Here is a 57671-nt window from a genome sequence, read left to right on the forward strand (position 1 = left end):
GGCGCCACAGCTACAACGGATACCACTCTCCAGTAGCAGCGGAAAAGATGGCGGCGTGAGAACCGAAAAGAATGTCCGAAATTACTGGACCAGTTCAGCCTGCTCGCGAAGGCTGTTCGCGAGCAGGCCCGCTCCCACAGTTGAAGTTTCCCCAGAGTCGGCGTCGACCTTACGGCTTGCGCTTGCGCGGGCCGGTGTTGAACACAGGTACTTTACGCACAGGCTTGACCGACGGTTCTGCCGGAGCCGCTTCGCCGCTATCCACCCACTTGCCCAGGTTGCGCTTGCCGCCACCGCCCGCCGCCTTCGGCTTTTTCGGTTTCTTCGGCTTTTTGATCACCTGACCCGAGGCATCTGTCTCGGGCACACGGTGCTCCGGCTCAAAGTCTTGCTCTTCGTGGCGCGGCAAGGTTTGACGGGTCAGCATCTCGATCGCCGACAACATGTTCACTTCGTCAGCACAGACAAACGAAATCGCTTCGCCCTTCTGCCCGGCACGGCCGGTACGACCAATGCGGTGAATGTAGTCTTCAGCCACGATCGGCATGTCGAAGTTGATCACCAGCGGCAGGTCTTCGATATCCAGACCACGGGCGGCAACATCGGTCGCCACCAGGATCTGTACTTCGCTGGCCTTGAAACGATCCAGAGCACGTTGACGCGTGGCCTGGGGCTTGTCGCCATGAATGCCGTCCGCGTTGATGCCCAGACCTTGCAGCTTGCCCACCAGCTCATCCACACCGTTGCGGGTCTTGGCGAATACCAGCACCTGTTTCCAGTGCTGGGTGCGCAGCAAGTGCAGGAACAGCTCCGGCTTGCGCTTTTTATCGACCGGGATGATCCATTGTTTGACGCTGCTGGCGGCCACGTTACGCGGGCTGACTTCGATGCTCAGCGGGTTGTCGAGCATCTGCTCGGCCAACAACCGAATCGCGTCAGAAAAGGTCGCCGAAAACAGCAGGGTTTGGCGTTTTTTCGGTAAGACTCGATAGATATCACGCAGCTCTTCGGTGAAGCCGAGGTCAAGCATGCGGTCGGCTTCGTCGAGAATCAGGGTTTGCAATTGTGTGAACTTGATCGCCTTCTGACGGTACAAATCGAGCAAACGACCCGGCGTGGCAACCAGGACATCAACGCCTTTGCGCATTTTCATCATTTGCGGGTTGATGCTGACCCCGCCGTACACCGCGTAGGTGCTCAACGGCAGGTGCTCGGCGTACTGGCGGATGCTCTCGTGAACCTGTTCGGCCAGTTCGCGGGTCGGCACCAGTACCAGTGCACGCACCATGTTGCTGGCGACTTTCGGGCCTTCCATGGTCAGCGATTGCAACAACGGCAGCGCGAAGCCGCCGGTTTTGCCGGTGCCGGTCTGGGCTGCTGCCATCAGGTCGCGGCCAGCCAGTACTGCGGGGATCGCTTGGGCCTGAACCGGGGTTGGGGTCTTGTAGCCGAGCGTCTCAAGGGCGCGCAGCAAGGGTTCGATCAGGCCAAGGGTGGCGAATGTCATGGGGATACCGTCGAAAAAGGTCTGCGCAAGGGTGCATAAGTTGCAATGGCGCGCAGTTTACCCTAATTCACACGGGTTTCTGCTTGCGCCACTGCGGCAAACCGATCAACACCACGGCGCTGATGATGACCGCCATCGCCAGGCACTCTTCAAAACCGATGCTCTCGCCTGCGAATGCAATGCCCAGCATCACCGCAACGGCGGGGTTGACGTAGGCGTAGCTGGTGGCTGCGGCAGGGCGCACGTTTTTCAGCAGATACATATAAGCGCTGAAGGCGATGATCGAGCCAAAGAACACCAGATAGACCAACGCGCCCCAGCCAGCGGCAGTCGGCATTTGAGTCATGCGTTCGCCACTGAGCAGGCTGCCCGCCAGCAGCATGGCACCGGCGGTGAGCATTTCGGCAGCACTGGCCATTGGCCCGGCCGGAAGCGGCAGGTGGCGGCTCCATACCGATCCAAACGCCCAGGCGGCGGCGGCAAAAATGACCATCGCGGCACCCACTGGGCTGGCTTGCAGGTTGGAGCCCAGGTTGAGCATGCCGATGCCCACCAGCCCCAGGGCGATGCCCGCCCATTCCAGGCGGGTGTTGCGTGCGCCCCAGAAGTAGCCGAACAGCAAGGTGAACAACGGCACGGTGGCCACCGCCAGCGCGGCGACACCGGAGGCCACACCCGAGTGCTCGGCCAGGGTCACGCCGCCATTGCCGCAGGCCAGCAACAGAAAACCGATCATGGCGGCCGAACGCCACTGCACGGCAGTGGGTGCAGGGGCACCCCGCCAGCGCATAAAGGCATACATCAAACTGCCCGCGATGAGAAACCGCACCCCGGCCATCATCAACGGCGGCCAGGACTCAATGCCAATGCGGATGGCCAGATAGGTCGAGCCCCAAATCACATACAAGGCAAAAAAAGCACCGATCAGTTGTAGCGGAAAACGACGTGCGGCAGGCATGAAGGCAGCTCAAGGGCAGAGGCAGGGGACTGGGGAGTTTAGACAAGGGGGGACGAAAAAATAAGTAACAGAACCCACCGAAAGTGGCCGTACACTTTTATGCCTGCCTGGCGGAGCAACACAAAACCCGTGGGAGCTGGCTTGCCTGCGATGCTGGCAACGCGGTCTGACTGACACCCCGTGGCGATGCCATCGCGAGCAAGCCAGCTCCCACCGTTTAAAACCCCCGATACCGCTTCAGGTGTTCGTTGACCTTCGCCGCCGGGATTTTTTGCAAACCACACAGCAGGTCGTGATTGAGCTCTTTCAATCCATGCTTTTGTCGCAGTTGCTCTGCCAGATACGCCGTCAGGTTGGCGGCCATTTCCGCATCGGCCATGGCTCGGTGAGCCTGGCCTGTGTGGGGCAAATCGGCAAAGGTCGTCAGGGTGCCCAACTTGTGGTTGGGCGCCGCCGGCATCAGGCGTCTCGCCAGCAGCAAGGAACAGGCGAAGTTCTGTAAACGGGTGCGCTTGATGCGGCCCATTTCGAAGTCCCAGAATTTTTGGTCGAAGGCCGCGTTGTGGGCCAGCAGCGGGGTGATGCCAACGAACTCGTTAACCTCGTTCATCACTTGCTCGGCCGAAGGCGCGGTGCGCAGCATGGCGTTGCTGATGCCGGTCAATTGCTCAATAAACCCCGGTACGCGAACGCCCGCGTTCATCAGGCTTTGGTAACGCTCGACAATATGCCCGCGTTCAAGAATCACCACTGCAATTTCGGTGGCCCGGCAACTGCTGCTCGGGGAGATACCGGTGGTTTCAAAGTCAATAACCGCAATGCGTTCCAAACCTGGTCAATCCTGTAAAAAGTGGGGGTTACTTGAGCAGCAAATTGCCTTCAATCGGCACGTAACGGCTGGCAGCGCGAATCAGTGAGTTGGCAGTCAGGCCGGGCACGCCATAGGCCACGGTTTCAACCCCGTGCTTGCTGGCAATGCGCTCGAGCAACAGGTCGAAATCGCCATCACCCGAAGCCAGCACCACTTCGTCTACATTGGCAGCAACGTCCATGATGTCGATGGTGATGCCCACGTCCCAGTCGCCCTTGGCCGAGCCATCGCTGCGCTGGATATAGGGTTTGAGTTTTACCGTGAAGCCGAGGTTGCGCAGGATCTGCTGAAACTGCTGCTGTTTGCTGTCGCCCCGGTCGATTGCATAGGCGTAGGCCTCGACGATTTCACCGCGCTTGGTGATATCAGCCCACAGGGCGGCGTAATTGAAATGGCAGCCATAGGCCTGGCGAACCGTGTAGTAGAGGTTCTGCACATCCGCGAAGACCGCAATTTTTTTCACCGGCAAACCTCATGATGCCCTGGCAAGCGGGCATGCGACTGAAAAACAAGGCCGCAGTATGCCAGCCTGTCGAGGGTTTGCGCGGATAAACCGCCCGGCGTGCAACAACCACTGCTCGACGGGGCGCCGGACGGCGCAGTACGACAAAGGGGGCCGTAACGAAAAGTCTGCTCGGGATGGATGTTTCGTTAACATTTGTTCATAAGCGTGCCCCATCGGTTAAAGTGGCGCATCGCTTTTAACGCCGACAACTGCCAATGAATCCGCTGACTGTTATTCGTGACTCCCTGTACTTCTTCCAGCGCAACCTGAGCCAGATCGTAATGCTGTGCTTGCCGCTGGTCATCCTTGAGGCGGTGTTGCAGCACATCGTTGATAACGCCGTGGGCCCCGATGCATCGCCAGGTTATGGCTTGATCGTCGGGTTGCTGCTGTACCCGGTGTACACCGCGGCCCTGATCCTGTTTCTCGATGCCCGCAGCCGGGGCGAAAGCCCGCGCAACCGCGATTTGCTGGCGACGGCCCTCAACCTGTGGCCCAGGTTTGCCCTGCTCTCGGCAATCAGTACATTGCTGATCGTGCTCGGGCTTTCGATGTTTTTTATCCCGGGTATTTTCCTGACCGTTGTACTGGCCTTTTCGGAGTACCGCTTGGTATTGCGCGGCGATGCTCCCCTGGCGGCCATGAAGTCGAGCTTCACCTTGAGCCGGGGTCATTTCTGGCGGATTTTCGTTTGCATACTGGCCGTATTGGGGCCGCTGATGCTGCTCAAGGAGTTCAGCTACTCTCTTTTCGTCAAAGAGGACAACATGCTGTTCTCACTGGTACTGGACAGTGCCAACAGCTTTTTGCAGTTGTTTGTCTCTGTAGTTCTTTTCCGTTTATTTATGTTGATTAGCGAAAAATCCGACAAGTAAAAACAACTAATCCTAAACGCAGAACCTTGGGGTACCGAGCTGCCGTCGAGTATGCTCGGTCACCCTTTGTAACGTCATAAGTCGAGCCCATGCCACGTTTCCTGCGCCGCACCGTCACAGGTTTGCTGTTGATTTCAGCGCTGCTGGCATGCCTGATCTACAGCGTTACGTGGCGCCCCAATGCCAAAGAAGTCCTGACACTCACCTGCCCGATCACGGCCCCCGTACTGGTACCCGGCCAGGCACTCAAGGTCATGACGTGGAACATTCAGTACCTGGCAGGCAAACGCTATGTGTTCTGGTACAACCTGGCTGACGGCAACGGCCCCGACACCCGCCCCACACGAGATGACATGGCCTTCAGCCTTGACGAAGTGTCGCGGGTCATTCGTGACGAGCGCCCTGACTTGGTGCTGTTGCAAGAGGTCGACAACAACGCCAAGGCCAGCGCCTACCAGGATCAGCTCAAGTTATTGCTGGAGCGCCTGATCGACCTTTACCCGTGCAATACACAAGCGTTTACCTGGAAGGCCGACTTTGTACCTGACTGGCATATTTTCGGCAGCGTCGGGCGCACGCTGGTCACCCTCAGCCGCTACCAGATCGAACACGCCGAGCGCCTGCAACTGCCCGTGGCCGAGGCCAACTTCATCAGCCGCCAGTTCCAGCCCAAGCCTGCGCTGCTGGTCAACTACCTGCCGCTCAACGACGGCGGGCAACTGGCCGCGATCAATACCCAACTCGACGCCCCCACGCTGAACAACAGCAACCTGCGCGAGCAAATGCAGGCCGTGGCGGCCCTGGCCGACAGGCTCGAAAGCCAGGGCACGCCGTGGTTGATCGGCGGTGATTTCAATTTACTGCCCATTGGCCAGTTCTTGCGCCTGCCCGCCCCCCTGCAACTGGGCTATTCACCGGACAGCGAGTTGCACCTGCTCTGGGAAAAGTACCCGATGATCCCCAGCAACCCGGAGGCCACCGGCATCGACCGCGAACTGTGGCTGACCCACTTCCCCAACGCCCCCGGCGCCGAAGAACCCGACCGCACCCTCGACTACCTCTTCTACAGCCCGAAACTGCAGCGCATTGAAGGTTATGTGCGCCAGGAAGACACCCTGACCATCTCGGATCACTTACCGGTGCTGGGGCGGTATTTGTTGCCCGCCGACTGAGTCCCCCGCAGTGACCTGACTGGCCCGACATTGCTACCACGCCCGCACATCTATAGGGCACGCGGGTACAAAACCGGGCACAAAGGTAACAAGTAACACCCTGCCAAGAGCTCCCCCTGCATCGCGCCAATGATCTGTACCCCTTGCCAATCAAGGCTCAGCGCTCGCTCGCCAGACAATGGCACAGGCTTTGCTTTAGCCTGAAAAGCATCTGATATATCAGACGCTTTTCAGGAGTGAGCATGTCCGAACCCATCGATTTCTCCAGCAGCCGCCAGCCCGCGACTGCCCCCAAAAGCGCAGCCCAGCTGCGCGAGCTGGCCTATGCGCAAATCAAGCAGCGCATCATCAGTTGTGAATACCGCCCCGGTGATGCGATCAACGAGGCGCAACTGACTGCAGCTCTGGGCATTGGCCGAACGCCGATCCATCAGGCGCTGCACCGCCTGGAAGTAGAAGGCATGGTCACGATCATGCCGCGCAAGGGCGTGATGGTGACGGCCCTGTCGCTCAACGATGTACTCGACATGATCGAAGTCCGCGTGAGCAACGAACAGCTCTGCGTGAAGCTTGCCGTCGAGCGGGCACATGACGCTGACATTCAGGCCATGCGCGACATTCTGGATCAGACCCCCGCCTTGCTGGCCAAGCGCGATGTGACTGGCTTGATGTCACTGGACCTGCAATTTCACATGTCGATTTCCGCCGCCGCACACAACCGCGTGCTGGCCGAGTTGCTGCGAAACCTTCACGAAAAACAGGCGCGTTTCTGGTACCTGACCCTGTCGGAAAACCACCACAGCGAACGCATCTATCACGAACACCTGCAAATCCTTGAGGCGCTGGAACAGCGTGATGGCGCCGCCGCCGTCGCGGCCATCCATCACCACATCGACGATTTCCGCCGCGCCATCATGCGCACGCTTTAATCACTCACCACGAGAGCTTCCCATGACTCAATTGACCTTCCACGTCGTCGGCCAGGGCGACCACCACGCCAGCATCAAGCACCTGATCATCGCAGGCTGGGCGGGGCGCAACAGCGAAGCAGTGGAGCACCATATTGCTGAGCTCGAAGCGCTGGGCGTTCGCCGCCCGACTCAGATCCCGTGCTTCTACCGGGTCTCGGCCAGCCTGTTGAACAACGCCGAAAGCATTCAGGTGCCGGGCAAGGATTCATCCGGCGAGACCGAGTTCGTGCTGATCCCCAGCGAAGAAGGTCTGCTGATCGGTCTGGGCTCGGATCACACCGACCGCAAGGTAGAAAGCTATGACGTCACCGTGTCCAAGCAAATGTGCGACAAGCCCATCGCCCAGCAGGTCTGGCGCTACACCGAGGTCCAGGCGCATTGGGATGAACTGGTGATGCGCACCTGGCGAGTGCGTGACGGCGTGCGTGCGCTGTACCAGCAGGGCCCGGTGACTAACCTGCTGGCGCCGGACACCCTGCTGGCAAAACTCAACAGCGACGGCTCGCTACCGGCGGACACTGCAATGTTCTGCGGCACGCAATCGGTGATCGGCGAGCTGGGTTATGGCGAAGCCTTTGAAATGGAGCTGTTCGACCCTGTCCTCAACCGCAGCCTGCGTCACCAGTACGGTGTCGAACCACTGCCTGTCGCCGAGTAAGCACACGATGAACACTATTGCCGAGTTCGCCCAGGCACTGGCTGAGGGCCGTACCACCAGTGAAGCGCTGGTCACCCAGGCGCTGAGCCGCATTGAAGCCCATCGCGCAGCGGGCGGGGTTGCCTATATCAGCGTTGATACCGACAGCGCCCGGCTAGCGGCGCGGGCCAGCGATCTGGCACGTGCCAGCGGTTATGTACCGTCGCCACTGGCCGGGCTGCCAGTGTCCATCAAGGATTTGTTCGACGTGAACGGCCAGGTGACGGCAGCAGGCTCGCAGTTACTGGCCGATGCACCGCCTGCCCGCCGCGATGCGCTGGTGGTGGAGCGCCTCAGGGCGGCCGGCGCGATCTTGCTGGGCCGAACCAACATGAGCGAGTTTGCCTTTTCCGGGCTGGGCCTGAACCCTCACTTCGGCACGCCTCTGACGCCCTGTGCACCTGACCGTATCGCGGGCGGCTCCAGTTCCGGCGCGGCCGTGAGCGTGGCCCTGGGCATGGCCGTTGCCGGGCTGGGTACCGACACCGGCGGCTCGATCCGCATCCCTGCCGCATTTTGCAACCTGACCGGTTTCAAGCCCAGCGCCAGCCGCGTCCCCATGGCTGGCTCCTTCCCGCTGGCCGCCAGCCTGGATTCGGTCGGCGCACTGACACGCAGCGTCGCCGACTGCATCCTGCTCGACCAGATACTCAGCGCCGAGTATCTCGACACCCGTGCGGCACCACTGGCCGGGCTGCGCCTGGCCGTCACCCGGGACCTGGTCCTCGAACAGCTCGATGCCGATGTGACAGCGGCCTTCGAACGCTCTCTGGACCTGCTCGCCAAGGCCGGTGCCTGCATACGCTGGTTCGATTTCCCGGAACTGCACGAGCTGTCGCGTATCAACGCGGCAGGCGGGCTGACGGCTGCAGAAGCCTGGCATGGCCATCGGCAGTGGCTTGAGGGGGATGACAGCCACCGCTATGACGTGCGCGTAGCCCAACGCATTCGGCGCGGCGCGGCCATCAGTGCAGCCGACTATCTGGACGTGAAATACGAACGCCAACGCCTGATCAGCGTGGCGCGTGAGCGTCTGGGTGACGCAGATGCCTGGCTGCTGCCCAGTGTTGCGGTGGTTGCGCCCAAGCTGGCAGACCTCGCGGAGGACGCGGCGTTCTTCGCCACCAATGGCCTGGTGTTGCGCAATACCAGCGTCATCAACTTTCTCGACGGCTGCGCCCTGAGCCTGCCTTGCCAGCGCGGCGACGAGTTGCCGGTCGGGCTGTCGATTGCAGGCCTGCATGGGCAGGACGCCCGCGTGCTGCAAGTGTCCCGGGCTATCGAGGCTCTGCTGCGAGAACACACGTGATGCTCTGCCGCTGACCTGAGGGCAGGTCTGACCTGCCCTGTTTGACCTGACTGAACCCGCAAAAAAATGACACGGCGGCCCATCGTGCGCCCCCACTCGCCTGCCAATCGGCTTGCGCGCCCTGTTGCGCAACGAATTGACGAGAAAACTTATGAACCCGAGTAACCCAAGTTCAACCATTGCGCTGGACCACGCACCGGCAGCAGACGAAGTAGCTATGGTCTATCGCAAGATCGCGTGGCGGCTGCTGCCGTTTCTGGTGTTTCTCTTCGTTCTGGCCTGGATCGACCGGGTCAACGTGGGCTTCGCCAAACTGTCGATGCTCCAGGACCTGGGCTTCAGCGAAGCCGTTTACGGTCTGGGGGCCGGCATATTCTTTATCGGTTACTTCTTCTTCGAAGTGCCCAGCAATTTGCTCCTGGAGAAAATCGGCGCCCGCCGCACCCTGGCGCGCATCACTATCATGTGGGGCCTGACGTCCATCGCCATGGCTTACGTCGAAAGCGCCTGGTCGTTCTACGTGCTGCGGTTTTTACTGGGGGCCTTTGAAGCAGGATTCTTCCCGGGCGTGGTGCTGTATCTCACCTATTGGTTCCCGGCAGCGCAGCGGGCAAAGATCAACGGCATGTTCATGACGTCCTTCGCCATTGCCGGCGTGGTCGGCGGCCCTCTGGCCGGGTTCATCATGAGCCGCATGGTGGGGGTCGGCAGCCTGGCCAACTGGCAATGGCTGTTTATCCTTGAAGGCATCCCCTCCGTGATCGCTGGCTTCCTGGTGTTGCGTTACCTCCCGGAAAAACCGGTCAATGCCAAGTGGCTGAGCCCCGAGCAGCGCAAGATGGTCAGCGACACGATTGCCCGCGAGGACAAGTTGCCGGGCAAACACAGCGACCTGCGCTCGCTGATTCGTTACCCCAAGCTGTGGCTATGCGCGCTGGTGTACTTTTGCCTGGTCAGTGGCAACGCGACCATTGCGTTCTGGACCCCGTCCGTCATCCAGTCGCTGGGCGTCACGGACACCATGAACATCGGCCTGCTCGCCTCAATCCCTTTCATCCTGGGCACTGCGGCCATGCTGTGGAACGGCTTTCATTCTGACAAGACGGCCGAGCGCCGACTTCACTGCGCGATGGCGGCCCTGATCGCCGGCCTGGGGCTGATCTGCACCGGTCTGTTCATCGGCAACGCCGTGATGGCACTGATCGCCCTGACGGTTGCGGCCATGGGCATCCTCGCCGCCTTCCCCGTGTTCTGGTCGATCCCCGGCGCATTTCTGGCGGGCACCGCCGCAGCGGGCGGTATTGCCCTGATCAACTGCATCGGCAACCTCGCCGGATTTGTGGCTCCGTACATGATCGGCTGGCTGAAAACCCTGACTGGCAGCCTGGCCGCAGGCCTGTATCTGGTCGCCGCCTTTGAATTGCTCGCAGGCCTGTTGCTGCTGTTGTGCTTCAAAGGGATCAAGGTCAGCAAGTAACGGCTATGAATGGACTGAATAAAGGCACTGCATTGCCAAACCCATCGCTGGTGCCACTGCATACGCTCTGGTTTTTTGAAGCCGTGGCTCGCCAAAAAAGCTTTACCAAGGCGAGCCACGTGCTGGCGGTCACGCAAAGTGCCGTCAGCAAACAAGTGCGCAACCTGGAGAACAGCCTGGGCCTTGAACTCTTTGAGCGACGCGGCACGCAAGTAACGCTCACTGAAGCCGGTACGGTGTTGCTGGCGTGTGTTCAACCGATGTTGATGTCCTTGAACCAGACCGTGCAGGCTCTTGCCCGGACCAGGACCACACCGAAAAACGCCCCTGAATAACCTCAATTGTGGGGGGCGGACCTGCTCGCGAAGATCGTTACCGACAGGGCGCGCTGACTGGAAAATCGCGTCGGTTTCGGCAGGTCCGCTCAATTGCACACGCTTTTTATTTAAGTCATACTACGTCGTACAACTACGATAAAACGCTTAGTGATTCTCTACGAACCTCCACAGAAGGCGGGTATTTCCATGGGTTTCGAAAGTCAACGCGTCAAACAGATCTCCTACTCCCCCAGCATGGCGATTTCCATGCGTGCCAAGGAACTCGACATTGTCGACACGAGCCTTGGCGAACCCGTATGTGGAGCACTCTCATGACTGATTCAAAGCGCTACAACAATTTCATTGGTGGCGAGTGGGTCGCAGCCACAGGTTACAGCGCCAACATCAACCCCTCTGACCTGTCCGATGTGATCGGTGAATATGCCCAGGCGGATGTCGCTCAGGTCCAGGCTGCGATTAATGCGGCCCGGGCAGCGTTCCCGGCCTGGTCGACTTCTGGCATTCAGGCCCGTTGCGACGCGCTGGACAAGGTCGGCAGCGAAATCCTCGCCCGCAAGGAAGAACTGGGCACCCTGCTGGCACGCGAAGAAGGCAAGACCCTGCCTGAAGCGATCGGTGAAGTGAGCCGTGCCGGTAATATCTTCAAGTTTTTCGCCGGTGAATGCCTGCGCCTGTCGGGTGATTACCTGCCCTCGGTGCGCCCGGGCGTACACGTAGAAGTCACCCGTGAAGCCCTGGGTGTGGTGGGCCTGATCACCCCCTGGAACTTCCCCATTGCCATCCCGGCCTGGAAGATTGCCCCGGCCCTGGCCTATGGCAACTGCGTGGTCTTCAAGCCTGCCGATCTGGTACCGGGCTGCGCCTGGGCTCTGGCCGAAATCATCTCCCGCGCCGGTTTCCCCGCGGGCGTGTTCAACCTGGTGATGGGCAGTGGCCGTGTGGTCGGTGAAGCCATCGTCAATAGCCCGAAAGTGGACGGGGTCAGCTTTACCGGTTCGGTAGGTGTTGGACGCCAGATCGCGATCAACTGCGTGTCACGCCAGGCCAAGGTCCAACTGGAAATGGGCGGCAAAAACCCGCAGGTGATTCTCGACGACGCCGACCTCAAGCAAGCGGTCGAGCTGGCAGTACAGAGCGCGTTCTACTCCACAGGCCAGCGTTGCACGGCTTCAAGCCGCCTGATTGTCACGGCGGGGATCCACGACAAGTTCGTCGAAGCCATGGCCGAGCGCATGCGTTCGATCAAGGTGGGCCATGCCTTGCAGGCGGGGATCGACATCGGCCCGGTCGTGTCCCGCGCGCAACTCGACCAGGACCTGGGCTACATCGACATTGCCCGCAACGAAGGCGCACGACTGGTAACCGGCGGCAACCTGGTGACGTGCGATACCGAGGGTTATTTCCTCGCCCCCGCACTGTTTGCCGACAGCACCGCCAACATGCGCATCAGCCGCGAAGAAGTCTTCGGCCCGGTGGCCAATATCATCAAGGTTGCAGACTACGAAGCGGCTCTGGCCATGGCCAATGACACCGAATTCGGGCTGTCGGCCGGTATCGCCACCACATCGCTCAAATACGCCAATCACTTCAAGCGCCACTCCCAGGCCGGGATGGTGATGGTCAACCTGCCTACCGCAGGCGTCGACTACCACGTGCCATTCGGCGGGCGTAAAGGCTCCTCCTATGGCTCCCGCGAGCAGGGCCGTTACGCGCAGGAGTTCTACACGGTGGTCAAAACCAGCTATATCGGTTCTTGATGCACGGACCTCTTAGCCGCTGGGGCTGCGGCCGATTGTGAAGCGATCGTAAACCTGAATGCGCGATGTCACTGAAACACTGCGCCGCCTGGTTTTACGACGGTTTCGCCGCCGGACGCAGCCCTCGTTCCTCGGCAGCTGCCAGGGGTATTTGTTACAGCGAGCCGGGAGTCGTTCAAATACGGCTACTGGAACTTTTAAACCGTAATTATTGAAAACTTTCGCACTGTGCAAGCTCAACTTACACAGTGCGAAAGGCACAGGCCTAGTTCACTTTTTGATCAATCCCTGCCTGCAGCTCCTGACTACTGCTGTGCCCGGACACCCGCAACGGCCCCAGGTTGATGGTTTTATCCTCACCGCTGGTTTCGTCCTTTTTCCTGGTCAGCGCATCCTTGGTGCCCAGAACCGTCTCAACCGGCGACGTCGTGAAGTTCAGCCCGACATTCGCACGGTAGTCGCTGCCCGCCAGGGTGGTAGCCGTAACGGTCGATCCGCCGAGCTCGACCTTGCCGTCGCTGGCGCTGATCCGCGCGCCGACCAGGCGAGTATCGCCACCTACCTGAAGATTGACGCCGCGGCTGCCACTGATGCCTGACACCTGGGTGGCGCTGTTCTTGACGGTATGGCTGAACTCCAGTTTCACGGTCGGGGTATAGGACGTTTTGCCGCTCTTGTCGCCGAACAACGCGTTTTCCGTGGAATTGGCCACAGATTTGCCGCTGATGTTTTTATCGCTGTCGCCAGTGCCGCCCTTGGATGAGGCCAGGGACCCGATGCCCTTATCGACCACCCGCTCCAGTTTTTCGCGGTGTTTGTCGAATGCGCCATGGGCCTTGTTTTGTGCATCGCCTTTGAGCGGGCCCGCAGCGGTGGCCAGTTTATCGACCACGCCGGGCTGGCGTTTTTCGACATCCAGCCTGGCATCGACGTTGACCTGGGTACTGTTTACCTGGTCATTGCGGCTCTCGACCACCAGGTCCCCGCCAACTTTGCCGCTCACCTGATCCGCTTCAATCCGGGCACCAGCCAGACGGGTACCGGCGGCACTATTGATGAGCAGATTGTCGGCCTTGATCAGGCTGTCGTGCTGGGTGGTGCCTTGTTGGTAATCGACGTCGACTTTCGCCCGCAAATTGATGCCGCGCTGGGTCTCGGGGGAGCCGGGTTCACCGCCGTTGGCCAGGGTAGTTTTGCCGCCGGTGCCGCCGGCGCCCAGGGTTACGCCCCAGCTGTCATGGGCCTTGGTCGATTGCGCGGACTCTTGCAGGATGCCGCCTTTGTGCGCATCGAGGCTGACACTGGCAGCCCTGAGCTGAGTACCTTGCAGGTGGATGGCATCGGCCGCTTTGGCGCCACTGGCGAGGGATACCTTGCCGTTGCTGTGCAATTGGCCAACGGTCACGCTCTGGTCCTTTTCAACAACCTTGCCGATGTTGAAGTTGGCACTCAGGCTGGCAGTACTGCCGCTGCTTTCAGCGGTGCTGGTCTTGGTGCCACCGAGGCTCAGGCCGCCGCCCAGGTTGCTGCCGTCGCTGGCGTGGGTGTTGGTCGCCGCTTGCAGGTCCAGCTTGCCGCCGGCGTTGAGGCTGATATCACCGGTTTGGGCGGTACTGCTGCCGATTTGGGTGCCTTGCAAGATCAGGTTGGCGCCGCTGGTGAGCTGGACCGGACCGTCACTCTCGATGCTCGCGACATGGGCCTGACTGTCCTGGGTGGCCAGGCGCTTGTGGTCCAGTTGCAGGCGGGTCGCGAGGTTGCCATTAGTGCCGCTAGCGCCCGGGAGGGTGCCAACGGTCAGCAAGCCGGTGCCGCGCAGGGTGTTGCTGGTTTGGCTCTTGGTGTCGTTGGCCTGGTTCAACGCCAGCTCGCCGCCAGCCTTGAGGTTGACCCCGGCCTCGGCGCCATTGAAGTGGCTGCCTTCATAGCGGGCATCGCCCTTGGCGTCGAGGCTGAGCCCCTGAGTCCCGGCGTAGCTGCCAACCACCGCCGTGCTGGAGGCTTCCTGCACATCGCGACTGCCGCCTGTGCCGCTGCCCCGCGCGTTCACGTCTGCGCCAGTGGTGGTGTAGACCCGCCCGCCCACCTTGGCGTCCAGACCTTGCTCGCTACTGCTGCGGGTATTGGCCGCCGCCGTGGCAACGTGACTGCCGGCGGTGATTTTCAGTGCGCCATCAGTGGCCTGGTATTGGCTGCCCTCATCCTTCAGATTACCGACCACATTGGCCTGCACCGAACCGCCACTGAACTGGCTGACCACCGCTGTGCTGTCCTGCTGTGTCCGGGTCATGTTGGTGTGACCCACTTCCACGTCGAGCCCGAGATTGGGCAGTTCCAACGCGTCCAGTACCCCAGGCTGATGAAACTTGGTCTGGGCCACCCCCTCGACGGCCTTTTCGGCTGGCCGGGTGATGCCTTTGTACTCGATATTGACCCCGGCGTTGGCGGTCCAGCCGTTCTCTTTGTGGGTACTGATGTCGCTGTTATGGGCCGCCTGGTTGTCGACCTGGGACGCGTTCACCTGGAGCACGGAACCGGCCGTGACCTGTGCGCCCTGGGTGGTCAGGGTGTTGCCGGCGTTGAGAGTCAGCTTGCCTGCCGCTGACACGTTGCTGGTTTTGGCAACGGTGTTGTTGCTGGTGTCCTGGCTGCTCTGGTAGCTGAATTCGGTGCCGCTGCCGGCATTATCCAAACCGCCGGTATAGAAGACGCCGATACCGCTGGCGGTCTTGTCGGTGGCCTTGAGGGTGCTGTCGTGGGCGGCCAACAGTTCAACGTTTTTACCGCTCAAGGTCGCATCGCCCCGGGTGGCCTTGATATCGGAACCCTTGACGCTCAAATCGCCGCCCGCCGTGACGGCCAGGGTGCCACCGCTGAGGCTGGAGGCCTGTTGACGGGTGGTATCGGTCTTGCTGGTTTGCTTCTGGTCTTCATAACGCACACCGGCACGGTACTGACGGCTGCCGGCGGCGGTTTCCTTGGTGTAGCCGTCAACACCACGGGTGTGGCTGAGCGTGGAGTCGTGGGCGGTGTTTTGTGCTGAAACGACCTTGATATCGCCCTTGGCGTCGACCTTGAGCTCACCTGCGCCAGACACGCGGGAGCCGCTGACGTTGATGTCCTTGGCGCTTTGCAGCTTGAGGTTGCTGTCCGAGCTCAGGTCGCTGGCAACGACGGTGCTGCCTTTGAGATTCTTGCGATTTTCATCCTTGGAGATGCCGAAGAACTTGCTGTTTTTGCTGTGGCTGTTGTCGCGTGTGAGATCACGCACGCCGTCGATCACCAGTGAGCCTTTGTCACTGACCACGCTGGCCTGCTTGCCGCCACGAACCTGGCTGCCACTGATGTGCACTTCGTCAGCCTTGACGATCAGGTTGCCGTCGGCGTTGACCTTGCTGGCGGTGTTCAAGGTCTTGCTCTTGTCGCCTTCGGCGCTCTTGCCGAAGAAGCTGCCACCTGTCAGGTCGCCGGAATAGGAGCCGCCGTTGTTGCTCTGGGTACGGCTGGCGCTGGTGATTTCCACTTCCCGGGCCGCCAGTAGCATGTCGCCCCGGGAGTGCAGCTCGGCGCCCTGCAGTACCAGCTTTTGTCCGCTGGTCAGCTCCATATTTTTGCCGGCCTTGAGGCTGCCAGGGATACTGCGTTGCTCAATGCTGGAGGTGTCCCAGTTGGCTTTCCACAGATGCTTGCGGTGGTTGCCCCGGTCGCGAGTTTCATCGACTTCAGTAGCCGCGCTCAGGTTCAGGTCGCCGCCGCTCTTGATACTCAGCGTGTCGCCGGCTGCGACGCTGCTGCCCGTGATTTGGGTCTTGGCACCGGAAGTCAGCGTGGCAGTGCGCTGGGCCTCGACCTTGGTGCCGTGCTGGCGGGTGTCATTGTCGGTGGTGGTGCGGTCATAGGTTTCATAGGTGAACAGAAAGTTTTTGTTCTTCCACTTTTCACGTTTTTCCTGGAGCTCGCGGCTTTGCAGGCTGCTCAAGGTCAGGCTGCGGCTGGCGTCGAGTTTGACGTTGCGCCCGTTGACGTCTGTGGCGGTCAGGGTCAGGTTTTGGCTGCTGCGCAGGTCGACATCGCCCTGCTTACTCGTCACCTGCGCACGAGTGGCTTCAAGGCTGTTGGCGTGCGCCTTGCCGCTGATTTCGAGGTCACCGGCGGAGCTGATTTTTACCCCGTCGCGGCCTGACACCTGCACCGCACCTACCCGCACACCGGCGCCTTCGGCGGTGCTGATGATGTTGATGCGACCGGCCTGCATCGCGCCGAACAGGTTGGCGTCGATTCTCTGGGTCTTGCTGGCGGAGTAGACCTTGCGCACTTTGCCACTGGCGAAGTCGACCTGATTGCGGCCGACGGTAAGGTTCAGTTGATCTCGGGCGTCGAGGCGGCCCTGGCTGTCGATGCGCGGGGCGATCAAGTTGATCGAGCCGCCGCTGTTTTTCAGGCCCGTGCCTTGTACCGTCAGTTGCCCCCGGGCATCGCGGGTGTTCAGGGCCTGCAGCTTGCCGTCACTGAGCTCGGGGCGGCCCACCACCAGGTTGGCGTTGGGGGTGTTGATAAAGCTGGCGCCGTTGACCGAAATCCCGTTCGGGTTGGCCAGCACGTAATCCGCCGCCCGGCCGAATATTTCCTGGGCGCCGTTGAGGGCCGAGGCGTTGCGGCTGATCACTTCGTTGAGGATCACGCTCGCCGCCTGGCCCTGAAACTGCGGGTTGGCCGCCAGATGCCCGGCGAGCTGGGATTGCCCGGCCTGCAAGCCGTTGTTCAGGACAACGCCCTGGCGGTCGACGTTGTAGTCGAGGAACTGGTTATGGGACAGGCCGCCGGCATTGGGCGCGACGATATTAACGATGGGCACGCCGCCCTGGTTCAGTAATTGCGGGGTACCGCCAGGCCCTTCGACGGCCGTCAAGCGGCCGGCCAATACCAGTTGAGGCACCAGAAGGAGGCTGGCGATGGTCCAGCGCAGCCTGCCGCGTGGGGAAAGGTGAAAATGGGACGTGTTGTAAGGCATAAAAACCTCTCTTTGTGTTGGCAGATCCGCGAAGTACATGGGGCGGTGCAACACGATGGTTGTGGTCAGGTACATCATTTATTTCAGGAAAGTCGGGACCGGTTCATATCTGCAAGTTCAGGCGCGTCAGCCAGACCACCGGCTCCTGACCAAACCCCTTGGGGGTGTTCAGGTTGTGTTGGTAATCGAAGTCCAGTTGCAGGTTCTGCCAGCTCAGGTTGAGCCCCGCGATGGCACTGCTCAGGCGTTGGCCCTGGGCGCCGTGTTCACGTTTGACCCAGCCGTTGTCCAGGCCCAGGCGCGGCGTGATCTTGACCGCCAGGTCGCTGTTGAGCGGCAAGCGCAGGGTGTTGCGCCAGATCGCGCCGATAGCACCGCTGGCGCTGTTTTCGCGATAGCCGCGCACCGCTGAATCGTCGGTGGCCAGCAGTTGTTCGAGGGCAGGCAATGAGTCGGGGCTGTACTGCGTCGACAGCTGGCTTTGCCACTGCCACGGCTGGCCGTTGAGCTGACCATTGCGCCATTGGGTGAGGTTGGCGCGGTACCTGCGGAACTGCGCCTGGGGCCGGTTTTTTTGCACTTGATCGGCGTCGCGATCGGCGCCGAACCAGGTCAGGCCCTGGGCGTAATTGACATCCAGGTTCCACACCGCGCTGTTGAGCCAAAACAGATTCAGGCCGGCTTCTGCCACGGTCAGGGTCGGGCTCTGGACGCCCAGGCGGGCCTTTTGCAGATAGCTGTCGACATCCTTGTAGGACAGTTGCAGGTTGGCGCTCAGTTGATGGCCCTGATTGCGCCACAACACGCGGTCGGTGCGCACGCTGACCTGATCGGTGCGGCCACTGTTATAGAGGGTGGTGTTGCGCAGCTTGAACGGCGAACGGTATTCGGTATGGCTGGCGAACAGGCTGTAAGTCCAGTAACCGTAGGGAATGGAATAAAACAGGCTATTGCTGCGACTGTAGCGCGGGCCGTGGTTGAGGGTGTCGCTCATGCTCAGGGTGAGCGAGTCGTTGAGCTGCAACGGGCTGTCCAGGCTCAGGCTGAAAAAGTTGCGCTCGCGTCCGGTGCCGGCGCTGCCCAGGTTATCCAGCCCCAGGCCAAGGCTCCAGGGCGAGGCGGTGCTGCGCGAGCGCAAGATGATCCGCGAGGCGCCGGGCTCGCTGCCAGGCTCGATGTCTGCGGTGAGGTCCAGGGAGCGCAAGCGATTGAGCTGGTCCAGGCCTTGTTCGAGGTCTCGCAGGGCCAGGGGTTCGCCGAGCATGCCGGGGAACGCCCCGCGCAATGATACCGGCAGGCTCTGGTCGGCCAGTTCGATGGCTTCGATGTAGCCTTCGTCGATGCCAATATCCAGAGGCTGCCCGGCGGCCGGGGCGCTGATCAGGTAGGGACGGCTGGCGATGTAGCCGGCTTCGACGTACACGCTCGTGATCTCGGCCAGCAGCCGGTTGATCTGGGTGGCGCCCATGCACGGCGCCACGTAGGGCTCGATTCGTTTATCGAGCTCGGTTTTGCTGAACAGCGTGACCCCGCCCACGCGGGTACCGCGCAGGGGCCAGCAATGCCCATCTTTCACGGTGTCGCCAGGCAGAACAGCCGCCGACGGCGGCGGGGTATCTGAGCTACCGCGCCGCAGCTGCCGCTGGCGCTGTTCCAATTGCAACTGTTGCAGATCGCGCTGCTGCTGTTGTTGCAAGTGCAAGGCTTGCTGGCCGGCCTGCAGCCCATCGTCAGCGACTGCCGGTAGCGAGCACAGGCCGAGTAAAAAGACGATTGAACTCTTGGCACAGCGGGGGCGATCGGCTGAAGACAGACTCTGCATACGACATCCTTTAACCAGAAATACAGTCGCGAGCGCAGGCCCGGCAAGGCTTCACCCTCGACACAGGTTCAACGCCCCCGGACGGCTCAGCTGCGCAAACATCTGCACACAACTGCGGCTCGTCAATACGTAGGAAAGGACCGATCATCAGCCGTTGAAAATTCAAAATTGGCTCTTCCCTCTAACAGTTGCTTGAGCGCTCATGGCGGGGCTCACATCTGATAGACGCGACGGTAGAGCATCGGCGGTTACTGCCCGGTTAACGCAGGCACAAGGGCGCCCCAAGACGCTTATGCTGGCATCGGAAACGCTTCGGACAGGTGATGAAAAACACATGCACATCAACGTATTGCTGGTTGAAGACAACCTTGAACTGGCGATTACACTTATCGAGTACTTGGGTGTCAGCGAGATCATCTGCGACCACGCCCGGGACGGGCACATGGGGCTGCAAATGGCGCGTGCCCAGCACTACGACGTCATCTTGCTGGATGTCATGATGCCCAGGCTCAATGGGCAAAAAGTCTGCCGCGCCCTGCGCGAAGACGGGATGCAAACCCCGATACTCATGCTGACCTCGCTGGATGCCTTGCAGGACAAACTCGACGGTTTCGCCGCGGGTACCGACGACTACTTGCTCAAAACCTGCGATATGCGAGAACTGGTGGCCCGAATTCGCGCCTTGAGCCATCGACGCAGCGGCCAGACCAGTGTTTTGCAGGTGGCCGACCTGTGCATGGACGTGGCAAGCCACGAGGTTTCACGCAACAACCAGGCACTGCATCTGTCACCGATCGGCTGGCAGTTGCTCGAATGCCTGATGCGCGCAAGCCCCAACCCTGTCAGCCGTGTACGCCTGGAGATGGCGATTTGGGGCGATCAGCCGCCCGACAGCAATAGCTTGAAGGTTCACATGTTTCGCCTGCGCCATAGTGTCGATAAAGGCTTCGAGCGCCCCCTGATCCATACCCTCGCTGGCGTGGGCTTCAAGTTGGCGGATCTATGCGACAAGGGCTGAGCCTGAAGTACGTGATCGGTGGCGGCGTCTCTCTTCTGATAGTGGCCGCGCTGATTGTTTACCTGAAGTTAGTGACGACATTCACGATGTACGGGCAGGACTACACCGACAGTTTCCTGTGGGAAGAAAAGGCATTGCAGTTTTCTGCGAATTACGCAAAAGACCCGCTGACGCCGCTACCCAAAGTAGATTTTTACACCAGCGTCCTCGACAAAAATGCGTTACCTGAAAGCATTCGTCTGCTACTGCAATCACCGCCCACTCGAAGCGTCGGCACGATACAGATCTTTGAGAACTCGGCCACATTGCCCCCCCCTCTTTATTTGCTAGTGCACCCTCTGGCTGACGGCAAAGCCCTGTACTTGTTTGAAACCCCAGGCAACGAGAACCAGGCCGAGCCTCTCATCCTGGCGGAAGAGTATTTGAAAGAAGAAAGGCTGATGCTGATCATCATCGGCCTTTCGATACCCCTCACCGGGTTGCTGATGGCCATTGTCATGGTGTGGCTTATCCTCAAACGGCTGCACCACCTGACGCGATGGTCTGCCACCCTCACTAACCCGCGCGTGAACGTCAGCGGACGCCCCGACTTCAGTTACAAAGAGTTCAACATCCTGGCCACTTCACTCGCACACTGTGTGCAGCGCGTCAAAGCCGCCAGCCTTCGGGAAGAACGCTTACTCAGGTATACCAGCCATGAACTGCGTACACCCTTGGCAATTGCCAAGGCGAACCTGCAATTATTGGCCCTTAGTGGAGAGCTATCACCGCCGTTGCAACGTATCCAGCGATCCGTACAAAACATGCAAAACATCACCGAGACCCTGCTGTGGATGAGCACCGAACACAGCTCTACCCCGGCTCGGGTAACCGTCGATATACGCCAGGCCCTGAATGATCTGGTTGAAGAGCATCGCTACCTCATCGACGCGCGTCACCGTACGTTGGTGGTTAACGTGCAGGACGGGACGTATTTCCTGCCGGCCCAAGCCTGCCGGATTATCTTCGGTAACCTGTTACGCAATGCACTGCAGTACGCCGATGAAGGCGATATCGAGATCACCTGCACCCCCCAACAACTGAGCATGATCAACCGCATCGGCAGTATTGAATCCAGGGCGGAATCGGCAGATTACGGCTATGGCCTGGGCCTGGAGCTGGTTCAACAATTATGTGAACGGCTCGGCTACCAACTGCACACCCGTATCGAGGCCCAGCACTTCTGCGCGGTGATCTTATTCACACCTGATTGACTTGAGTGCGCACACCGAGTGTTTGCGCTACACCTTGCGCGGTTTGATCCGGGCTGTTGCTTCGGCCACCAATGGGTCATCGGGCCAGTAATGCTTGGGGTAGCGCCCCTTGAGGTCTTTTTTCACTTCGGCATAGGTGCTGCGCCAGAAGTTGGCCAGGTCTTGTGTCACTTGCACCGGTCGCCTTGCTGGCGACAACAGGTGCAGCTTGACCACTTGCCGCCCGTCCGCGATGCGCGGGGTATCCGCCAGGCCAAACAGTTCTTGCAGGCGCACCGCCAGGATCGGCGGGTGCTCGCTGTAGTCCAGCCGTACCGAGGAACCCGACGGCACCTTGATGTGGTGCGGGGCAAGTTCGTCGAGGCGCTGGGGCAGCGGCCATTTCAACAAGTTATGCACAATGCTCGACAAGTCGAGGCTGGCAAAATGGCTCAGCCGCGAGACGCGCCCCAGGTACGGCGCCAGCCATTCCTCAAGCCCGGCCAGCAACGCAGCATCGCTGACGTCAGGCCATTCGCTCTGGCCCTGGGCCTGCAAATCAAGCTGACGCAACAACGCCACCCGCGCCTGCCATTGACGCAGTTCGGGTGTCCACGGCAGCAGCTCCAGCCCCTTGCGCCGCACCAGATTGATCAGCGCCTGCGTGCGCGCCGCTTCGTCCAGCCCGGTCAATGGCTCACGGCTGAGCACCAGTTCGCCCACCTTGCGCTGGCGCTCGGCACGCAATACGCCCTCGCGTTCATCCCAATCCAGTTGATCCACAACGCTGACCTGCTCACTCAACACACCGTCCAGCAACGCGGGATCGAATTCGGCAGCCAGGTAGATCCGCTCTTCACGCTGCCCCTGACGGCTGCCCAGGTCCGCAATGACCAGCCAGGGCTGTTTCATCAGGCCATCTACCTCGTTAAAGAGCGCGGCCCGGCCATTGGCCAGCCGATACTCCGCACCGCCGGGCTTGCGTTGCTGGGCGATGCGGTCGGGGTAGGCCAGGGCCAGCAAGGCGCCCAGCCAACGCGGGTGATCGGGGTCGGGGACCGGTTGCGTGGCCTTGCCGCGCAAGTAGCCCCGGTATTGCCGGGCCAGTTGTCTGGCACGCTGCACACCGCCCTGCCCGCCCCGGGCTGCGCGGCTTTCGCCCGAGAGCAGGGCCAAACGGCTGTGCACATCCGCCCCGGCGCCGCGCAGGATGTCACGTTCACCCAAGAGCGCCGCCACGTTGCAAGCCATGTCGGCCAGGCCCAGGTCGTGCCCGCGGATCAGCAGGTGGGCGATACGCGGATGCGCCGGCAATTCGGCCATGGCTTCACCGTGAGGGGTGAGTGTTTGCCCGCGCAAGGCACCCAGGCGCTCCAGCAATTGCCGGGCCTGTGCATAACTTGCGCTGGGCGGAGCATCGAGCCAGATCAGTTGCTCCGGCGTTACGCCCCAGCGGGCCAGTTGCAGCGCCACCCCGGCCAGATCGGCCTGGAGAATTTCCGCGCTGCCATAGGCGGCCAGTTGCGCGTGCTGGTCTTCGGACCACAACCGGTAACAGACTCCGGGCTCCAGCCGCCCGGCCCGACCGGCGCGCTGGGTGGCACTGGCACGGGAAATGCGCTGGGTATCGAGACGGGTCATGCCACTACCCGGGTCAAAACGCGGCACCCGCGCCAGCCCGGCGTCAATCACCACACGCACGCCGTCGATGGTCAGGCTGGTCTCGGCAATATTGGTCGCCAGCACCACTTTGCGCAGGCCGGCAGGCGCAGGCTCGATAGCCGCACGCTGGGCCGCCAGGTCCAGTTCACCATGCAACGGGCACAGCAAAATATCGCTGCGCGAGCCCAGGGCGTCAGCCAGTTGCTGATTGACCCGGCGAATCTCAGCCTGCCCGGGCAAGAACACCAGCAGGCTGCCACTTTCATCGCTGATGGCATCAAGGACGGTCTGCACGACCCGCGGTTCGATAAATTCACCGGGCACGAACGGCCGCCCCCAGCGCATGGCCACCGGGTACATGCGGCCTTCGCTGCGCAGGATCGGCGCATCATCGAGCACGCCGGACAGCCGCTCGCCTTCAAGGGTCGCGGACATCAGCAGGATTTTCAGCGGCTGCTCGTCACGAAACAGCTCGCGGCCATTGAGGCTCAAGGCCAACGCCAGATCGGCATCCAGACTACGCTCATGGAACTCGTCAAAAATCAGCAGGCCCACCCCTTCCAGCGCCGGGTCGTGCTGCAAGCGACGGGTAAGGATGCCTTCGGTCACCACTTCAATGCGGGTATCGGGGCCCACTTTGCTGTCCAGCCGAATCCGATAGCCTACGGTTTCGCCGACTTTTTCACCCAGTTCACTGGCCAAACGCTCTGCCGCCGCACGGGCAGCGAGGCGCCGGGGTTCGAGCATGAGGATCTTCTGACCGGCGAGCCACGGCTCATTGAGCAGGGCCAGCGGCACACGGGTGGTTTTACCGGCGCCGGGCGGTGCTTCCAGGACGGCTTCGTGGCGTTCGGCCAAAGCCAGACGCAGCGCAGGTAAAACTTCATCAATCGGCAAAGAAATCATGGTGGCTCCAGAACAGAGCGGCGAGTATAACGGCGAACACTTGGGCATTAAGCGCAGTCTTAATGTTTGAACCCGTCCTTTTAAGCGTCTTTGAGGTTTTTTGTATGCGTATGCCTACCCGCGTGATCGGTGGAGTCGTGGTTGCGGCCCTGCTCACCCAATTGACTGCCTGCGGCAGTATTTTCTTCCCTGACCGCCGTGGCCAGATCGACGGCAAGATCGACCCGATGATTGTCGTACTCGATGCCGTGGGCCTGCTGTTTTATGTGATCCCGGGCCTGATCGCATTCGGTGTCGACTTCGCCACCGGTGCTATTTACTTCCCGCCAGGCAAAACGGCACAAATCGCCCCGGAAAAACTGCGCGAAGCCATCGGTGCAGATGGCAAGGTCGATAACGCCAAGCTACAGGCCATTCTCGAAAGCGAGTTGGGCCGCAGCTTCCCGCTGAACGACCCGCGCCTGATCCAGCACAAGGGCAGCGCTCAGCAATTGGCCATGTACGGTTTGCAGCCAGCCGCTTGATAGCGGCGACCCCAGATAAGGACCGCTTATGACCTCCAGCCCGGAACACGCCCGCCTGTTGCGCCTTGCCACCCGCGCGTCGGTGGCGGTGGCGAGCCTGTTGATTGTGACCAAAGCCATCGCCTGGTGGCTCAGTGGCTCGATCAGCATGCTCGCCGGGCTGACCGATTCGCTGCTCGATGGCGTGACCTCGTTCCTCAACTTGCTGGCGGTGCATTACGCGCTGCGCCCGGCCGATGACGATCACCGTTACGGCCACGGCAAGGCCGAATCGCTGGCCGGCATGGCGCAAGCGCTGTTTATTGGTGTGAGCGCGGTGTTGATTGCCTTTCAGGCCTTCGAACGCCTGAAAAACCCCGAGCCGATGGGCGCACCGTGGATCGGGATTGGCGTGATCGTGTTTTCGCTGGTCATGACCGCCGCGCTGCTGGTGCTGCAACACCGGGTGGTCAAGGCCACGGGCTCCAACGCAGTGCGCGCGGACTCGCTGCATTACCGCTCGGACTTGATGCTCAATGGCAGCATTCTGGTTGCACTGGTGCTGGCCAGCGTGGGTTTCCCGCAGCTGGATGCATGGTTTGGTCTGGGGATTGCGGTGTATATCCTCTGGAGCGCCATCCAGATCGCCCGTGAGAGTTTTGCCGTGTTGATGGACCAGGAGTTACCGGGCGAAGTCAGCGAGAACATGCTGAAGCTGGCCTGCGGCGTACCCGGCGTACTGGGTGCTCACGACTTTCGCACACGCATCTCGGGCAATGTCTGGTTTGTGCAGTTCCACCTTGAGCTGCCGGGCGAGCTGACCCTGTCCGCTGCCCACGCCCTCTGCGACCAGGCCGCCGATGCGATTGAAAAGGTCTACCCCCGGGCCGAAGTGCTGGTACATGCCGACCCGAAGGAAGTGGTCAAACGCCTCAATACGTAACCTGATACCCGCGACTGCTCAGGCAACTGCCCTGGGCCTGCCGGTAGGCTTGCACCACAGCCGGAGACGGCGCATAGGTGGCTTTGGCCGGGTCAAAGCCACTTTGGCTGACTGCCCAGCGGTAGCACTCGTAGCCATCCTGATTGACTTGCGCAGGGCTCTGCCCGTTCACCGGGTAAGCCACAACGTCATAGCCATTGCTCACGGGCTGTGGCGCGGTTGGCGGGGGTTGCACCACGATGTAGTCCTGAGTCGCGGGCTGGTACTGGTAGTACGCACCCGCTGCCAGGAACAACAGCGTGCTGCCGATCCACAGTTCCTGCGCATAATCGGGCAAGTACCCTACGCGAATCCCATACGGAGGCCGAACCACGACGTAACGCGGTCCTTGCGGGCGATACCAGTAGCCGCCTGAAAAGAAGTAGCTCTGGCCACGATAAGGCACTTGCCAGTGCTTGTCGGGGAACCGGTCAACCATATACCCGGGGCGGTATTGCGGCCCTGAGCCCCAGCCATTGCCATGCCCGGATGGACGCCCGGCCCAGCGCTGGTCGTGGGGATGACTGCTAGTGGCAGTGGCTCCGGGGTAGTAACCGGGCCTCGGGTTTGAATCACCGGTGTGCCAACTTTGATTGCCACCCTGGTTTGACCCACCGGTATGCCAGTTCTGATTACCACCAGAGTTCTGACTATGGGTCTGTTGCACGGCATTGGGACGAGGCTGGATCGGCAGGTTACTGGCTGGCGGGGCGGAGTGCCCCTGGCCGTGAGCCTCCTGCTGTGGTCGGGCCTGCCACTGCCCGGCTTGCTGCTCGCCACGCCCCTGATTGGGTGAGTTGCGCTGTTCACGGGGCTGATTGCCCGGGTTGCCCTGCCCCCGGCCCTGCTCATGCTCGGGGCGCGCCTGGTTGTTGCCGCCTTGTTCCTGGTGGCCCCGTTGCTGCCCGTTATTACCGTGGGGGGGCTGATTATTGTCGTTACCTCGCGAGTCGTCGGCCAACACCTGGCCGCTGACACTCACACAGAGCACGCCAACTGTAGCCATACGCCAGATGCGCGATTTCATGCCGTTTCTCACTGAGGGATTGGTCTTACAAGTAAGACTGAAATTTCGGGGGCCGGTTCTGCGAAAGGCTACCTGTTGCGCAATTTTATTTCGGGCAATAAAAAAGGGCGACCCGTCGGTCGCCCTTTGAATTTTTCGTCCTGGCTCAACACTTGTGATGTTGGCTCACCTCGCTCCGTCTTCTGGACAGTGCGTAGCCCGGGGGCCGGGGCAACCCTGTGGGGTTGGCGGCCGCGGCTGGCCTGATTCGGCGGGCCGCAGTGGACTCTATGTCCGGGCAGTGATTCTGGTATTAAGAATAGGCCTGTGGCCGCGGCAGCCGATTGCGAAGATTGCTCAATAAAACATTACTTGCGCAATTTTTGCCTTAAGGTGGATACTTTCACGCAATAGTTATGACAAAGGGTAACTTCGTGAGCAAACTCGATCGGTATGACCTAAGTATTTTGGCGGAATTGCAGCGTGACGCACGCATCTCGAACCAGGAACTGGCCGAGCGCATAGGCCTGTCGCCGTCACCTTGCTCGCGGCGTGTCAAACAGCTTGAGGATGACGGCTACATCAGCCGGCAGGTGGCCCTCCTCGACCGCAAGCTGCTGGGTTTAAGCCTGACGGCCTACGTACTGATCGGCATGGACCGACATACGCCTGAGCGTTTCGAGAATTTCGAAGCCTGTATCCGCAACCTGCCGCAAGTGCTGGAATGCAGCCTGGTGACGGGCATGGACGCGGACTATCAGTTGAAAGTAGTGGTCGCCGACATGGATCACTATCAAAAACTGCTGCTGGGCGAGCTGACCCGCATCGAAGGTGTCACCAGCGTGCGCTCCAGTTTTGTGCTCAACCAGGTACTCAACAGCACCGAGTTGCCGCTGACTCATTTGCGCACGTGAAATCAAAACCTGTAGCAGCTGCCGAGGAACGAGGCAGCTGCTACAGGTTATGCAAACCCTCTCTGCACCCAGATCAATATCCCCCCAGTTCCCTGACGTATACTCCTACGGCTTTTTCCCACCATGACGCCGGAGAACACCGATGGATCCTGCCGTACTTGAAGAATGGATGATGACGATTCTGGTCAGTGTGCTGATCATTTTCATGGCCTTTATCGTCTGGGATCTGGCCAAGAAGTCCAAAGCCGGGCGCTTTGGCTCGCTCATCCTGTTTTTCGTACTGGGCCTGGGCGTCGCCGCGTTCATCATCAAAAGCGTGGTCATCGCACTGATCGAGTCCGGCTCGCTATAGGCGCGCAGGAACTTCCTTGTATTGCCCCTGTTCCAGCCCTTCAATCGTCCAGTCGCCAATGCGTACCCGCACCAGCCGCAAGGTCGGCAAGCCCACCGCAGCGGTCATGCGCCGCACCTGACGGTTACGCCCTTCGCGAATCACCAGTTCCAGCCATGAGGTCGGGATGCTTTTGCGAAAGCGCACCGGCGGGTTGCGCGGCCATAGCTGCGGCTCTTCGAGGGCCCTGGCTTCGGCGGGCAGGGTCTTGCCGTCATTGAGCTCTACGCCGTCACGCAACTGCTGCAGTTGCTCCGGGGTGGGCTCGCCTTCCACTTGCACCCAATAAGTCTTGGGCAACTTGTGCTTGGGATCGGCAATGCGTGCCTGTAGCTGGCCATCATTGGTCAACAGCAGTAAACCTTCGCTGTCCCGATCCAGTCGCCCGGCCGGGTAAATCCCGGGGATGGGGATAAAGTCCTTGAGCGTCGCCCGCCCGCCTTCGTCGCTGAACTGGGTCAGCACATCGAACGGTTTATTGAACAAAAACAGCTTGGGATCAGCAGGCGGCGCTTTGGCCACACGGCGACTGGCAGCCTGAGGGCTGGTGGTTTGGGGCGCCGAACGGCGTGGGGCGGGACGAGCAGGACGGGACATGGCAAGAAGGACATCTAACGATCAGGGCCTGTAATGCTAGTGCCCTGACCGCTAAATGACCATCCTGGATCAACGGAACGGCGGCTCGTCGAAGCTGCGCAGTTTGCGCGAGTGCAGAGAATTGAGCTGGCTGCGCATCAAGTCCACGGCGGCGAGGCCGATTTTCAGATGCTGGCTCACGGCCCGTTCATAGAATGCGTTGGCCGAACCCGGCAGTTTGATTTCACTGTGCAGCGGTTTGTCCGACACGCACAGCAAGGTGCCGTAAGGAACTCGCAAGCGATAACCCTGGGCGGCGATAGTGCCGCTTTCCATGTCCACGGCCACCGCACGGGACAGGTTGATCAGCGGACGCTCCTGGGCCCAGCGCAGCTCCCAGTTACGGTCGTCATAGGTCAGTACGGTGCCGGTGCGCAGACGCTTTTTCAGTTCGTCGCCACGTTCGCCAGTGACTTGAGCGGCGGCTTCCTGCAACGCCAGTTGCACCTCGGCCAGGGCCGGGATCGGAATATTGGGCGGCACCACACGGTCGAGAATCCCGTCGCGGCGCATATAGGCGTGGGCCAATACGTAGTCGCCAATGGTCTGCGACTGGCGCAGACCGCCACAGTGACCAATCATCAGCCAGCAATGCGGACGCAGCACCGCCAGGTGATCGGTGATGTTTTTCGCGTTGGAAGGACCAACGCCGATGTTCACCAGGGTCACGCCATGGCCGTCACTGGCCTGCAAGTGATACGCCGGCATCTGATAGCGGTGCCACACCACGCCCGCCGCAATGGCCTGCGCTTCGCCGTAGTCCATGGCCTTTTCGATGATCACGTTGCCCGGCAGCACCATGCGCACAAAGCGCGGGTTATCGCGCAGTTGCTCAAGCCCGTGGAGGATGAACTGATCGACATAGCGATGGTAGTTGGTCAGCAAAATCCACGGCTGTACATGGCGCCAGTCGCTGCCGGTGTAGTGCACCAGGCGGCGCAGCGAGAAGTCGACCCTTGCGGCGTCGAACAGCGCCAGTGGCAGGGGATCGGTGTTTGCCCAGTCGTACAGGCCATCGGCGATGCCATCAGTGGCCGCCGACAGGTCGGTACTCGGGAACACCCGCGCCAGGGCTGCCGCCGTAACGCCGGAGCCGGCCAGTTCATCGCCCTGCTCGACCACATAGGGGTAAGGAATATTTTGCTGGCTGATGCCCACTTCGACTTCAACCGTAAAGTCGCGCATCAAGGGCACCAGCTGTTCCAGCAGATAGTTACGGAACGCGGCGGGATGGGTCACGGTGATGCTGTAAGTGCCCGGCAACTGGACTTTGGCGTACGCCCGGGTCAGGGTCGGGATTTCGCCGTTGATGCTGTTGGTCAGCCGCAGCTCCGGGTAGCGGAACAGGGCGCGCTCCTCGGCGCTGGGTTCAATTCGATCCTTGAGATAACGCTTGAGCGCCTGGCTCAACGCCGTGGTTGCGCGTTCGTGCAAGGCTGCGAGCCGCTCGACGGCCTCTTCAGCGGTGGAAACGACAATAAAAGCTTCGGTCACGATAAGCATCCTGTCTTCTGAACGGGCAGGCCATTATCTTGCCTGTATCGATGGTTAAAGGCAGCTATAAAATTGCCTGTTGGAAATTTCCTGTGGGAGCCGAATATTGGCGCCTTACGCAAATCAGTGTGGGAGCGGGCTTGCCCGCGATGGCATCTACCGGGTGTGGCAGATAAACCCCGTCGTCTGCATCGCAGGCAAGCCAGCTCCCACAGGGTTGGGGATGTTCAGGCAGCTTGCGGTGTAGCGCGAGCAACGATGGCGGCTACGTTCAACCCCCGTGGCAGCGTGCCGTAAACCCGGCCACTGCCTTGCAGGCGACTGGCGATAAAGGCGTCGCTGACGTCGCTGTTACCCGCCTCCAGCAGCAGTTTTGCCTGCAGGCCCAAGGCGATGTCTTCGGTCAGCTGTCGGGCGCGGTATTGAATGTCACCGGTGTCGCCGAAGGCGGCTTTGAGCCCGGCAATGTGCTGCGCCAAACGACGGTCGCCATGCCCGTCGCCCAGTTCGGCAAACAAGGCATCCAGCACGCCCGGCTCTTTGGACAGGGCGCGCAAGACGTCCAGGCATTGCACGTTGCCCGAACCTTCCCAGGTGGAGTTCACCGGCGCTTCGCGATAAAGACGCGGCAGGATGCTGTCTTCGACATACCCCGCACCGCCCATGCATTCAGCCGCCTCATTGATCATGGCCGGGGCCCGTTTGCAGATCCAGTACTTGCCTACCGCCGTCACCAGCCGTGAGAACCTGGCCTCCTGCGGGTCGTCCAGATGGTCCAGCGCCCGGCCCATGCGCAGGCTCAAGGCCAGCGCGGCTTCGCTTTCCAGGGCCAGGTCTGCCAATACGTTTTGCATCAATGGCTGCTCCGCCAGTACCCGCCCTCCTACCAGGCGATGGCCGCAATGATGGCTGGCCTGGGTCAACGCCTGACGCATCAAGGCGCTGGAGCCGACCATGCAATCGAAGCGGGTCATGGCGACCATTTCAATAATCGTCGGCACGCCGCGGCCTTCTTCACCGATCATCCAGGCCAGCGCCCCACGAAACTCGACCTCGCTGGAGGCATTGGAGTGGTTGCCCAGTTTGTTTTTCAGGCGCTGGATATAGAACTCGTTGCGACTGCCGTCCGGGCGATGGCGCGGCAGTAAAAAGCAGCTCAGGCCCTTGTCGGTTTGCGCCAGGGTCAGGAAACCGTCACACATCGGGGCCGAGCAAAACCATTTGTGGCCCAGCAGCTCATAGGCCTGCCCCGCTCCCTTGGCCCCCACCGGATACGCCCGCGTGGTATTGGCCCGCACATCGGTGCCGCCCTGCTTTTCAGTCATGGCCATGCCGAGGGTGGCCCCGGCTTTTTGGCTGATATCAACATTGCGCGGGTCGTACTCGGTGGCGAGGACTTTGGGCAACCATACCCGGGCAATCTCCGGTTGCAGGCGCAAGGCCGGCACGCTGGCGAAGGTCATGGTCAAGGGGCAGCCACTGCCGGCTTCGGCCTGGGTGTGCAGGTAGGTCATGCTCGCGCGGGCCACGTGGGCGCCGGGTTGCGGGTCGGTCCAGGGCAAAGAGGGCAAGCCGTGTTCAATCGCCGTGCGCATCAGCTCGTGGTACGCCGGGTGAAATTCCACCAGATCGATCCGATGACCATAACGGTCATGGCTGACAAATTGCGGTTTGTTTTCATTGGCCAAAAAGCCCGCCGCCATCAACGGACCACCCGCCAGCGCACCGTATCGATCGATCCGCGGCTGCGCCCAGCCCGCACCAAAATGCTGGCTCCACTGTTGCAGCACCAGGTCGATGCGGTACAGATTCACGCCGTCCAGAGACGGTGGCTGATTGGTCACTTGGTGGGTTTCAGCGTACTGATGCAGGTTCATTGCGCGGGCTCCTGTGGATCATGCCAATGGAGCCAGTGAAGCACGCTTGTGTGCCTGAGCAAGTGGCATAGACGCCTAAAGTTCGGCGTTTACACCGTTATTACCCGTCAACAGGCGCTGTTCCAGGATGTGTTGCAGGTCTTCAAAGCGCAGCGGCTTGATCAAGCAGTCGGTAATGCCATCGACCTGCTCACGGGCCTGTTGAGCCTCGGCCTCGGACCCGAACAGCACCAGCACCGGTAACTGCGCACACGCGGCCAAGGTCAGCAACTGGCTGCCCATCGACGTGCCGGCCACCACCTGCAACGGGCACGTCAGCAACACCGCGTCCACCCGCTCACGGCGCAGGGCCTCTATGGCCCCTTGCCCCGTGTCAACACTGAGCACGCGGTAACCCAGACGGAGCAACATGCCACGTACGGCCACGGGGTTGCTGGCCGGGTCTTCGACCAGCAAAACAACGCACTCACTCGCAGGGCGGGCAAATACAGGCGTCTGGGCCGGCGTCTGCTGCGGGGCTGCGGGCAGCGACTCAAGCTCCAGCAACAACTGGAACTGCGAGCCCTGCCCCGGCTGCGAATGATGGGTCAGACGCCCGCCGAGCAATTCCACCAGGCGCCGGCAAATCGCCAGACCGATGCCCAGCCCGCCGTAGCCGCGGGTCATGGAACCATCAACCTGGAAAAAGTGCTGATACAGCTCGGCTTCTTCCTGGTGAACAAAGCCAATACCGCTGTCGATCACATTAAAAGCCAGCGCCCAGCGCCCCGACTCTGCAACTTTGCCAGCCACCCGCACAATCACGCCGCCTTCGCAGGTGAACTTGATGGCGTTATCCAGCAGGCACTCAAGGCACTGGCGAATTTTCTCGGCATCGCCTACCCAGTGATCGGGCAAGTTGCGGGTGACTTCATACGAGAACTCCAGACCCTTGCTGCGCGCCGCCGGGCCGAACTGATCGCTCAGGCCTTGCAGCAGTTCATTCAGGCCAAAAGGCCGAGGGCGCGCTTTAAGTCGGCCTGCTTGCAGCTCGGTCAGGGCCAGGATGCCGTTGACCATGTGCATCATTTCTCGCGCAGAGCCCTCGGCAGTCTGGGTGTACTGCTCAAGCTCAGGGCCCATGTCCAGGGTTTTGATCAACTCCAGGGAGCCGATCACACCGTTCATGGGGGTGCGCAACTCATGGGTGACAGTCGCCAAAAACTCGTCTTTAAGCTGGTTGGTGCGGGCCAGTTGCTGGTTCATGGCGGCCAGCTTCTGCCCGGACTCCTGCAGCGTGCGCGCCTGCAAGTCGCGCATGGCATTGATGCGATCGGCAAGGGCCAGCGACAGCAGCCCCACCTCAATTGCCGAGCCGATCTGGCTGGCGTACATGGTCAGGAACACGTTAGGCAGATAGCCCAGCACCATCAGCGTATTGACCAGGCCACCCAGCAAAAAGGCCGACCAGGCGATCACAAAGTAGCGTGCGACCCGCAAGCCACGGATCCAGGCCACGACACCGGCAGTAAAGATGGTGACGATAAACGCCAGCGCCAGACCTGTCGCCAGGCGCAACGACACGGCATAGCTGGTGGTCAGTGCGAGCACCATTACCAGGGCGCCCACTGCCATCAGCAGCATCAGGGTCCGGTCCAGCCAGCGGCTGTGGGAGGCGGTGTGCAGGAAGGAGCGGGCAAACTGGCAACCGAAAAACGCCGACGCGCCAATCAGGAACGGCGTGGACGCATTGGCCCACCACGGGTTGTCCGGCCAGAAATACTGCACCGCCGCGCCATTGACCGACAGCTGGTACAGGCCAAAAGAGGCGATATAGAAGATGTAATAGAGGTAACTGGTGTCACGCACACTGAGGTAAATGAACAGGTTGTAAACCAGCATGCCCAGCAACACGCCATAAATCAGGCCCAGGATGTAAATGCGTATGGGCTGCTCTTCGAGATAGGCCTGGGCGGACCACAGCGTGAGCGGTGCCTGAACCGAGCCCTGACTGGCCAGACGCAAGTACGCAGTCTGGCTTTGCCCCGGGCTGAAGTTGAGTTCAAACAGGTAATTGTTTTCTTTGATCGGGCGGCTGCCAAAGGGCAACGCGTCACCCGTGCGCTCCACCAGCCGGTAGTTGCCGGCGGCATCCGGCAGGTACAGCTCGATGGAATCAAGCGGCGGGTAGGCCAGTTCCAGCAGCCAGGTGCGATGCACTGTCGGGTCTTGCGGCTGGTAATGCAGATCGACCTTGATCCAGAAGGCCGAGTGCGAGTAGCCCTCGTTGAGCGTGTCTTTGGTGTGAGGTTTGAACAGCCCGTCACGTGCCGTGACATCCGCCAGATCCGCTTTGCCGCCGACGTCCTCAAAGACTTGCATCACACGGCCCAAGGGCAGGCTTTGTGTGGTTTCGTCAAAAGCGACTGCGCTGGCCAGCATCGGTAGCCAGCCCAACAACATCATCAACAAATAGCGCATACAGCCCCAACATTGCCCAGCCGGTGACATGCGCATCCCATATTCCCTTTGAGATCACGTCGACCGAATGACCGGTTATTAATTTGCAGGCACTTTAACATAGCCATTAATGGCACATACACAGTATGCAAAAAATCAAACAGAAGGCTCTATCTCGGGCCTCTCAGAGAATAGCTCAAGCCCGGACAAGGCTATTTATCAAGCCTGCCAACAACTTGCGGCCGCCCTATAACTGAACACGGAGCAAGCGCCCCAAAAAACCGTTTGGTGGTAAGCTCGCGCACCATGAATATCTACAGTTCTCGCCCCGTTGTCCTCTGTCTCTCCGGCCATGACCCCAGTGGTGGTGCCGGCTTGCAGGCAGATATCGAAGCCCTGCTGGCTCAAGGTTGTCACGCCGCTCCCGTGGTGACCGCCCTGACTGTGCAGAACACCGTCAATGTCCGCGATTTCCGCGTGCTGGACCGTGAGTGGGTGCTGGCGCAAGCCGATGCCGTGCTCAGCGATTCCACCGTGGCGGCGGTCAAGCTGGGCATGCTCGGCTCGCTGGAAATGGTCGACACCGTGGTCGAACTGCTTCAGGCCCACCCACATCTGCCGATGGTCTGCGACCCTGTGTTGCGCGCAGGCGGTGGCGGGCGACTGGGCAAGGACGAGGTGGGCTACGCCATGCGCGAGCGCCTGCTGCCTCTGGCGACCATTGCCACCCCCAACCTTCCCGAAGCCCGGATCCTCGCCGAGCTGCCCGACGGCAGCGCCGATGAATGCGCCGAAAAACTCCTGCCTTTTTGCCAGCACCTGCTGATCACCGGCGGTCACGGTGATGAGCACGAAGTCCACAACCGCCTGTACAGCCGCGACGGTAGCCGCCACACCTTTACTTGCCATCGCTTGCCCGGCAGCTACCACGGCTCGGGCTGCACCTTGGCCAGCACCCTGGCCGGGCGTTTGGCTATCGGTGAAGAACTGGTCAGCGCCGTGCAAACCGCGCTCAACTACACGTGGCGCACACTGCGCGATGCAGAGCAACTGGGGCAGGGCCAATTTGTGCCGCGCCGCTTGCCGCTGGACTTTTGCTCATAACACATGAGGCTCGACCTATGACGCTGCGCGGTCTGTACGCAATCACTGACAGCCAATTGCTGGCTGGCAAACTGCTGCCCTTTGTGGAGGCGGCCCTCGATGGCGGCCTGACGCTGTTGCAATATCGCGACAAAAGCAGCGATGAGTCCCGCCGCCTGCGCGAAGCCGAGGCCCTGCTGCGTTTGTGCGAAGTCTACAAAGCACACTTGATCATCAACGACGATGCAGAGCTGGCCGCGCGCCTGGGCACTGGCGTCCACCTGGGGCAAACCGATGGCCCGTTGACGCCCGCCCGTGCACTGCTGGGGCGTCAGGCCATCATCGGCTCCACCTGCCACAGCCAGATCGAACTGGCCGAGCAGGCGGCCAAAGAAGGCGCGAGCTATGTCGCCTTTGGCCGCTTTTTCAATTCCAGCACCAAACCCGGCGCCCCCACCGCGACCCTGGACGTACTGGATCAAGCCCGCGCCCGGCTCAGCCTGCCGATTTGCGTGATTGGCGGCATCACCCTGGATAACGCCGCGCCGCTGGCTGCCCATGGCGCCGATTTGCTGGCAGTGGTGCACGGCCTGTTTGGCGCAGACAGTGCCCGGGAAGTCACCCGCCGCGCCAAGGCGTTCAACACCTTGCTGTCTATTTAAATACCGAATCCTGATTCAGAGAGAGCCCACCATGTCTCGTTCCGAAACCCTGTTTGCCAATGCCCAAAAACACATCCCCGGTGGCGTGAACTCGCCAGTGCGTGCGTTCAAGAGCGTGGGGGGCACCCCGCTGTTCTTCAAGCACGCCGAAGGCGCCTACGTGACTGACGAAGACAACAAGCGTTATGTCGATTACGTCGGTTCGTGGGGGCCGATGATTCTGGGTCACAGCCACCCGGATGTGCTGGACGCGGTGCGTGCGCAACTGGAGCACGGTTTGTCGTACGGCGCCCCGACCGCCATGGAAACCGAGATGGCCGACCTGGTGTGCTCCATCGTGCCGTCCATGGAAATGGTGCGCATGGTCAGCTCCGGCACCGAAGCCACCATGAGCGCCATCCGCCTGGCCCGTGGTTTCACCGGCCGTGACAACATTCTCAAGTTTGAAGGCTGCTACCACGGCCACTCCGACAGCCTGCTGGTCAAGGCCGGTTCCGGCCTGCTGACCCAGGGCGTGCCGAGCTCGGCCGGGGTTCCGGCAGACTTCGCCAAACACACCCTGACCACCGCCTTCAATGACATCGACGCGGTTGAAAAGCTGCTGGGTGAAGTCGGCGACACCGTGGCCTGCATCATCGTCGAGCCGGTGGCCGGCAACATGAACTGCGTGCCACCTGCCCCGGGCTTCCTGCAAGGGCTGCGCAGCCTGTGCGACAAGCATGGCGCGGTGCTGATCTTTGACGAAGTGATGACCGGCTTCCGTGTTGCCCTGGGCGGCGCCCAGGCCCACTACGGCGTCACCCCGGACCTGAGCACCTTCGGCAAAATCATCGGCGGCGGCATGCCGGTGGGCTGCTTCGGCGGCAAGCGCGAAATCATGCAGCACATCGCGCCACTGGGCCCGGTTTACCAGGCCGGTACCTTGTCCGGTAACCCGCTGGCGATGGCGGCAGGCCTGACCACCTTGCGCCTGATCAGCCGCCCGGGCTTCCACGCCGAGCTCAGCGATTACACCACGCGCTTGCTCGATGGCTTGCAGCAGCGCGCCGATGCGGCGGGCATTCCCTTCGTCACCACCCAGGCAGGCGGCATGTTCGGCCTGTACTTCAGCGGCGCCGACGACATCGTGACCTTCGACGATGTCATGGCCAGCGATGCCGACCTGTTCAAGCGCTTCTTCCACTTGATGCTAGACGGTGGCGTGTACCTGGCACCGAGCGCATTTGAAGCCGGTTTCACCTCGATTGCCCACGGCGAGGCCGAGCTGCAACTGACCCTGGACGCTGCTGAACGCGCATTTGCCGCACTGAAGTGATCCACAAAAACGGCAAGGGTTGACGCCCTTGCCGTTTTTTTATGCCCGTAATGACATGATCTTTTACCCCGCCCGTCCAAAATCGTCTTAAATGAATGGATATGTCGGTCAGGCAGCAGAAAAACGAGTAAAGACTTTGTAAGGTTGCCTCCGCTTATTTCATAATGCGCGCCTATACATCCCATGGTCGGGTCAGCCCGTCTTTCCAGAGGTACGTCGATTCCCATGAACCGCACCGGCCGCGCCCTTGCACTGGGCTGCCTGTTGCTCCTACAACCGCTGCTTGTCCAGGCAGGCGGTAACTCGTTGTTGATCCCAGCAATGGGTCGCTGCACCCTCAATACTCAGCCTGAAGACCTCGCCGAGGCGCTTGCGGCATGCGTTGAAGCGGCAAAAGCCGGGGATGCAGAAGCCGAATACGAGTTAGGCGAGTTCTATTACGACGGTAAAAACGCCCCGCGCGATCTCAACAAGGCATTGAGCTATTTCGAGCAGGCATCGCTGCAAGGCCACGCCATGGCGCAATTCCAGCTCGGCACCATGTTCTTCAAGGGCGAAGGCGTGCCGGCCAATAACATTCAGGCGTATATCGTGCTGAAGATGGCCGCCGTTAACGGCGCCGAAGATGCGCTGGACACCGCCGACCTGGTGGCAGAGCAAATGCCCCGCGACCAGCTCGAAACCGCGACCCAGATACTGGGGCAGATCTTCCGCAAATACCTGCAGGAACTGCAGTCAACGGACGCCCGCTCGCCGTTTTCACCGCTGCCCTGATTTCAAACCGTTGCTGGTTTGGCGGCGACAACGTGCCTGTGCCGGATACGTAGTTGCAGGCATATAAAGCCCACCAGCAATCCTGCACTTTGCAGTCTGAGATAGAAATGGATATCGGCGCTTCCCACATTGGCGAAGTAGATGATGGGTATCAAGACACTCAACATCACCATATTCATCATCAATTGAGGGGCCAACGTGTCGCGCAGCCCACGCAAGTGAGAGGTACTCAGGGAGAGCACCGAACCACTCGCCAAAAGGCAACTGACTGATATAAAGGCACCACGATCAAACGTGACTATTGTCTCGCCTAACCAAAAGAAAAGAGAACGGCCTGCCACTGATAGCACACCGAGCAGCAACACGATCAATATCGACAACCCCAACTGGCCCTTTACATAAGAAGCCAAACGTTGCTCGGCGTGCCTGCTGATATAAAGACTGTGGGCCTGACAGTACGCAATCACAGGAATCATAAATAACCCCACCACCGACATATACACCGACAACTGAGCTACCTGCGCAGACGCTTCTGTCGCCAACTTCTCATTCAATAAATAAAAATACAGCTTCTGCCCGGCCAATCCAAACGCTATTGGAAAACCCAATCTGATAATACTTTGCGTTGTCCGCGTGCAATACATCGGATAAAAATCGAAATTACGCCTCCATGAAAGCCGTAACAGGCAGAGCAGCAATAACACTTCACCGAACAAGAAATACCCCACTGCCCAATAAATAAAACTTTCGGTGCCGGCCGCATAGAATGCCAACCCTAAATACAAACCCGAACACACCGTAGCGCCCGACCTTATTATCGAGCACACTCGAGCATCTCCATTCGCCTCATGAAAAAACTGGAGGAATGTATTAATGACCAACACCGGTATCGCCCCGATATAAATAGCCGCGAGCGCACGAACTTTATTAACATTCATTTGGGCTCCCGGAAAATCGGCAATCCACGCAAGTATTGCGAAACCAATCAATAGTGACACCGCTGCCATTATTAACGAAATGCTGAAACCGCCACGAAACAAATACGTCTTTTCCTGGATGTCATCCGAATGTTCAGCGATTAAATTACCCGTCGCCCCCAATGACATTGAAAGCATCACGGCCACTACAGAAAAAATCGCCAGCACATACGAAATCAACGCAAGGTCACTCGCGTGTTTGTGAGCCACCAAGGCCAGCAAGAACGTTATTCCGAAATATGGCATGACTCGACTGATGGTGAGCGGTACCAAAGAGCGGCGCATGAATCTTTCATAGCGCATCACTAACGACCATTTCCATTGAGCGAGGAAGCGTTTTAAAAATATCATCGTATTTTTTAGTCATGAGAGCCCTCTCCATTGAACTGCCGGCCTTTAAGCCGGCAGCGTCACTTTATTACCAGTTACCATCACCTCCGCCCTGGCAGTGACCGCCACTCCCATTGTTGCTTGCTCTGGCAAGCACCTTCATGGCCTCGGCAGATAGTTTTTGAGCAAGTTTAATTTGATCTGCGGTCGATACTTTACTAGAAACTTTCATCTCTATATCTCCACATAAATATCAATGGTCAGCCGAATAGCTGACAACGAAAAAAATACACCTATACAAATAAACAACTCAACAAAAAATCCAGACAGACGGATACCAATTTCAAGTAAGTAGTTTCCGATATACACACACGAAACTTCAAATACAAAAACACACCCAACCTAAGGATTTGATTTGCCAGAAACTTTGTTAGTGATCGATAGTTCAGACTTATTTATAGACGTGCACGTTGAGCGGGTAGAAGCACCCAACGCTATAGCAAGAGGGGAGGACGCGCTAAAAAGCAGAGACCTTACTTTTCCGGCATCGGAAACGGAAACGGCATCACGTTGCTCATGCCGCGGGCTTCGCTGATTTTCGGGGTACCCAGACGTTCGACCTCGTCGATGCGCACAATCGAATGCATCGGCACAAAGCTGCGCACCACGCCTTCGAATTGGGCCTTGAGCTTTTCTTCGCTCGGGTCGACGACCATTTGCGTGCGCTCACCAAAGACGAATTCCTCCACTTCCAGGAAGCCCCACAGATCACTTTGATAGATCTGCTTGGCGTACATTTCGAACACCTGGCCCTGATTAAGGAAAATCACCTTGTAAATTGGAGCTTCACGTTTGGTCATGGTGGGCGGGTAAGCATCTGAAGGTATAAAAGAGGGCGCGAACTATAGCATAGCCGTCAGGCGCACAACGCTAGGAAGCAACGGCTATGACCCCTATAATGCGCGGTTCTTTGAATCACTTGATGAACACCCATGGCCAAGAAGCTTTACATCGAGACCCACGGTTGCCAGATGAATGAGTACGACAGCTCGCGCATGGTCGACCTGCTGGGTGAACATCAGGCCCTGGAAGTCACAGCGCGCGCCGAAGACGCTGATGTCATCCTGCTTAATACCTGTTCAATCCGTGAACGCGCCCAAGACCGCGTCTATTCGCAACTGGGCCGCTGGCGTGAGCTGAAACTGGCCAACCCCGACATGGTCATTGCCGTGGGCGGTTGTGTTGCCAGCCAGGAAGGTGCCGCGATCCGCGATCGCGCACCCTACGTGGACGTGGTGTTCGGCCCGCAAACCCTGCACCGCCTGCCTGAGATGATCAACGCCGCACGCCTCACCAAGCTGCCGCAGGTCGATGTGTCATTCCCCGAGATCGAGAAATTCGACCACCTGCCCGAGCCGCGTATCGACGGCCCGAGCGCCTACGTGTCGGTCATGGAAGGCTGCAGCAAGTACTGCACATTCTGCGTAGTGCCTTATACCCGCGGCGAAGAAGTCAGCCGCCCGTTCGACGACGTGCTGGCCGAGGTGATTCACCTGGCTGAAAACGGCGTGCGCGAAGTGACCTTGCTCGGCCAGAACGTCAACGGCTATCGCGGCTTGACCGAGGGCGGCCGCCTGGCGGATCTCGCCGAGCTGATTCGCGTGGTTGCAGCCATCGACGGCATCGAGCGTATTCGCTACACCACCTCACACCCGCTGGAGTTCTCCGACAGCCTGATCCAGGCTCACGCGGAAGTCCCGGAACTGGTCAAGCACCTGCATTTGCCGGTGCAGTCGGGTTCTGACCGCATCCTGTCAGCGATGAAGCGCAACCACACGGCGCTGGAGTACAAGTCCAAGCTGCGCAAACTGCGCGCCGCCGTGCCGGGGATCTGCATCAGTTCGGACTTTATTGTCGGCTTCCCGGGCGAAACCGAAAAAGACTTCGAACAAACCATGAAGCTGATCGAAGACGTGGGCTTCGACTTCTCCTACTCCTTTGTTTACAGCCAGCGCCCGGGTACCCCGGCCGCCGATTTGGCTGACGACACGCCAGAAGAGCGCAAGAAGGAGCGTCTGAACGCGCTGCAACATCGCCTCAACCAGCAGGGTTTCGAAATCAGCCGCCAGATGGTGGGTTCGACCCAGCGGATTCTGGTCACTGATTACTCGAAGAAAGATCCTGGCGAGCTGCAGGGCCGCACCGAGAACAACCGCATCGTCAACTTCCGCTGCGATAACCCGCAGCTGATCGGGCAATTCGCCGATGTGCATATCGATGCTGCCCAGCCGCACTCGTTGCGGGGCTCGCTGCTGAGTTAAAGGCGCATGGTCAGTCACTGTGGGAGCGTGCTTGTTCGCGATGCAGACGACGCGGTTTATTTAAATGACCGCGGTAATGTGATCGCGAGCAATCCCGCTCCCACAGACCGTGAAGCGAGACCGACAATCATTTAGCGAAGTCCTTTCACCCATGACCTGCTAGCGTTATCCTTCATTTCATCTTAATTGCCTAAGGGCGGCTAAATACGACCTTGAACGCACCCATAGAACCACATCGCTTCCTTCTCGAGCCTTTTGAGGCTCGCCGTTTCGCCAATCTGTGCGGGCAGTTCGACGAGCACTTGCGCTTGATTGAACAGCGCCTGACGATCGAAATCCGCAATCGCGGCAATCAATTCGAATTGATCGGCGACCCAAAACTGACGTCCTCCGCAGAAAACCTGCTGCGCCGCCTGTACCGCGAAACCAAAGCCTCTGAGCTTTCGCCGGACATGGTGCATCTGTTCCTGCAGGAATCTGCCGTCGAAGACCTCGCCAGCAATCCTGTGGCCGAAGCCAGTGTTTCGTTGCGCACCAAAAAGGGCATGATTCGCCCTCGCGGCATCAACCAGCAGCGCTACGTCAAAGAGATCCTGGGCAACGACATCAACTTCGGCGTTGGCCCGGCGGGTACGGGTAAAACCTATCTGGCCGTGGCCTGTGCCGTTGATGCCCTGGAACGCGAGCAGATCCGCCGCATCCTGCTGGTTCGTCCGGCGGTTGAAGCAGGCGAGAAACTCGGTTTCCTGCCCGGCGACCTGTCGCAGAAAATCGACCCGTACCTGCGCCCGCTCTACGACGCCCTGTACGAGATGCTGGGCTTTGAATACGTGGCCAAACTGATCGAGCGCCAGGTTATTGAAGTCGCACCGCTGGCCTATATGCGCGGTCGTACGCTGAACAACAGTTTCATCATTCTCGACGAAAGCCAGAACACCACCGTTGAGCAAATGAAGATGTTCCTGACCCGTATCGGCTTCGGCTCTACCGCCGTGATCACCGGTGACATCACCCAGATCGACCTGCCCAAGGGCACCAAGTCGGGGCTGAACCACGTCATCGAAGTGCTCAAGGACGTACCGGGCATCAGCTTTACTCACTTCCAGTCCAAAGACGTGGTGCGCCACCCGCTGGTGCAGCGCATTGTGGAAGCCTACGGGCGCTACGAACAGGAAGCCGCTGACAAGCTTGCCGCACTGCCCGCTGCAAAGGATTACCGTCACGATGCTTGAGCTTGACCTGCAACTGGCCACCGAGGCAGCGGCCCCCACCGAAGCCCAGTTCCGCCAATGGTGCGAACTGGCCCTGCGCCAGCGCACCGCTGATTCGGAAATGACCATTCGCCTGGTAGACGAACCCGAAGGCCGTGAGCTTAATCACACCTGGCGCCAGAAAGACTACGCGACCAACGTGCTGTCCTTCCCGGCCGACGTGCCCGACGAGTTTCTGGATATCCCGTTGCTGGGCGATCTGGTCATTTGCGTGGCAGTGGTTGAACGTGAAGCCGCAGAACAAGGCAAAAGCCTTGAGGCCCACTGGGCCCATCTGGTGATTCACGGCTGCTTGCATCTTCTGGGTTACGACCATATAGAAGATGAAGAAGCCGAAGAAATGGAAGCACTGGAACGAACGTTGCTTGCAGAACTGGGTCATCCTGACCCGTATGCAGACGACGAAACCTGATACACCCACTGAAACTACCAAGGGATACGAGTAAATCGCTATGAGCGAAGACCGATCGAGCAACGGGCAAAAGTCATGGTTAGGTAAGCTGACCCAGGCCTTTGCCCATGAGCCGAAAAACCGCCAGGAGCTGCTTGAGCTGCTGCGCGAAGCACATCAGAACAAACTCCTGGACAGTGAAGCGCTGGCCATCGTCGAAGGCGCCATTCAAGTGGCTGACCTGCAAGTACGGGACATCATGGTTCCGCGTTCGCAGATGATCAGCATCAGGGCGACCCAGACACCCCGAGAATTTCTCCCGGCGATCATCGAGGCGGCGCACTCGCGCTATCCGGTGATCGGCGAAAGCCACGACGACGTCCTGGGCGTGCTCCTGGCCAAAGACCTGCTGCCGCTGATCCTTCAGGAGAACGGCGACAAGTACAACATCAAGGATTTGCTGCGTCCGGCGACATTTGTCCCTGAGTCCAAGCGCCTTAACGTGTTGTTGCGCGAGTTCCGAGCCAACCACAACCACATGGCCATCGTCATTGACGAGTACGGCGGCGTGGCGGGCCTGGTGACGATTGAAGACGTTCTGGAACAGATCGTCGGCGACATTGAAGACGAGCACGATGTCGAGGAAGACAGCTATATCAAGCCACTGCCCAGCGGCGACTTCCTGATCAAGGCCCTGACCCCGATCGAGAACTTCAACGAGTTCTTCGACAGCGAATTCTCCGACGATGAATTCGACACTGTGGGCGGCCTGGTCATGAGCGCGTTCGGGCACTTGCCAAAACGCAACGAAATCACTGAAATCGGCCCTTACCGCTTCCGCATCCTGAATGCTGACAGTCGCCGGATTCATCTGATTCGCCTGACGCCTATTGCCCGCTAAACCTCAACACCAAGGATTGAAATGCGCTGGATAACCTCACCCGGCTGGCCCGGTAACTTGCTGGCCGTGGTGGCCGGCGCACTGACAACCCTGGCGTTGGCCCCCTTCGATATCTGGCCGCTGGCACTTGTTGCCCTGGCCATGTTCTACCTCGGTTTGCGCGACCTGTCCCCAAAACAGGCGCTGGGCCGTGGCTGGTGCTACGGCTTTGGCCTGTTTGGCGCCGGCACCAGCTGGATCTACTACAGCATTCACCACTTCGGTGGTGCTTCGGTGCTGCTGGCCGGGCTGTTGATGCTGGCATTCACGGCGGCGATTGCCTGGTTCTTCGCCCTGCCGGCCTGGCTCTGGGCGCGCTGGATTCGCCGTAACGAAGCGCCGCTGGCCGACACGCTGGCATTTGCTGCGTTGTGGGTCGCCCAGGAAGCGTTTCGCGGCTGGTTCCTCACAGGCTTCCCATGGCTTTACTCCGGTTACAGCCAGCTCGACGGCCCCCTCGCCGGGCTGGCCCCGCTGGGCGGAATGTGGCTGATCTCTTTCACCCTGGCGCTGACCGCAGCCCTGCTGTGCAACCTGCCACGCTTGATCAAGGCCAAACGCAAAGCCTTTGTCGGCGCGGGCGTGTTGTTGCTGCTCGGCCCCTGGTGCCTCGGGCAGGCACTCAAGCATCACGCCTGGACCAGCCCCTCGGGCGATCCGTTAAGCGTGGCGGCGATCCAGGGCAATATCGAACAGAGCATGAAATGGGACCCCGCGCAGCTTAATGCGCAGCTAGCCCTGTACCGCGACATGACCTTCAGCTCCAAGCGGGTCGACTTGATCGTCTGGCCAGAAACCGCTGTGCCGGTGCTGAAAGAAAACGCCGAAGGCTTTCTGAGCATGATGGGACGGTTTGCTGCGGATCGAAACTCGGCGCTGATTACCGGCGTACCGATTCGCCAGGAAGTGCGTCACGAGCAGCGCCTCTTTAACGGCATTACCGCTGTAGGTGAAGCCGATGGCATCTACCTGAAACAGAAACTGGTGCCGTTTGGTGAGTACGTGCCGATGCAGGATGTCTTGCGTGGCTTGATCGCCTTCTTCGACCTGCCGATGTCGGACTTTGCCCGCGGCCCTGCCGACCAGGCCATGCTGCAGGCCAAGGGTTACCAGATCGCGCCGCTGATTTGCTATGAAGTGGTCTACCCGGACTTCGTGGCCAGCCTTGCGGCCCAGAGCGACATTTTGCTGACCATCAGCAACGACACCTGGTTCGGCACTTCGATCGGCCCGCTGCAACATTTGCAGATGGCGCAAATGCGTGCCCTGGAAGCCGGTCGCTGGATGATCCGGGCGACCAACAATGGTGTCACTGCGCTGATCGATCCATTCGGACAAATCACCACGCAGATCCCGCAGTTTGAACGCGGCATCATGTATGGCGAAGTGGTGCCGATGCATGACCTGACGCCGTATCTGCAATGGCGCTCGTGGCCACTGATCATCCTGTGCAGCCTGCTGATCGGCTGGGCGCTGATCACCAGCCGGATTGCCAAGACGGTCTGAGGTCCTCTGTGGGAGCCGGTGTGCCGGCTCCCACAGACTCAGCGATAAAACAACGGGTAGGCAATCTGCCCCACGGCTTCGTTGAGCAATAGCCCGGACTGCCAGAACGACTTGTACTCTGGCATCCAGCCACCCAGCGGCCGCCCATTGTCTACACTCCAAAATCCAACCGGTGCGGGCACCACGTCAAAGCCTGACTGTTCAAAACTCCACTTCGAACGCGACATGTGCCAGGCCTGAGTCACCACAACCACGCGTTTGATCCCCAGCGGCAACAAAATATCTGCGCTCATTTGAGCGTTTTCCCAGGTCGTACGGCTTTGCTCTTCCTTCCAGCGCACCTCTACGCCGAAGTCATCGCGCATCGAGTCCGCCATCAACTGCGCCTCACTGGGCGGCACGCCGTAATGCAAACCACCGCTGACCAATACCGGCAACCCCGACGCCTTGGCCAACCGGGCCGCATAACGCTGACGCTCCAGCCCTATCCCCGTCGGCTGATCACTGCCCCATGCCGGATCGCCCTGCTCACGCCCCGACCCCAGCAATACGATGGCGTCAGCACGCAGGGCCAGTGTCGACCACTCGCTCCGGGCCAGTGCAGGCTCGCGTTCAAGCACACTGGCGCTCCATTGCACCATCACCGGCAAGCTCATCAGCCAGAAACCGCCTACGCCCAGGGCAAACAGCACGCCAGCCAAACGCGGGCACGAATGGCGCAGCCACCAGGCGAGGACCAGGAGCAGCAAGAGAATTCCGGGAGGTAACAGAAGTTGTTTAAAAAAATATCGAATAGGCATCGAGCATCTCCAAAGATGCCCGAAGCCTAAGTGGGTTGAAGGGACGCATCAACAGCGCAGGTTAGAAACCCGAACACAAACGCCTGATGCATCAACCCGGGGTACCGCCGTATGCGACCTGAAGGCCCGGCTTGAATCGCCACATGGCCTTACGCTCCCTGCACCCTGTCTTTAAGCCAGATGACCTTGGCTTTATAAGGGGCATCCTGCATGTTCATGCTGCCTTGCGAGCGTCCATCAGCCTCACGCCCGATCCGGTTCAAATAAATGTTGATCAACTCCAGCTCGGCACGACTCAAGCCTCGCAATTCCAACTCGACAGGACGTTCATCACGTAACAGGACAGCTGTCCTTGCTGAATCAAGAGCCACACTCAAACGATCAATCAGCCGCTCATATACTTGCGATGTTCCTACGCTGCGTTGCAACTCTGCCATCCGTACACCTCATAAAAGGAAATATATCTCCCCCACGAGTGAGCTTAGCTGCGCATGTAAAACCGGTGCGCTGCAGCGACCAACGGAATGATGAGGCAATCAGGGTTTCCCTCGATAGAGTGGGGTCATGTATGCTACGGGACTTCCTGTAACTCCTACTCCAACCTGACCGGGCAACACATTAGCCGGTATTTGTTGAAGAGGATTAGGCCACCCTTTATTAGTACAAGTAGCCATGCACGAACAATATCAGCCCCGTGAAATAGAAGCCGCCGCCCAATCATTCTGGGACAACCAAAAGTCCTTCGAAGTCAGCGAAGATCTAGGCAAGGAGACTTTCTACTGCCTATCGATGTTCCCGTACCCAAGCGGCAAGCTACACATGGGGCACGTGCGCAACTACACCATCGGTGACGTGATTTCCCGTTACCAGCGCATGCTTGGCAAAAACGTCCTGCAGCCCATGGGTTGGGACGCTTTTGGCATGCCGGCCGAAAACGCCGCGATGAAAAACAACGTCGCGCCGGCCAAGTGGACTTACGAAAACATCGCTTACATGAAAACCCAGCTTCGCAGCCTGGGCCTGGCTGTTGACTGGTCCCGCGAAATCACCACCTGCAAGCCGGATTACTACCGCTGGGAACAATGGCTGTTCACCCGCCTGTTCGAAAAAGGTGTGATCTACCGCAAAAACGGCACCGTAAACTGGGACCCGGTGGACCAGACCGTTCTGGCCAACGAACAAGTGATCGACGGTCGCGGCTGGCGCTCCGGCGCAGTGATCGAAAAGCGCGAAATCCCGATGTACTACTTCAAGATCACTGCTTACGCAGATGAACTGCTTGAAGGCCTCGACGACATGCCCGGCTGGCCGGAGCAGGTCAAAACCATGCAGCGCAACTGGATTGGCAAATCCCGCGGCATGGAAGTGCAGTTCCCTTACAACGTCGACTCCATCGGCGAAGCGGGCACGCTCAAGGTCTTCACCACCCGCCCGGATACGTTGATGGGCGCGACTTACGTTGCCGTGGCTGCCGAGCACCCGCTGGCTACCCTGGCCGCACAAGGCAATCCTGAGCTGCAGGCGTTCATCGCTGAATGCAAGGGCGGCAGCGTTGCCGAAGCCGACATGGCGACCCAGGAGAAAAAGGGCCTGCCAACCTCACTGTTCGTTGAGCACCCGCTGACCGGCGAAAAGCTCCCGGTATGGGTCGCCAACTATGTGCTGATGCATTACGGCGACGGCGCAGTCATGGCTGTGCCGGCACACGACGAGCGTGATTTCGAATTCGCCACCAAGTACGACTTGCCGATCATGCCGGTCGTGCGTACCAGTGCAGGCGACGAGACCCCGGCCCCGTGGCTGGCGGCTTACAACGAACACGGCACCCTGATCAACTCCGGCGAATTCGACGGCCTCGACTTCCAGGGCGCGTTCGACGCAATCGAAGCCGCCCTGACTGCCAAAGGTCTGGGTCAATCGCGCACCCAGTTCCGCCTGCGCGACTGGGGCATCAGCCGTCAGCGCTACTGGGGCTGCCCGATCCCGATCGTACATTGCGACACCTGCGGTGACGTGCCTGTACCTGAAGACCAGCTGCCGGTCGTCTTGCCAGAAGACGTCGTTCCCGATGGCGCCGGTTCGCCATTGGCACGCATGCCAGAATTCTACGAATGCAGCTGCCCTAAATGCGGCGCACCGGCCAAGCGCGAAACAGACACCATGGACACCTTCGTCGAGTCGTCGTGGTACTACGCCCGCTACGCCTCGCCACACTATGAAGGCGGCCTGGTCGAAAAATCGGCAGCTGACCACTGGTTGCCGGTAGATCAGTACATTGGCGGTATCGAGCACGCAATCCTGCACCTGCTCTACGCACGTTTCTTCCACAAACTGATGCGTGACGAAGGCCTGGTCAGCTCCAACGAGCCGTTCAAGAACCTGCTGACCCAAGGCATGGTGATCGCCGAGACTTACTTCCGTACGCTGGACAACGGCGGCAAGGACTTCTTCAACCCTGACGACGTAGAAATCGTACGTGATGCCAAGGCCAAGATCATCGGCGCCACGCTGAAGACTGACGGCCTGCCGGTAGAAATCGGCGGCACGCAGAAGATGTCCAAATCGCTGAACAACGGCGTTGACCCGCAGTACATGATCGAACAATACGGCGCAGATACCTGCCGCCTGTTCATGATGTTCGCCTCGCCGCCTGACGCAAGCCTGGAATGGTCGGACTCGGGTGTTGAAGGTTCGCACCGCTTCCTCAAGCGCGTATGGCGCCTGGCTCACACCCATGTTGGCCAAGGCCTGCCGGGGGCGCTGGACATAAGCACCCTCAATGACGAACAAAAAGTCATTCGTCGTGCCATCCACCAGGCCATCAAGCAAGCGAGCCAGGATGTCGGCCTGCATCACAAGTTCAATACCGCCGTCGCCCAGGTGATGACCGTGATGAATGTGCTCGAAAAAGCACCGCAGACCACCGAACAGGACCGTGCCTTGCTGCAGGAAGGCCTTGAGACGGTTGCACTGGTACTGGCGCCAATTACCCCGCATATCAGCCATGAGCTGTGGAACCGATTGGGCCATGCCGGCGCCGTCATCGACGCGCCATGGCCAACCCTGGATGAAAGCGCACTGGTGCAAGACACCCTGCAGCTGGTTATCCAGGTAAACGGCAAACTGCGCGGGCATATCGAAATGCCAGCCGGCGCCAGCCGTGAAGACATTGAAGCCGCTGCCCGCATCAACGAAAACGTTCTGCGGTTTACCGATGGCCTGACGATTCGTAAAGTGATCGTGGTGCCCGGCAAACTGGTCAACATCGTCGCGAGCTAACTGGAACAGGCGCCCGCACCCTGTGCGGGCGTCCAACAAGACCTTCAGGGCCGCGTGTCGGCCCATCCGGTTTCAAGGGGAGCAACACATGATCAAACGCAATTTGCTGGTGATGGGTCTCGCTGTTCTGTTGAGCGCCTGCGGCTTCCAGCTGCGCGGTACCGGCACCAACCAGCTGACTATCACCGAACTCGACGTCAGCGCACGCAACGCCTATGGCGACACCGTGCGTGAACTGCGCCAGGTACTGGAAAACAGCGGCGTCAAACTCACCGCCAATGCTCCGTACAAACTGATTCTGACCAGCGAAAAAGAAACCCAGCGTGCCGCCAGCTACTCCGGCAACGGTGGTACGGCCGAGTATGAACTGACCAACGTGCTCAACTACGAAGTCGTGGGCCATAACAACCTGACGCTGCTCAACAGCAAGGTTGAAGCGCACAAGGTTTACCTGCAGGACGCCAGCAACATCGCCGGTTCCGGCCAGGAAGCCGTGATGATCCGTAAAGAGATGCGTCGCGACCTCATCCAGCAAATGGTACTGCGTCTGGAACAGCTGACCCCGGCCCAGCTGGAAAAGCTGCAACAGGTTGCGGATGAGAAAGCCAAGGCTGAAGCCGACGCCATCGAAGCTGCACGCAAGGCTCAAGAGGAAACCCCTCAACAGTCGCCACTCGAACTGCAAAACCAGTAAGGCATACGGGGCGCTCAAGCGCCCCGCTATCGTTATAGCCCCTATGAAACTCGCCCCCGCCCAACTCGCCAAACACCTGCAAGGCAATCTCTCGCCGGTCTACATCATCAGCGGCGATGACCCGTTGCTGTGTCAGGAAGCGGCAGACGCCATTCGCAGTACCGCCCGCCAACAAGGTTTTGATGAACGCCAGGTGTTCAGCGCCGACGCCAGTTTTGACTGGGGCTCGCTGCTGCAGGCGGGCGCCAGCATGTCGCTGTTTGCCCAAAGGCGCCTTCTGGAACTGCGCCTTCCCTCAGGCAAGCCAGGTGACAAGGGCGCTGCCGCCCTGATTGAGTACTGCTCGCGCCCGGCCGAAGACACCCTGCTGTTGATCAGCCTGCCCAAGCTTGATGGCAGCGCGCAAAAGACCAAGTGGGGCAAGGCGCTTATCGACGGGCCACACACCCAGTTCGTACAGATCTGGCCGGTAGACACCAACCAGCTGCCGCAATGGATTCGTCAACGATTGTCCCAGGCCGGCTTGTCTGCCAGCCAGGATGCGGTCGAGCTGATCGCAGCGCGGGTCGAAGGCAACTTGCTGGCGGCCGCCCAGGAAATCGAAAAGCTCAAGCTGATGGCCGAAGAAGGCCAGATCACCGTCGAAACCGTGCAGGCTGCGGTGGCTGACAGTGCACGCTTTGACGTCTTCGGGCTGGTGGATGCAGTACTCAACGGCGAGGCAGCCCACGCATTGCGCATGCTGGAAGGCCTACGCGGTGAAGGCGTAGAGCCTCCGGTCATTTTGTGGGCGCTGGCTCGTGAGCTGCGGGTACTGGCCAATATTGCACTGCAATACAGCCAGGGCATCCCGCTGGACAAGGCATTCAGCCAGGCCCGCCCTCCAGTGTGGGACAAACGCAAACCCCTGATGAGCAAAGCCTTGCAACGCTATTCGGCGCAGCGCTGGGCCCAATTGCTGATGGACGCGCAACGCATAGATGCGCAAATCAAGGGCCAGGCGCCAGGTTCGGCCTGGAACAGCCTTAGCCGTCTGGCGCTGTTGATGTGCGGGCAACGGCTCAATCTGCCTGCGGAATAACCCGCAAACCTGTAGCCGCTGACGAGGAACGAGGCTGCGAAGCGGCCTCTGTATTTAGAAGGACCTGCGACCCTTATCCCAGCCTTCGGCAGCGGCTACAAGGTTCTGTGCCAGCCACTGGACAACTCAAAAAAACTGGCCGATGATTTGCGCTTGTTCAAAACACGCGAGAGTACAAATCATGAGCAAGCGCCCCAACAAGGCCAAATCCATTGTCGCCCAACCCCTGTTCCGCAGCCGCCAGGAACGCCCCGCCAAAGGCAAGGGCAGCTACCGCCGCGAAGCCTTCCAGTCGAGAGACCGGGAGGCTTTTTACTTTCTGGCTGCCTGACAGCGGGGATGATAAGGTCTGCACCTGTTTTGCATTACCTGGACCTGAGTATGCCCTTACGTCATAAACGCGGTTGGCCGATGCGCCAACTGATCGCAGCATCCAGCGTCATCCTTTTAGTCGCCTGCGCCGAGAAACCGACCGCAGCCGATGCTCAACCCCTGCCTGTGACGCCTCCCGCCCCAGCGGTGACCACCAGCGCACCAAGCACCGATGCAGCCCCCTTTGTCCAGCCCGCTCAGAGCTTCGCCGAGTGGCAAGCCAATTTCCGGGACCGGGCCCTGAAAGCCGGGATCAACCCGCTGGTGTTCGATAACGCGTTTATCGGCATTACCCCCGACATGGGCGTCATCAAGGCCGATCGCAGCCAGCCCGAATTCAGCCGCCCAGTGTGGGAGTACCTCGAGGGTGCCCTGTCGCCTTTGCGTGTGCGTAATGGCCAGCGTTTGCTGGAGCAAAATGCCGAACTGCTGAGCCGCATCGAACAGCGTTATGGCGTCGATCGCCAGGCCCTGGTGTCTGTATGGGGCATGGAAAGCAACTTCGGTTCGTTCCAGGGCAACAAGTCGGTCATTCGTTCGCTGGCCACCCTGGCCTACGAAGGCCGTCGCCCGGAGTTCGCCCAAAGCCAACTGATTGCCGCCCTGAAGATCATTCAGGAGGGCGATATCAGCCCTGAAAAAATGCTCGGTTCCTGGGCCGGTGCCATGGGCCAGACCCAATTTATCCCCACCACCTATGAAACCCACGCTGTGGATTTTGATGGTGATGGCCGTCGGGATATCTGGAACAGCTCGGCTGATGCCCTGGCGTCTACTGCCCATTACCTGCAAAGCTCAGGCTGGAAGCAAGGACAGCCGTGGGGCTTTGAAGTCACACTGCCTGCCGGCTTTGACTACGCTCTGGCCGATGGTACGGTCAAAAAAAGCGTCGATGAATGGCGCAAGCTGGGGGTCACTGTCCCTGCCAGTTCCGCAGGCTCAGAGCAGTTGACCGCTACCCTGCTGCTGCCTGCGGGCTACCGTGGCCCGGCGTTCCTGGTGCTGGATAACTTCCGCGCCATCCTGCGTTACAACAACTCTTCGTCCTATGCACTGGCCGTGGGCTTGTTGTCCGAACGCTTCAATGGTGGCGGTACGATAAAAGGTGACTGGCCTAAAGACGACCGTCCTTTGAGCCGCTCCGAGCGGATCGAGTTGCAAACCCTGCTTAGTCAGCGCAACTACGATGCGGGCAATGCAGACGGCATTATTGGCGCCAACACCCGCAAGGCGATTCGCAGCGCACAGCAAGCCATGGGCTGGCCAGCAGATGGCTACCCGAGTCACAAGCTGCTTGAAAGTTTGCGTAGCAACTAAGTAGCAGATGCGGAGCGAGCTTGCTCGCGAAGGGCGTTACACAGTCGTAATACTCTTCGCGAGCAGGCTCGCTCCCACAGGATTAGATCTTCGCTGTTACTACCGCCTGTTCAATTACCAACTGCTGCCTGTCCGCATCCAGCCGTACCTGAGCGCCCATCGGTAACGTCAGGTTCGGGTCGCAATGCCCGCTGCGCCACCCGGCCAGCACCGGAATGCCCAACGGCCCCAGTTCCTGTGTGAGCAGCCGTGCCAGGGCCTGAACATCAACCCCGGCTACATCCCCCACCAACACGCCGCGCAACCTGCTGAGCTTGCCCGCCAGGCGCATATGCGTCAGCAGCCGGTCAATCCGGTACAAAGGCTCGTTCACGTCTTCGATAAACAGAATGATGTCTTCGGCATCCAGCTCAAACGCCGTCCCCAGGGTGGCGCAGATCATGGACAGATTGCCGCCCTGCAAACGGCCGCTGGCACAGCCTGGTGCAAGGGTCATCAGCGGGTAGGCAGCAGGATGCTCCAGCACGGGCGGTTGCTGCCCGCGGAGCATGCGCAGCAATGAGGATTCGGTGGGCGGCTGTTTGTTGCCCAACAGGTCAGCGTTAAGCATAGGCCCATGGAAGGTGACAAAGCCCGCGTACCGGGTGATCGCCAGGTGCAGCGCGGTGATATCGCTATAGCCCACAAAAGGCTTGGGATGACGGCGCAGAAGCTCAAAATCGATGCTATCCAGCAAGCGCGGGGTGCCGTAGCCGCCGCGCAAACAGAAAATGGCATCAATGCTGTCATCCGCAAATGCCTCATGCAGGTCGCGCAAGCGCACCGCATCGGAACCTGCGAGGTAGCCATCCTTTTCCCACACCCCCGCCATTACCCGCAGCTGATAGCCGCGTGCATGCATCCATTGGGTGGCAAGGTTGAGATCGAGTTCGGCGGGACCTGCCGGGGCGATCAGAGCGATCACCCCGCCAGCGGGTAGCGCGGGCACCGCGCTGTGGGCCTTGAAAGACACGTGCGCGGTGAGCCGGCTGGTCATGGGGTCAGGCACCCACCAGCATGGACTTGACCAGTTTGGCTTGCTCATCGGCGTGGTACGAAGAACGTACCAGCGGGCCCGATGCCACGTTTTTGAAGCCCATTTTGTAGCCTTCTTCGGCAAACCAGGCGAACACGTCCGGGTGCACGAAGCGCTGTACAGGCAAGTGACTGCGCGACGGCTGCAAGTACTGCCCAAGGGTCAGCATGTCGATGTCATGTTCGCGCATGCGCTTCATCACTTCGATCACTTCTTCGTCCGTTTCGCCCAAACCCAGCATCAGGCCGGATTTGGTCGGGATGTGCGGCATCATCTGCTTGAAGCGCTGCAGCAAGGTCAGCGACCACTGGTAGTCGGAACCCGGACGCGCAGCCTTGTACAGGCGAGGTACGGTTTCGAGGTTGTGGTTGAACACGTCAGGCGGCTCGGCTGCGGTGATTTCCAGCGCAACGTCCATGCGGCCACGGTAATCCGGGACCAGGGTTTCAAGCAGCACGCCCGGCGACAACTTGCGGATCTCGCGAATGCAGTCGGCAAAGTGCTGGGCACCGCCATCACGCAGGTCATCACGGTCCACCGAGGTGATCACCACGTACTTGAGGCGCAGGTCAGCGATGGCAACAGCCAGGCTTTCAGGCTCGTTGACGTCCAGAGGCTTCGGCCGGCCGTGACCCACGTCGCAGAACGGGCAGCGACGGGTGCAGATGTCACCCATGATCATGAACGTCGCAGTACCACCCGAGAAACACTCGCCCAGGTTCGGGCAGGACGCTTCTTCGCATACGCTGTGCAACTTGTGTTTGCGCAGCAGCGACTTGATGCGGTCTACCTCGGGCGAAACCGGAATGCGTACGCGAATCCAGTCAGGCTTCTTCGGCAGCTCGGTGGTCGGAATGATCTTTACCGGGATACGCGCAACCTTTTCGGCACCGCGCAATTTGACGCCGGTCTCAACCTTGGAACGGGCCTCGCTGGCGCGGGCTGCACGTTCTGAGATGTCCAGCGTAGGGATCAGGGTTTGAACAGCGTCTTGCGCAGTAGTCATATCAATCGATTCCGCCCGTAAGGGTCGTCTGCTCAGCATAGTCGAGGTGTTTGACGAGCTGCGCACGCAGTCGGACACCTACCTCGGCAAATTCAATCGGCCCTGCATGGTCACGCAACTGGGTCATCGCCAGCCCCGCATAGCCACAGGGGTTAATCCGTCGAAACGGTTCCAGGTCCATGTCCACATTCAGGGCCAGACCGTGGAAGGAGCAGCCATTGCGGATCCGCAGCCCCAGAGAGGCGATTTTCGCGCCATCAACATACACGCCCGGTGCATCAGCCTTGGCTGCAGCGTTCACGCCGTAGCTGGCGAGCAGGTCGATCAGGCAGTGCTCCATGCGCGTTACCAGCTCACGCACGCCATAACCCAACCGGCGCACATCAAGCATCAGGTACGCGACCAGCTGGCCAGGGCCGTGGTAGGTCACCTGGCCTCCGCGATCCGACTTGACCACCGGGATATCCCCCGGCAGCAGCAGATGCTCGGCCTTGCCTGCCTGACCCTGGGTAAACACCGGCGGATGCTGCACCAGCCAGACTTCGTCCTGCGTGTCCGGATCAAGCTTGCGCCCATCGGTAAACCGCTGCATCGCCAGCCAGGTGTGCTCGTAGTCGAGCAAACCCAGCTCGCGAATACCCAGGACCTGCGACATCACAACACCATGTGCACGAAGCCGGTGGCTCGCAAGTCGCTGTTGATGTTGTACAGCTGATCCTGGTCGGTCGCCACGATGTGCAACTGGATCGTGGTGTACTTGCCGTTGCTGCTTTGGCGTTCATCAACACGGTCATGATTGATCGTCGCGTGTTTCTTGACGATTTCAATGATCGCGTCCCTGTTGCCCACGCCTGTATCGCTGATCACCTTAACCGGGTAATCCACGTTAGGAAATTCGATCTTTGGCGCCTTTACTTCGGTATCGGTCATGGCGTAACGGCCTCGTAAGCCCTGAGCTGCAAACGTGCCCCGCGCAGGGTGGGCGCGGGGTCACACAAGGGGATGCTATCAGTTGAACATGCCGTAGAAGAATAGACGGATGCTGTCCCAAACGCGTCGGAAAATACCACCTTCCTCAACGGGCTCAAGTGCGATCAGGTCGGCGCTGTGCACAACCTTGTCATCGAGCTTGACCTCAACCTTGCCGATCACATCGCCTTTGGCGATAGGGGCCATCAGTTGCGGGTTCATGGTCATGCTTGCAGCCAGCTTTTTCAATTGGCCTTTAGGCAGGGTCATGGTCAAGTCTTCGGCCAGACCGGCTTTAACCTGGTTGGTCGTGCCTTTCCAGACTGGCGCCTGAGCCAGCTCTACGCCCTTCTGGTAGAAGGTCTGGGTTTCGAAGAAGCGGAAACCGTAGGTCAGCAGCTTTTGAGTCTCGGCAGCACGGGCGACTTCGCTGTTGGTACCGAATACCACAGCGATCAGGCGCTGGCCGTCACGAACAGCTGACGACACCATGCAGTAGCCGGCTTCGTCGGTGTGGCCGGTTTTCAGACCATCAACGGTCTTGTCACGCCACAGCAACAGGTTGCGGTTAGTCTGCTTGATGCCGTTCCAGAAGAACTCTTTCTGCGAGTAGATCGCGTAGTGAGTCGGGTCTTCGTGAATGATGGCACGGGCCAGCAACGCCATGTCATGAGCCGACGAGTAGTGCTCCGGGTTCGGCAGGCCGGTCGGGTTCATGAAGTGGCTGTTGGTCATGCCCAGCTCGCCAGCAGTCTTGTTCATCATGTCGGCGAATGCGTCTTCGCTGCCGGCAATGTGCTCGGCCAGAGCCACGCTGGCGTCGTTACCCGACTGAATGATGATCCCGTGCAGCAGATCGCTGACCGACACCTGGGTGCCGACCTTGATGAACATGCGCGAGCCGCCGGTGCGCCATGCGTTTTCGCTGACGGTTACCGGATCGCTTTCACCGATCTGGCCACGACGGATCTCCAGGGTCGCAATATAAGCGGTCATCAGCTTGGTCAGGCTGGCTGGCGGCAGACGCTGGTCGCCGTTGTTCTCGACCAGCACGTTACCGCTGCTGGCATCCATCAGAACGTAAGCCTTGGCAGCCAGTTGTGGCGGTGCGGGCATCATCTCGACCGCCCAGGCGGCAGGCGTGATGATCAGCGGTACAAGCAGGCACAGGCGTTTGG

At 59.9% G+C, this 57671-nt stretch carries 51 protein-coding genes (1 of these 51 running past the window's edge); 29 read left to right on the top strand and 22 right to left on the bottom strand.

Features of this window, described 5'->3' with window-relative positions; all coding sequences use genetic code 11:
- Window positions 1–169 precede the first annotated feature (169 nt).
- The 4 genes from ACZRMS_RS13690 to ACZRMS_RS13705 all read right to left on the bottom strand — a co-directional run bounded on the left by ACZRMS_RS13690 (window position 170) and on the right by ACZRMS_RS13705 (window position 3799).
- Window positions 170–1507, bottom strand: a complete 1338-nt coding sequence (locus tag ACZRMS_RS13690; protein WP_463995691.1) for a DEAD/DEAH box helicase — start codon at window positions 1505–1507, stop codon at window positions 170–172.
- Between the two features lie 67 nt (window positions 1508–1574).
- On the bottom strand, window positions 1575–2465 hold the full coding sequence (yedA, locus tag ACZRMS_RS13695) for a drug/metabolite exporter YedA (protein WP_463995692.1): 891 nt from the start codon (window positions 2463–2465) through the stop codon (window positions 1575–1577).
- Between the two features lie 217 nt (window positions 2466–2682).
- A complete protein-coding gene (locus ACZRMS_RS13700; RefSeq protein WP_463995693.1) occupies window positions 2683–3294 on the bottom strand; it encodes a 3'-5' exonuclease in 612 nt (203 codons plus the stop codon).
- Between the two features lie 28 nt (window positions 3295–3322).
- Window positions 3323–3799 carry an NYN domain-containing protein gene (locus tag ACZRMS_RS13705; RefSeq protein ID WP_048359335.1) on the bottom strand — a complete coding sequence of 159 codons (477 nt, stop codon included), beginning with the start codon at window positions 3797–3799 and terminating at the stop codon, window positions 3323–3325.
- A gap of 257 nt (window positions 3800–4056) precedes the next feature.
- On the opposite strand from ACZRMS_RS13705, the gene ACZRMS_RS13710 reads away from it, so the two are divergent.
- From ACZRMS_RS13710 to ACZRMS_RS13750, 9 genes are all read left to right on the top strand, one after another.
- Window positions 4057–4716, top strand: coding sequence for a YciC family protein (locus ACZRMS_RS13710; RefSeq protein ID WP_463995694.1), 660 nt, complete (start codon window positions 4057–4059; stop codon window positions 4714–4716).
- A gap of 89 nt (window positions 4717–4805) precedes the next feature.
- Complete coding sequence (locus ACZRMS_RS13715; RefSeq protein WP_463995695.1) at window positions 4806–5888, top strand: endonuclease/exonuclease/phosphatase family protein; 1083 nt, start codon at window positions 4806–4808, stop codon at window positions 5886–5888.
- 242 nt (window positions 5889–6130) lie between these two features.
- The gene (locus ACZRMS_RS13720) at window positions 6131–6817 is read left to right on the top strand and encodes a GntR family transcriptional regulator (protein ID WP_463995696.1); all 687 of its coding nucleotides are present in this window, start codon (window positions 6131–6133) and stop codon (window positions 6815–6817) included.
- 22 nt (window positions 6818–6839) lie between these two features.
- Entirely contained in the window at window positions 6840–7517 is a 678-nt protein-coding gene (locus ACZRMS_RS13725; protein ID WP_463995697.1) for a DUF2848 domain-containing protein, read from the top strand.
- Window positions 7518–7524: 7 nt separating this feature from the next.
- Window positions 7525–8865, top strand: a complete 1341-nt coding sequence (locus ACZRMS_RS13730; protein ID WP_463995698.1) for an amidase — start codon at window positions 7525–7527, stop codon at window positions 8863–8865.
- Between the two features lie 151 nt (window positions 8866–9016).
- Window positions 9017–10342 carry an MFS transporter gene (locus ACZRMS_RS13735; RefSeq protein WP_463995699.1) on the top strand — a complete coding sequence of 442 codons (1326 nt, stop codon included), beginning with the start codon at window positions 9017–9019 and terminating at the stop codon, window positions 10340–10342.
- A 5-nt stretch (window positions 10343–10347) separates the two neighbouring features.
- Complete coding sequence (locus ACZRMS_RS13740; protein ID WP_463995700.1) at window positions 10348–10677, top strand: LysR family transcriptional regulator; 330 nt, start codon at window positions 10348–10350, stop codon at window positions 10675–10677.
- Between the two features lie 189 nt (window positions 10678–10866).
- Window positions 10867–10995, top strand: a complete 129-nt coding sequence (locus ACZRMS_RS13745; protein WP_463995701.1) for a hypothetical protein — start codon at window positions 10867–10869, stop codon at window positions 10993–10995.
- The gene (locus ACZRMS_RS13750) at window positions 10992–12437 is read left to right on the top strand and encodes an aldehyde dehydrogenase family protein (RefSeq protein WP_463995702.1); all 1446 of its coding nucleotides are present in this window, start codon (window positions 10992–10994) and stop codon (window positions 12435–12437) included. The genes ACZRMS_RS13745 and ACZRMS_RS13750 overlap by 4 nt, the downstream gene beginning before the upstream one ends.
- A 265-nt stretch (window positions 12438–12702) precedes the next feature.
- Here ACZRMS_RS13750 and ACZRMS_RS13755 read toward each other — a convergent pair whose 3' ends face one another.
- Together ACZRMS_RS13755 and ACZRMS_RS13760 are read right to left on the bottom strand one after the other, a co-directional pair.
- Window positions 12703–17448 carry a hemagglutinin repeat-containing protein gene (locus ACZRMS_RS13755; RefSeq protein ID WP_463995703.1) on the bottom strand — a complete coding sequence of 1582 codons (4746 nt, stop codon included), beginning with the start codon at window positions 17446–17448 and terminating at the stop codon, window positions 12703–12705.
- A 103-nt stretch (window positions 17449–17551) separates the two neighbouring features.
- A complete protein-coding gene (locus tag ACZRMS_RS13760) occupies window positions 17552–19270 on the bottom strand; it encodes a ShlB/FhaC/HecB family hemolysin secretion/activation protein (RefSeq protein ID WP_463995704.1) in 1719 nt (572 codons plus the stop codon).
- A 334-nt stretch (window positions 19271–19604) separates the two neighbouring features.
- On the opposite strand from ACZRMS_RS13760, the gene ACZRMS_RS13765 reads away from it, so the two are divergent.
- Window positions 19605–20288: a response regulator transcription factor gene (locus tag ACZRMS_RS13765; RefSeq protein ID WP_463995705.1), complete on the top strand. Its 684-nt coding sequence runs from the start codon at window positions 19605–19607 to the stop codon at window positions 20286–20288.
- Window positions 20273–21541 (top strand): sensor histidine kinase, encoded by a 1269-nt coding sequence (locus ACZRMS_RS13770; RefSeq protein WP_463995706.1) that lies wholly within the window; start codon window positions 20273–20275, stop codon window positions 21539–21541. The genes ACZRMS_RS13765 and ACZRMS_RS13770 overlap by 16 nt, the downstream gene beginning before the upstream one ends.
- Window positions 21542–21568: 27 nt before the next feature.
- Here the strand turns inward: ACZRMS_RS13770 and hrpB are convergent, their stop codons facing one another.
- Entirely contained in the window at window positions 21569–24088 is a 2520-nt protein-coding gene (hrpB, locus tag ACZRMS_RS13775) for an ATP-dependent helicase HrpB (RefSeq protein WP_463995707.1), read from the bottom strand.
- 104 nt (window positions 24089–24192) lie between these two features.
- Here hrpB and ACZRMS_RS13780 point away from each other — a divergent pair, with 104 nt between their 5' ends.
- Entirely contained in the window at window positions 24193–24612 is a 420-nt protein-coding gene (locus ACZRMS_RS13780) for a polyribonucleotide nucleotidyltransferase (RefSeq protein ID WP_463995708.1), read from the top strand.
- A 28-nt stretch (window positions 24613–24640) separates the two neighbouring features.
- Window positions 24641–25534 carry a cation diffusion facilitator family transporter gene (locus ACZRMS_RS13785; protein WP_463995709.1) on the top strand — a complete coding sequence of 298 codons (894 nt, stop codon included), beginning with the start codon at window positions 24641–24643 and terminating at the stop codon, window positions 25532–25534.
- Here the strand turns inward: ACZRMS_RS13785 and ACZRMS_RS13790 are convergent.
- Complete coding sequence (locus ACZRMS_RS13790) at window positions 25524–26600, bottom strand: DUF6515 family protein (RefSeq protein WP_463995710.1); 1077 nt, start codon at window positions 26598–26600, stop codon at window positions 25524–25526. The genes ACZRMS_RS13785 and ACZRMS_RS13790 overlap by 11 nt on opposite strands.
- Before the next feature lie 413 nt (window positions 26601–27013).
- Here ACZRMS_RS13790 and ACZRMS_RS13795 point away from each other — a divergent pair, with 413 nt between their 5' ends.
- Together ACZRMS_RS13795 and ACZRMS_RS13800 are read left to right on the top strand one after the other, a co-directional pair.
- Window positions 27014–27493 (top strand): Lrp/AsnC family transcriptional regulator, encoded by a 480-nt coding sequence (locus tag ACZRMS_RS13795; RefSeq protein WP_019824171.1) that lies wholly within the window; start codon window positions 27014–27016, stop codon window positions 27491–27493.
- A 142-nt stretch (window positions 27494–27635) separates the two neighbouring features.
- The gene (locus ACZRMS_RS13800) at window positions 27636–27845 is read left to right on the top strand and encodes a DUF2788 domain-containing protein (protein WP_463995711.1); all 210 of its coding nucleotides are present in this window, start codon (window positions 27636–27638) and stop codon (window positions 27843–27845) included.
- On the opposite strand, the gene ACZRMS_RS13805 is transcribed toward ACZRMS_RS13800, so the two are convergent.
- From ACZRMS_RS13805 to ACZRMS_RS13820, 4 genes are all read right to left on the bottom strand, one after another.
- Complete coding sequence (locus ACZRMS_RS13805; protein WP_463995784.1) at window positions 27840–28406, bottom strand: pseudouridine synthase; 567 nt, start codon at window positions 28404–28406, stop codon at window positions 27840–27842. The genes ACZRMS_RS13800 and ACZRMS_RS13805 overlap by 6 nt on opposite strands.
- A gap of 144 nt (window positions 28407–28550) precedes the next feature.
- Window positions 28551–30023, bottom strand: a complete 1473-nt coding sequence (gene amn / locus ACZRMS_RS13810) for an AMP nucleosidase (RefSeq protein ID WP_463995712.1) — start codon at window positions 30021–30023, stop codon at window positions 28551–28553.
- Window positions 30024–30241: 218 nt separating this feature from the next.
- Window positions 30242–31891 carry an acyl-CoA dehydrogenase family protein gene (locus ACZRMS_RS13815; RefSeq protein ID WP_463995713.1) on the bottom strand — a complete coding sequence of 550 codons (1650 nt, stop codon included), beginning with the start codon at window positions 31889–31891 and terminating at the stop codon, window positions 30242–30244.
- Between the two features lie 75 nt (window positions 31892–31966).
- On the bottom strand, window positions 31967–34351 hold the full coding sequence (locus ACZRMS_RS13820; RefSeq protein ID WP_463995714.1) for a hybrid sensor histidine kinase/response regulator: 2385 nt from the start codon (window positions 34349–34351) through the stop codon (window positions 31967–31969).
- A gap of 285 nt (window positions 34352–34636) precedes the next feature.
- Here ACZRMS_RS13820 and ACZRMS_RS13825 point away from each other — a divergent pair, with 285 nt between their 5' ends.
- The 4 genes from ACZRMS_RS13825 to ACZRMS_RS13840 all read left to right on the top strand — a co-directional run bounded on the left by ACZRMS_RS13825 (window position 34637) and on the right by ACZRMS_RS13840 (window position 38164).
- A complete protein-coding gene (locus ACZRMS_RS13825; RefSeq protein WP_463995715.1) occupies window positions 34637–35434 on the top strand; it encodes a hydroxymethylpyrimidine/phosphomethylpyrimidine kinase in 798 nt (265 codons plus the stop codon).
- Window positions 35435–35451: 17 nt separating this feature from the next.
- Complete coding sequence (gene thiE, locus ACZRMS_RS13830; protein ID WP_463995716.1) at window positions 35452–36075, top strand: thiamine phosphate synthase; 624 nt, start codon at window positions 35452–35454, stop codon at window positions 36073–36075.
- Between the two features lie 31 nt (window positions 36076–36106).
- Window positions 36107–37390, top strand: a complete 1284-nt coding sequence (gene hemL, locus ACZRMS_RS13835) for a glutamate-1-semialdehyde 2,1-aminomutase (protein WP_463995717.1) — start codon at window positions 36107–36109, stop codon at window positions 37388–37390.
- 225 nt (window positions 37391–37615) lie between these two features.
- The gene (locus ACZRMS_RS13840) at window positions 37616–38164 is read left to right on the top strand and encodes a tetratricopeptide repeat protein (RefSeq protein ID WP_048359354.1); all 549 of its coding nucleotides are present in this window, start codon (window positions 37616–37618) and stop codon (window positions 38162–38164) included.
- 2 nt (window positions 38165–38166) lie between these two features.
- On the opposite strand, the gene ACZRMS_RS13845 is transcribed toward ACZRMS_RS13840, so the two are convergent.
- The 3 genes from ACZRMS_RS13845 to ACZRMS_RS13855 form a co-directional block, all read right to left on the bottom strand.
- Complete coding sequence (locus tag ACZRMS_RS13845; RefSeq protein WP_463995718.1) at window positions 38167–39447, bottom strand: hypothetical protein; 1281 nt, start codon at window positions 39445–39447, stop codon at window positions 38167–38169.
- A gap of 112 nt (window positions 39448–39559) precedes the next feature.
- Entirely contained in the window at window positions 39560–39703 is a 144-nt protein-coding gene (locus ACZRMS_RS13850) for a hypothetical protein (RefSeq protein WP_463995719.1), read from the bottom strand.
- Between the two features lie 301 nt (window positions 39704–40004).
- Window positions 40005–40331 carry a DUF1820 family protein gene (locus ACZRMS_RS13855; RefSeq protein ID WP_003444141.1) on the bottom strand — a complete coding sequence of 109 codons (327 nt, stop codon included), beginning with the start codon at window positions 40329–40331 and terminating at the stop codon, window positions 40005–40007.
- Window positions 40332–40463: 132 nt separating this feature from the next.
- On the opposite strand from ACZRMS_RS13855, the gene miaB reads away from it, so the two are divergent.
- The 5 genes from miaB to lnt all read left to right on the top strand — a co-directional run bounded on the left by miaB (window position 40464) and on the right by lnt (window position 45900).
- Window positions 40464–41792 carry a tRNA (N6-isopentenyl adenosine(37)-C2)-methylthiotransferase MiaB gene (miaB, locus tag ACZRMS_RS13860; RefSeq protein ID WP_463995720.1) on the top strand — a complete coding sequence of 443 codons (1329 nt, stop codon included), beginning with the start codon at window positions 40464–40466 and terminating at the stop codon, window positions 41790–41792.
- Between the two features lie 212 nt (window positions 41793–42004).
- A complete protein-coding gene (locus ACZRMS_RS13865; protein ID WP_048359357.1) occupies window positions 42005–43024 on the top strand; it encodes a PhoH family protein in 1020 nt (339 codons plus the stop codon).
- Window positions 43017–43475, top strand: coding sequence for an rRNA maturation RNase YbeY (gene ybeY, locus ACZRMS_RS13870; RefSeq protein WP_463995721.1), 459 nt, complete (start codon window positions 43017–43019; stop codon window positions 43473–43475). Before ACZRMS_RS13865 ends, ybeY begins: the two co-directional genes overlap by 8 nt.
- Window positions 43476–43515: 40 nt before the next feature.
- The gene (locus ACZRMS_RS13875) at window positions 43516–44355 is read left to right on the top strand and encodes an HlyC/CorC family transporter (RefSeq protein WP_048359359.1); all 840 of its coding nucleotides are present in this window, start codon (window positions 43516–43518) and stop codon (window positions 44353–44355) included.
- Window positions 44356–44376: 21 nt separating this feature from the next.
- The gene (lnt, locus tag ACZRMS_RS13880) at window positions 44377–45900 is read left to right on the top strand and encodes an apolipoprotein N-acyltransferase (protein WP_463995722.1); all 1524 of its coding nucleotides are present in this window, start codon (window positions 44377–44379) and stop codon (window positions 45898–45900) included.
- 38 nt (window positions 45901–45938) lie between these two features.
- Here the strand turns inward: lnt and ACZRMS_RS13885 are convergent, their stop codons facing one another.
- Together ACZRMS_RS13885 and ACZRMS_RS13890 are read right to left on the bottom strand one after the other, a co-directional pair.
- Window positions 45939–46700, bottom strand: coding sequence for a YdcF family protein (locus ACZRMS_RS13885; protein ID WP_463995723.1), 762 nt, complete (start codon window positions 46698–46700; stop codon window positions 45939–45941).
- A 149-nt stretch (window positions 46701–46849) separates the two neighbouring features.
- Window positions 46850–47137, bottom strand: coding sequence for a hypothetical protein (locus tag ACZRMS_RS13890; protein ID WP_048359362.1), 288 nt, complete (start codon window positions 47135–47137; stop codon window positions 46850–46852).
- 235 nt (window positions 47138–47372) lie between these two features.
- Between ACZRMS_RS13890 and leuS the strand changes: the two genes are divergently transcribed.
- From leuS to ACZRMS_RS13915, 5 genes are all read left to right on the top strand, one after another.
- Complete coding sequence (leuS, locus tag ACZRMS_RS13895; protein WP_463995724.1) at window positions 47373–49979, top strand: leucine--tRNA ligase; 2607 nt, start codon at window positions 47373–47375, stop codon at window positions 49977–49979.
- Window positions 49980–50067: 88 nt separating this feature from the next.
- Window positions 50068–50673, top strand: a complete 606-nt coding sequence (locus ACZRMS_RS13900; protein WP_463995725.1) for an LPS-assembly lipoprotein LptE — start codon at window positions 50068–50070, stop codon at window positions 50671–50673.
- Window positions 50674–50716: 43 nt separating this feature from the next.
- Window positions 50717–51754, top strand: a complete 1038-nt coding sequence (gene holA / locus ACZRMS_RS13905) for a DNA polymerase III subunit delta (protein ID WP_463995726.1) — start codon at window positions 50717–50719, stop codon at window positions 51752–51754.
- Between the two features lie 181 nt (window positions 51755–51935).
- Window positions 51936–52085 (top strand): alternative ribosome rescue factor ArfA, encoded by a 150-nt coding sequence (arfA, locus tag ACZRMS_RS13910; protein WP_003444166.1) that lies wholly within the window; start codon window positions 51936–51938, stop codon window positions 52083–52085.
- A 50-nt stretch (window positions 52086–52135) separates the two neighbouring features.
- Window positions 52136–53443 (top strand): lytic murein transglycosylase, encoded by a 1308-nt coding sequence (locus tag ACZRMS_RS13915; protein WP_463995727.1) that lies wholly within the window; start codon window positions 52136–52138, stop codon window positions 53441–53443.
- Between the two features lie 82 nt (window positions 53444–53525).
- On the opposite strand, the gene ACZRMS_RS13920 is transcribed toward ACZRMS_RS13915, so the two are convergent.
- The 5 genes from ACZRMS_RS13920 to ACZRMS_RS13940 form a co-directional block, all read right to left on the bottom strand.
- Window positions 53526–54479 (bottom strand): S66 peptidase family protein, encoded by a 954-nt coding sequence (locus tag ACZRMS_RS13920; protein ID WP_463995728.1) that lies wholly within the window; start codon window positions 54477–54479, stop codon window positions 53526–53528.
- 4 nt (window positions 54480–54483) lie between these two features.
- Window positions 54484–55524, bottom strand: a complete 1041-nt coding sequence (lipA, locus tag ACZRMS_RS13925; protein ID WP_048359369.1) for a lipoyl synthase — start codon at window positions 55522–55524, stop codon at window positions 54484–54486.
- A gap of 1 nt (window position 55525) precedes the next feature.
- Window positions 55526–56179, bottom strand: a complete 654-nt coding sequence (gene lipB / locus ACZRMS_RS13930) for a lipoyl(octanoyl) transferase LipB (RefSeq protein WP_463995729.1) — start codon at window positions 56177–56179, stop codon at window positions 55526–55528.
- Entirely contained in the window at window positions 56179–56454 is a 276-nt protein-coding gene (locus ACZRMS_RS13935; protein WP_048359371.1) for a DUF493 domain-containing protein, read from the bottom strand. Before ACZRMS_RS13935 ends, lipB begins: the two co-directional genes overlap by 1 nt.
- 78 nt (window positions 56455–56532) lie before the next feature.
- On the bottom strand, window positions 56533–57671 hold the 3' portion of the coding sequence (locus ACZRMS_RS13940) for a D-alanyl-D-alanine carboxypeptidase family protein (protein ID WP_463995730.1). 19 nt of this gene lie beyond the right edge of the window; 1139 of the gene's 1158 nt are visible here — the last part of the coding sequence; its start codon lies beyond the right edge, outside the window; the stop codon is at window positions 56533–56535.

It is taken from the genome of Pseudomonas sp. B424 (assembly GCF_055408345.1).

Coding starts and splice junctions, on each gene's coding strand:
- ACZRMS_RS13690 (WP_463995691.1), bottom strand. CDS start 1,507: ATGACATTCGCCACCCTTGGCCTGATCGAACCCTTGCTGCGCGCCCTT.
- yedA (WP_463995692.1), bottom strand. CDS start 2,465: ATGCCTGCCGCACGTCGTTTTCCGCTACAACTGATCGGTGCTTTTTTT.
- ACZRMS_RS13710 (WP_463995694.1), top strand. CDS start 4,057: ATGAATCCGCTGACTGTTATTCGTGACTCCCTGTACTTCTTCCAGCGC.
- ACZRMS_RS13715 (WP_463995695.1), top strand. CDS start 4,806: ATGCCACGTTTCCTGCGCCGCACCGTCACAGGTTTGCTGTTGATTTCA.
- ACZRMS_RS13720 (WP_463995696.1), top strand. CDS start 6,131: ATGTCCGAACCCATCGATTTCTCCAGCAGCCGCCAGCCCGCGACTGCC.
- ACZRMS_RS13725 (WP_463995697.1), top strand. CDS start 6,840: ATGACTCAATTGACCTTCCACGTCGTCGGCCAGGGCGACCACCACGCC.
- ACZRMS_RS13730 (WP_463995698.1), top strand. CDS start 7,525: ATGAACACTATTGCCGAGTTCGCCCAGGCACTGGCTGAGGGCCGTACC.
- ACZRMS_RS13735 (WP_463995699.1), top strand. CDS start 9,017: ATGAACCCGAGTAACCCAAGTTCAACCATTGCGCTGGACCACGCACCG.
- ACZRMS_RS13740 (WP_463995700.1), top strand. CDS start 10,348: ATGAATGGACTGAATAAAGGCACTGCATTGCCAAACCCATCGCTGGTG.
- ACZRMS_RS13745 (WP_463995701.1), top strand. CDS start 10,867: ATGGGTTTCGAAAGTCAACGCGTCAAACAGATCTCCTACTCCCCCAGC.
- ACZRMS_RS13750 (WP_463995702.1), top strand. CDS start 10,992: ATGACTGATTCAAAGCGCTACAACAATTTCATTGGTGGCGAGTGGGTC.
- ACZRMS_RS13755 (WP_463995703.1), bottom strand. CDS start 17,448: ATGCCTTACAACACGTCCCATTTTCACCTTTCCCCACGCGGCAGGCTG.
- ACZRMS_RS13760 (WP_463995704.1), bottom strand. CDS start 19,270: ATGCAGAGTCTGTCTTCAGCCGATCGCCCCCGCTGTGCCAAGAGTTCA.
- ACZRMS_RS13765 (WP_463995705.1), top strand. CDS start 19,605: ATGCACATCAACGTATTGCTGGTTGAAGACAACCTTGAACTGGCGATT.
- ACZRMS_RS13770 (WP_463995706.1), top strand. CDS start 20,273: ATGCGACAAGGGCTGAGCCTGAAGTACGTGATCGGTGGCGGCGTCTCT.
- hrpB (WP_463995707.1), bottom strand. CDS start 24,088: ATGATTTCTTTGCCGATTGATGAAGTTTTACCTGCGCTGCGTCTGGCT.
- ACZRMS_RS13780 (WP_463995708.1), top strand. CDS start 24,193: ATGCGTATGCCTACCCGCGTGATCGGTGGAGTCGTGGTTGCGGCCCTG.
- ACZRMS_RS13785 (WP_463995709.1), top strand. CDS start 24,641: ATGACCTCCAGCCCGGAACACGCCCGCCTGTTGCGCCTTGCCACCCGC.
- ACZRMS_RS13790 (WP_463995710.1), bottom strand. CDS start 26,600: ATGAAATCGCGCATCTGGCGTATGGCTACAGTTGGCGTGCTCTGTGTG.
- ACZRMS_RS13800 (WP_463995711.1), top strand. CDS start 27,636: ATGGATCCTGCCGTACTTGAAGAATGGATGATGACGATTCTGGTCAGT.
- amn (WP_463995712.1), bottom strand. CDS start 30,023: ATGCTTATCGTGACCGAAGCTTTTATTGTCGTTTCCACCGCTGAAGAG.
- ACZRMS_RS13815 (WP_463995713.1), bottom strand. CDS start 31,891: ATGAACCTGCATCAGTACGCTGAAACCCACCAAGTGACCAATCAGCCA.
- ACZRMS_RS13820 (WP_463995714.1), bottom strand. CDS start 34,351: ATGCGCTATTTGTTGATGATGTTGTTGGGCTGGCTACCGATGCTGGCC.
- ACZRMS_RS13825 (WP_463995715.1), top strand. CDS start 34,637: ATGAATATCTACAGTTCTCGCCCCGTTGTCCTCTGTCTCTCCGGCCAT.
- thiE (WP_463995716.1), top strand. CDS start 35,452: ATGACGCTGCGCGGTCTGTACGCAATCACTGACAGCCAATTGCTGGCT.
- hemL (WP_463995717.1), top strand. CDS start 36,107: ATGTCTCGTTCCGAAACCCTGTTTGCCAATGCCCAAAAACACATCCCC.
- ACZRMS_RS13840 (WP_048359354.1), top strand. CDS start 37,616: ATGAACCGCACCGGCCGCGCCCTTGCACTGGGCTGCCTGTTGCTCCTA.
- ACZRMS_RS13850 (WP_463995719.1), bottom strand. CDS start 39,703: ATGAAAGTTTCTAGTAAAGTATCGACCGCAGATCAAATTAAACTTGCT.
- ACZRMS_RS13855 (WP_003444141.1), bottom strand. CDS start 40,331: ATGACCAAACGTGAAGCTCCAATTTACAAGGTGATTTTCCTTAATCAG.
- miaB (WP_463995720.1), top strand. CDS start 40,464: ATGGCCAAGAAGCTTTACATCGAGACCCACGGTTGCCAGATGAATGAG.
- ybeY (WP_463995721.1), top strand. CDS start 43,017: ATGCTTGAGCTTGACCTGCAACTGGCCACCGAGGCAGCGGCCCCCACC.
- ACZRMS_RS13875 (WP_048359359.1), top strand. CDS start 43,516: ATGAGCGAAGACCGATCGAGCAACGGGCAAAAGTCATGGTTAGGTAAG.
- lnt (WP_463995722.1), top strand. CDS start 44,377: ATGCGCTGGATAACCTCACCCGGCTGGCCCGGTAACTTGCTGGCCGTG.
- ACZRMS_RS13885 (WP_463995723.1), bottom strand. CDS start 46,700: ATGCCTATTCGATATTTTTTTAAACAACTTCTGTTACCTCCCGGAATT.
- ACZRMS_RS13890 (WP_048359362.1), bottom strand. CDS start 47,137: ATGGCAGAGTTGCAACGCAGCGTAGGAACATCGCAAGTATATGAGCGG.
- leuS (WP_463995724.1), top strand. CDS start 47,373: ATGCACGAACAATATCAGCCCCGTGAAATAGAAGCCGCCGCCCAATCA.
- ACZRMS_RS13900 (WP_463995725.1), top strand. CDS start 50,068: ATGATCAAACGCAATTTGCTGGTGATGGGTCTCGCTGTTCTGTTGAGC.
- holA (WP_463995726.1), top strand. CDS start 50,717: ATGAAACTCGCCCCCGCCCAACTCGCCAAACACCTGCAAGGCAATCTC.
- arfA (WP_003444166.1), top strand. CDS start 51,936: ATGAGCAAGCGCCCCAACAAGGCCAAATCCATTGTCGCCCAACCCCTG.
- ACZRMS_RS13915 (WP_463995727.1), top strand. CDS start 52,136: ATGCCCTTACGTCATAAACGCGGTTGGCCGATGCGCCAACTGATCGCA.
- ACZRMS_RS13920 (WP_463995728.1), bottom strand. CDS start 54,479: ATGACCAGCCGGCTCACCGCGCACGTGTCTTTCAAGGCCCACAGCGCG.
- lipA (WP_048359369.1), bottom strand. CDS start 55,524: ATGACTACTGCGCAAGACGCTGTTCAAACCCTGATCCCTACGCTGGAC.
- lipB (WP_463995729.1), bottom strand. CDS start 56,179: ATGTCGCAGGTCCTGGGTATTCGCGAGCTGGGTTTGCTCGACTACGAG.
- ACZRMS_RS13935 (WP_048359371.1), bottom strand. CDS start 56,454: ATGACCGATACCGAAGTAAAGGCGCCAAAGATCGAATTTCCTAACGTG.